The sequence below is a fragment of the Actinomadura sp. 3N407 genome (assembly GCF_052245875.1).
Taxonomy (GTDB): Bacteria; Actinomycetota; Actinomycetes; order Streptosporangiales; family Streptosporangiaceae; genus Spirillospora.
In genome coordinates, this window is record NZ_JBQQBP010000033.1 from 1 (window position 1) to 53258 (window position 53258).

Below are 53258 nucleotides of genomic sequence, written 5' to 3' on the forward strand. Positions count from 1 at the left end.
CAGCCCCGCCCGATACGCCACGCGGGCCGCGGTGATGCTGGCCAGCAGCACCGAACCACCGATCAGCAGCGCCAGGTACAACTGCTGCAGGGTCATCGCCTCATCCCCCCGCCCCCGCAGCGTCCCTTCCCGGCGTCCGCCCACCCGCGGTCAACGGTCATCGGTACCCGGGCCCGGTGCGCCGACGGCGAGGCCGGGACCGTTCTCCGCGGCCCACCGGCGCAGGCTGTGCAGGGGGACCTCGGCCCGGGCGATCTCCAGCACCGACACCGTCAGCCCCCACTCGCCGACGGCGTCACCGACCTTTGCGGCCAGCGCTGCGGCCTCGCCGGGAACCTGCCCGGCCAACTGAATCAGGTACCGCTCGGCGAAGTAGCGGCGCACCTGGCTCTCCACGATGACGCTGATCGCCGCCGCCGGCGGTGGGACCGTCCGCTGGGCGTACCGGGCCGGATCCGACACCGACACCAGCGCGACAGCCCTCAGCCGGAGCACCACCCCGTCCCGGGTGGGCGCCTCCAGCCACACATCCAGCGGATCCCACCGCAACGGGATCCGAACCCACCGGTCGACTCCCGGCACCACCACCACCCGGCCGGGGCCCCGCACCCTCGGAGCACCGCCCAGCCGACAGACCACCAGCCGCTCACCCTCGGGCACCACCCGCAACACCGCGGCGACCAGCAGAGGAGCCAAGACGATGACGGCCACAACGGCCGGCGGCGCCCAGGGCACAAAATCGGGCAGAGGCTCGGCCCCCTGCGCCGGCCCGGTGGCCACCAGGCCGCCCGCCGTGATCCCCCCGACCATGCAGCTCTCCCTTCCCGGCCAGCCACCAAGGCCGGGAGGGACGCCCCTCTCGTCCAGCCTCCTACGGTCGTTCCAGCGTGACCGCCCCACAAACGCGCGCGCCATCAGGCGTGACCACCAGAAAGGTGGAAGCCGATCGTGTAGAACGGTCGCGGCCCGATGGGGTGTGTCGCCCATGGACAGACCCCTGTCGATGCGCCGAAGCTGGTGGAATGGCCTGGCGGAACATCGGCGCAACGCTTCGACGGACGATCCGCCCACCCGGGGGCGCAGACCAGCCCGGGCTCTCGCATTCCCCGACGGCCAGGCTGTTCTGGCGGATCTTCGCCGGCAACGGCGTGATCTTCGCGGTGGGGCTGACCGTGCTGGCGCTGTCTCCGGCGACGGTGTCCTCGCCCGTGCTGCTGGCCGAACTGCCGGTACTCGCCGCCGGCCTGGCCCTGATGCTGGCCATCAACGCCGCCGCGTTGCGCAACACCCTCAGCCCGCTGGACCAGCTCGCCCCCCTCGCCGAACGGGTCAGCGCATTGCGGCTGGGCGAACGGCTCCCCGCCGGCGGCGACGGCGACATCGCCCACCTGGTCGCCACCCTCAACGCCATGCTCGACCGGCTGCAAGCCGACCGCACCAGCGGCGCCGCACTCGCCCTGGCCGCGCAGGAGACCGAACGCCGCCGCATCGCCCAGGAACTGCACGACGAGATCGGCCAGACCCTCACCGTCGCGCTACTGGAGATGAAACGCGCCCTCGACCACGCCCCACACGACCTGCACGAGCCGCTGCACAACGCCCAGGAGACGGTCCGAACCAGCCTCGATGAAGTACGGCAGGTCGCCCGCCGCCTGCGACCAGGCGTCCTGGACGACCTCGGGCTGCTCAGCGCCTTGACCGCACTGGCCAACGACTTCTCCAAAGCCGCGGCAATTCCCGTGCACCGGCGGCTGGACCCCGCCCTGCCGCCCCTGGACGACACCATCGAGCTGGTGATCTACCGCATCGCGCAGGAGGCACTGACCAACATCGCCCGCCACGCCCACGCCGACACCGCCCAGCTGTCCCTCACCCGCCACGCCGACAACCTGGTCCTGGAGATCGGCGACGACGGCAACGGTCCCCCCATCCGGGAAGGGGCCGGCATCCACGGCATGCGCGAACGCGCCGCACTCGTCGGCGGCCGCCTCACCCTGCGCCCCGCCCCCCACAGCGGGCTCCAGGTCGTCCTGACCGTCCCTCTCCCGGCAGAACCGGAGCCCGCACCGTGACCGCTCAGCCCACCCGGATCCTGCTGGCCGACGACCACGCCCTGGTCCGCCGCGGACTGCGCCTGATCCTGGACGCCGAACCCGACCTGACCGTCGTCGCCGAGGCGGGCGACGGCGCCCAAGCCGCCGAACTGGCCGACCACGGAGTCGACCTGGCCATCCTCGACATCGCCATGCCCCGCATGACCGGACTCCAAGCCGCCCGCCACATCACCCGCAACACCCCCGGCGTCCGGGTCCTCATGCTGTCGATGCACGACAACGACCAATACCTGTTCGAAGCCCTCAAAGCCGGAGCCAGCGGCTACGTACTGAAATCACTGGCCGACCAAGACCTCATCCAGGCCATCCGGGCCGCGATGCGCGACGAGCCGTTCCTGTACCCCGGCGCCATCGCCACCCTCATCCAGGACTACCTGCACCGCAACCAGCCCCCACCCGGCCAACCCGACGACCCAGACGGCCAACAGGCCACCCCCAGCCTCCTCACCCCCCGCGAACAACAGATCCTCAAACTCATCGCCGAGGGCGACTCCTCCAAGCAGATCGCCGAAGAACTGTTCATCAGCGTCAAGACCGTCGACCGCCACCGCGCCAACATCCTGGCCAAACTCGGCATGCACGACCGGCTCCAACTCACCCGCTACGCCATCCGCGCCGGACTCATCGAACCCTGACACACCGCCGGCCGGGCCGGTCGGGCTACGGACCCTGGCCGCCAACGGCGCCGGCCACACCGAGCGGCCGCAGCCCTTGGGCAGAAGCGCGGTAGGCAGGGGTTCTGGCCGTGCGCCGTGACCGCCCGCTACACCGTGTGCTCGCCCACGCCAGAGTTCGACCACCGGGAGCGAACCCACCTGGACACGCTGACCGGGCTGCATAACCGGTCCGCGACGAGGCTCTGCGACCCCGCCGCAGCGATGTGCCGACCGGTCCGCTCGGTCCACCCTGTCGACCGGGTCGGCAGACAAGAGTTCCTGGTGCTGCTGCCCGACACCGACCTCCGGACGGCTGCCCAGGTGGCCGAGCGGATGCGCGCGGGTGGTCGAGGAGGCCCATCCCGCCGGCCTGCCGGTCACGGCCCCCTTCGAGGTCTGCTCGTCACCAGGCGGCACGCTCGACTCGCGTTTCTCGTCCACAAAGCAAACCACGCCCCGCACGCCGCCAAGTGGCGCGGATGTAACATCGCCAGGTCTACTCCGGGGGGTGTGAACACCCCGGCGGAGCCACGCGATCTGCAGATCTTCGGACGTGCGGGCAGACCGCTCACCGTCGCAGACCAGGCGGCGAGCCCGCGAGGGTAATCGAACCGTGACCGCCTAATCGACAGCACATTCCAAACGCGTCGTCGAGCTATTCCCGTTCCATGACGTACTGATTGTCCGCCGCCGCGGTCCCCGAGGTACGCATGCTCAGGTCTCGGATGCTTGCCACGGCTGCTGCCAGGTCATCCGCACACGCCGTCGTCCCGAAGCCGGAGATATAGGTCAAGGGTGATTGAAAGGCTCGCGCCAGCGCCAGCCGCCCGGAGCCTATGAGCAGGTAGGAGATCGCGATCACGACCAGCACGCCCACCACGACCCAGGCGGCGGTCGTATGGAACAGGCCATGGTAGACCGCCCCCGCCAGGGCGCTGGCCCCCGCGAACCAGAACGTCATGTGCCAGGCGCGGATAACGCCAGGCACTCGAAGCAGCGCCAGCGCGCAGGCAAAGGCGACCAGAGCCAAGATCAGGTTGGTGATCGCCTCCATAGCCCCCGTATATCCCGGCTCCCATTGGCGCCCCGGCCTGCTGAGACGCGCTGCCAGGCCCGGCGAGGCAACCTGCCGGCGAGGGCATCGACCCGGTAGGAGCCGGCGCGGGGTGGGCACACGGTGATCACGGGCCACGCCGAGTACGTATCCCACGCCGCGCGCGTGTAGCGCCGTCCGCAACGCGGGGTCTTGCCCGTAGACCTCGTCACCGGCCATCCACGCCGCCGGTGCCCCGGCGTCGAGCGCGTGAGCGATCATTTGCGTGGCGAGCGCCGGTTTCGTCGCCAACTCCCGGTCGGTGGGCACGCCGGCAGCTGCGCACCGAGCAGGATCTTCGGTCCAGGACTGCGGCAGGTACAACTCTCGATCGATCATGGCGTGCCCGCGCTCGGTGGCGGAGACCAGGTGCACCGAGACCTGGGCGTTCTCGATCCGCCCCGCAGTGCCCGTGTACTGATGCTGCACCCCGACCGTGGTGACGCCTTTCTTCAGGTCGCCGGTCTCGTCTCGTCTGCCACCAGCACCGCTCGCGGGTCACCGAGATGCTCGACCACGTATCCGCGCACGTCGTCACGCACCGCGTCGGCGTCCCAGGCCGCCCGACCCAACAGGTGCTGCATCCCGTCCGGTGTGGCCTCACCGGCGTGCTCGGCGACCGTCCAGCAGCTCTTACGGGGCAGGCCGCTGAAGTAGATCAGGTCTGGGCGGAAGGGTGCGTGGCATCGGGCGTTGGGCTCTGTGCCGCCACGGAGCGGAGGAAAGCGGCGGTGAACACTTGGCAGGATTCCTCAACTGTGGGGAGTTGACGCCCTATCGAGGTTTCCAGGACGGGACGCAGCAGCATATGCAGGACCAGCGGGCCGATCATCAGCTGGATGAGCAACGGGAGTGGCAGCTGGCGTAGTCTGCCGGCCTGCATTTCGGCGGCCAGCAGCCTCTCGATGCTGTGCAGCATGCGCGGCGTCGCTTGTTCGAGGACCTGGCGTGCCGGGCCGGTGGGACGGGCGAGTACGTCGGCGAACAGTGCGGGCATGACGCGTGGCTCTTGGCCGAACGCCGTGATCAGTGCCTGATAGATCTCGTGGATAGTGTCCTCGATACGGTCTGGCGGTGTCATCGCCAGCGCCTCGACATCCAGCACTGGGCTGAAGCGGTCGAATACTGCGGCGAGCAGGCCATCGCGACCCTGGAAGATCGAGTGCAGGCTCGGCAACGAGCAGTCGGCAGCCTCGGCCACCGCGTCGAGGGTCACTGCACCGAGCCCGCGTTCGCTGATCAGGTATCCGGCTGCCTCGATGGCTCGTTCCCGGACCGGTGGTCGCCCGCCCGGGTCGATGCCGGCCGCGCGGATCGCCTCGTCGAGTGCCGCACGGGTGCCGTTGAGCCGTCGAAGGAGGGTACTGCGGGATATTCCGGCCGCTTTGGCGATGGCGGTCAGAGGAACGTCGGCGACGGCCTGACCTCGCTGCTGCGCCACTCCGACGGCTGCGGCGACCAGTTGCGCGTCTACTTCCGCTGCCATGAAGGTGGCCGCCCTACGCGTGCATGGCTTCGGCGGGAACCCTGCGCACGGCGTAGTACAAGAGCAGGGCGGCCAGCACGATGCGCAGCAGAATGTTGGCCGCCACCGCGTTGCCGGCCAGGTCCTGAGTGACGGCGTAGAACTGGGCGAGGGCGGACGCCACGTGGAATCCCGCCCCCGCGACGAGGACGAGGCGCAGAGCCTGGGGATCCACAATCCTTCGACCGAAGAAGAACATGATTGTCAGCCCCACCTCCGCTGCAGCCAGCATGTATCCCATCGGGTAGGCGTCTCTGACCCGGGGAAAGCCAACCGTTGTCGGGATAGCTTCCGGCCAGACGGTCAGGAGCACGACCGCGCTGCCGGTGAGTGCAGCGTTGAACAGCATGAGCAGGTTGAAGCCTTTACCGAGGTTCATCGCGTCTTCCAATCTCTGTGCGCGAGCAGGGCGGTGCCCGGCCTTGATGTGCCACGAGCACATGGAACTACACTAAAGGTAGTACATGACTAGATTCCATATCTAGCCTCGATCCATCGCAAGGTGTGGACGCCGAGGTCGACGGGAGGAAGGGCCATGCGGAACACCCACGCCGGCAGCTTGCGCCAGAAGCAACCGCCCGCACCAGGACACACGACCGCCGCGAGGCGCCCGGTCATCCTCTGCCGTTGTCGCCGCCCTGCGGCCGGGCCGACGGAACAGCCGGCCTGCCAGAAGCATCTGGCACCCGGCCGCGCTGGTCAGCCTGGCGACGACGCCACCAACACCGCGCCCGAACGCCAAGCCGCCCGAGCACCTTAAAGATCACGATCGAGGAGGGTCGGGGACTGGCGCGGTTCCGCGATAGCGGCCCGTTTCCAGTCCCCGCCCGTCAAACCGTGCGTGCGGTTCTCCCGCACACGGCTTACCGACGTTCTTCACCGTCGGCGTTCGGCCTTCCCACGCCAGTCCCGGAAGGGTCTGGGCGGGATGACGGTTCCATCGAGGCTGATCAGGCCCATCTGGTTCGGGGACAGCAGCAGTTGTTTGATGCCCCATCCCCAGGCTCGGCGCCGGTTGCCCTTCTTCGACAGCCAGATCGCCAGCCGCATGAACGCGAAGTTCCTGATCTGGCCGAGGACGCGGGCGGAGTTTCCGTAACGGAAGTATCCGGCCCAGCCGCGCAGGAACATGTTCACGTCCCTGACGATGTCCTCGACGCTCATCCAGAGCCATTTACGGCCGGTGAGTTCCCGGATCCGGTCACGGGCTCGTTGGACGGCCTTACGTGCGGGCCAGCGAGCAAGGAAGGTCAGATGCGCCGACTTCGGCGTCCACCCGCGCACCAGCCGATGGTGAAAACCGAGGAAGTCGAAGCCTTCCTCGCCCTCGGCCAGGTGCACGATGCGGGTCTTGGCCGCCTTGGGCTCCAACCCCAGACCGGCCAGCAGCCCGGTCAGCCGCGCGAGCGCGGCCTCGGCCTGCTGCCGGGTCCGGCACATCACCACCGCGTCGTCGGCGAAGCGCACCAGTACGCCGTGCTGTCGGGTCGACCATGCCCGGTCCAGCCGGTGCAGGTAGACGTTGCACAGCAACGGGGAGATCACCCCGCCCTGGGGCGCACCCGTGGCGCTGCGCCGCAGCGACCCGCCGTCCATCACCCCGGCGCGCAGCATGCCGCGCACCAGATTGAGGACGGCGCGGTCGCAGACGCGTTCCTCGATCGCCTGCATCAACCCGGAATGTGGAATCGCCTCGAAACAGTCGGCGATGTCGGTCTCCACCACCCAGCGGCGTCCCTGCCAGGACTCGTCGATGAGCACCTGCAGGGCATCGTGCGGCGACCGCCGGGGCCGGAACCCGAACGAGGAGTCGGCCATGTCGGCCTCGAAGATCGGCTCGAGCACGATCTTCGCCGCCGCCTGCACGATCCGGTCACGAACCGAGGGAATCGACAACGGCCGCTGCTCACCGGTGCCCGGCTTGGGGATGAACACCCGCCGGGCCGGCAACGGCCGATACCGCTTGTCCTTCAACTCCGCGGCCAACTCGTCGATGAGCCGGGCAACACCGTACTCCTCGACCTCCACCAGGGTGACCCGGTCGATGCCAGCGGCGCCGCGATTGCGGCGCACATCCTGCCACGCCCTGTCCAACACGTCTCTGCGGCAGACCTTGTCGAACAACGCATGGAACCGCCGGTTCGGGTCGGCCTTGGCCGCCCGGTAAAGCGCATGCTGCAAAGCACGGACTCTGTCCCCACAGACAGCCGCCAGGGTGGACCTAGCCGATACGGCACTCACCAGTCCTGGTCCTCACATCTCACGCGTGAACGAAGCAGCGGCCCTTCCCTCACCGCAGGTTGTGTTGTCCTGCGGCTCGATCGGTACTACGACCGCCTCCGACTCCCTCCCGGCCGCCGTCCACTTCCCGGCTCCACACCGGTTATAAGACGGCGTCGTCCACGCCTGTCCGCAGCACGCTCCGGCCGGGGAGGGCCTCCCCAGTTCCCGCCGCCACCTTCTGAACGTTCCGCGCCCTCTTACGCCGGAGAGTCCCTCGCGGCTGCCCTCCAGGATCTTCACCGCTTCCATGGCCTTCACCGTGAGTCGCGCGGCTCGGCTCTCTCTCGGTGTCTAACGACGCGGCAGGCTTCGCTTCCGCTACGGACCGCTCAGTTGCTTCCCCCACGGGGCTTTCGACGCTGGGCTTCGACCCGGCCCGTTTCCAGACCGGACCGCCAGCCTGCTACCGGGCTCCCTGGCGATTACCCGGACCGGACTTACACCGGCAGGCGACGACGAGCTTGTGATCAGGTCATGATCGCTGGACAACCACCTCCATGATCTCTGGGCGCACCGGCTGGAGTACTAGTGTTCTGCGCCTGAAATCCGTTGTAGATATCGGGCGCAGAACACTAACCAGGGTTAATTGGTGATGGCGGGTGTGGTGTTGAGGGTGAGGCCGGTGGTGGTCAGGCAGCCGTCGATCACGTCGGGGTGGTGCTGGATCACCTTGAGCCGGTGCTTGATCATGCCGGTGAGGTGGTCCAGGTCGGTGGCCAGGAAGTTGGCCATGGAGCGTTTCAGCAGGGACCACACGCTCTCGGCCGGGTTGAGGTCGGGGGCGTAGGCCGGCAGGTAGAACACTCGCAGCCAGTCGGTGTGGGCGTCGATGAACGCCCGCATCGTCGTGGAGTGGTGGATGTTCAGGTTGTCCCAGACCAGCACGATCTTCCCGCCGGGTAGCTGCTGGTGGGCGGCCTGCAGCAGTGCCTTGTACTCGGGCAGGGTGAAGGCGGCGCGTTCGCCTTTGCGGCGGCGGTAGTGGTGCAGCCGGTAGATCAGCCGGGACCGCTCACCGGGGCGGTAGCAGACCATCCCGGCGACCGAGACCCGCCCACGGTGGTCGCCGCCGTGCACCCTCACCTGGGGCCGGTGCCCCCGCCGGGACCAGGAGCGTCCTTTGGGCGGCCTGAGCCCTTGACCCGCTTCGTCGGCGAAGCAGACCCAGGCGCCCAGGTCGCCCGCGGTGTTTCCACCTGCGGCCACACCTGCCGCTTCCACACCTCGATGGCCTGGTCGTCGCGTTCGATGGCGCGGCGTCCGGGGACCTGCACCGACCAGCCGTTGCGGCGCAGCAGCAGCGACACCCCCGGCAGGGTGTAGTCGATCCCGAACAGGCCCTTGATCAGCGCGGCCACCCGGCCCAGCGTCCACCGCTGGTCATCGGCGTAGCCGTGCGCGGCCGGGCCGCGATTCAGCTCAGCCTCCAACCGCGCGAACGCCGCATCGTCCAGCCGCGCCCGCCGATGCGGCCCCCGCGACCGCAACGTCTCGGCCCCGCCCTGGCGCCAGGCTTGGCGCCACTTCTCCACCTGCCGCAGCCCCACCCGCAACTCAGCGGCGATCTGCGCGTTGGGCCGGCCCTCCGCGAACCACTGCGCTGCCTGCATCCGAACCCGTTCTCGACGCTCACGGCCCGCGTCGGTCATCCCACCACCCTGGGGGTATCTGGCCATACCCACCGGCATACGCCCACACCAACGGCCCGTCCACTACCCAAACCGCCATGACCAATTAACCCTGGTTAGCGCTCACCCTGGACACGGGCTACGCGATCGCGGGCGGCGCCGTCCGCCGGTGGCTTGGCCGCCGCTCCGGCTCGGCGCACCGCTCCGGCTACGCAATCGGCGCCATCTACCTCACCCTGGGCCACCTTCACCGTCACCGCCCAACCAGCCGCGCTCGCCAATTCCAGGCCGGTGTCGATGCGCAGTTGGGCGTGCTGGGCCACCCCTGAGCCTTGATCCCAGGTAAAGACCGCCGACCTCACCCTGCCCTACAGCTCCGGACCCGTCGTTGTCCGCTTCCGCCGTCCATGCAGCTCCAGCATCTGGTCCGGGTCGAACTACGGGACGGCACGTCAAAGACCGTCTGGGCACACGTCGGATCGAGATCTCCGAGAGATGGAGTTGCCGTCGGCCCGTCGGGGGGCGGACCCGGGATTCGCGACCTGCCGAGCTTGAGGACCACCACTTCTCACCGACATTTCCCAGCTCAAGATCGCCAGCAGCTGAGCGAACACTGAAGCTGCCCGGGCCGCCCTTGACAGCCGAGAGGACGAGCGGCAGCGCGATCAACAGGAATGGCCGCAGGCCTGGTGGCGGGGACCACAACCGCACCACGATCGAGACACCGATACCGGCCACCGCGAACGGCCCTACCCACGGCGATGGTTGCGGCTCACCGCGCGTATGCCGCCTGTGCGGGCCACGAGCACTCACCGGTGGTGGCGGCGGTATCGCGACGGCATGGAAGTCGCCCTGGCATAGCGGGCGGCGAGTGACAGGACGCTTCAGACAAAGCCGGGGTCCGGGTTGTAGGTGTGAACGGTATCTTCCGGCAGTGGGCGGACGGCGAACCGATCATGCTCGCGGATGCGCGGAAGTCGCCGCCGTTCTGAGCCTGACGCGTCCTGTTTCGACGGCCGTTTCGCGAGCGGCCGTGGGGGCGGGCCGGTGATGGCATGCCGGTCGACCTTCGTGACCTTCCTTATTCGCGTTCGGAGAGATCGGTGCCGACTCGTTCGAGGACGGGTCGCGCGGTGCGGTCGGCGAGCAGCAGTGCGATCGCGCCGAGCGCGAGAAGGCCGGTGAAGACGCCGGCGCTGTAGGGGTTGAGCAGGGCGGTCGAGCCGAGCGTCGAGCCGCTTGCCAGCCCCGCGAGCGCGGCGACACCGCCGAGCAGTGCCGACGGCAGGATCATCTCGCGGCGTTGCGCCGCGAGCAGGACGGTCTGGGGAGTGCCGGCCAGTCTGAGGGCGATGAAGGTGTCCCGCTGATCGAAGATGCGCGCGATCGTGCCGATGATCATCGAGGCGAGCGCGACCAGCGCCGCGGTCGGGAGCACCAGGAAGCCCATGACGACCCCGTCCCGCAGGAGCCACATGTTCGGCAGGTCCTCGGCCAAGGTCATCTCCGGACCCCAGAGGCCGTTCTCGATCATCGCGGTGCGGGCGCGGTCCCGTTCCGTGTCGGGGCCGCGCGTGTCCAGGGAGAGCGTGGCCCACTCGCTCTCCTTGAGCCAGGATGGCGCCGCGGCCGTCTCGACTTCGGCGCGGATGCCGTCGGCGCGTAGCACCGATTCGGCTTTGCGGACGGTGGCGTCCAGGGAGGCGGCGGGTACGACGGCCTCGGGCCGCTCGGTCCGGGAGGCATACGCGCCGACGTTGCCGAGCCCGACCGGGAGGCTGATGGCGACGAACCCGGCGATGAAGCAGGCGAGTGTCAGGCCCCCGACCGTCCGCCAGGCGCTGCGCGGGCTGTCCGACAGGCGCCGTCCGGCGAGGAAGGTCGCCGGACGGCGGGCTCGCCAGGCCAGCAGCCTGCCGAGTCCCGCGACGATCCACGGCCCCGTCGACACCAGTCCCCAGCCCAGGATCACCACGGCGGTGAAGGCGACGCCGACGAAGGGGTTGCTGCTGCGCAGCCAGAACAACGCGACCGCCGCGCCGATGAACACCACCGCCCACAACCGCACGCGCGCCGGGTCGCGGCGAGCGCGGCGGTAGGTGCCCAGCGGGTCGCGCACCGCCACCCGAAGCCCGGTCAGCGCGCCCGAGGTCAGCACGCCCACCACCGCGGCCACGGTGGCGAGGCTGAGCGGTATCCCCGGCCGCACGTCCGCGGGAAACCATTCCCCGCCCTTGATGGGCACCCGGGCGGTCAACGGCACAAGGACTCGATGCAGCACGGCCCCGGACACCGCCCCGGCCCCTGCGAACGTCGCCAGTTCGGCGATGGTCAGCCGGACCACCTGCGAGGTCCGGGCGCCCAGCAGCCGCAGGATGGCCAGCCGCCGCTGCCGGCGTCCCGCCATCAGCCGGGAGGCCAGGCCGCCCAGGCCGGCGAGCGGAAGCGCGGTCAGGACGACGGCGAGCAGCGCGATGTCCCGGTAGGTGGTCTGATAAAGATCCGGGATGGCCGACCATCCGTCGATCCTGGTCGGCGTCACCGACGAGACCTCGTTCCACTGATGAGGCGGCCGCCGGTCGCGCATCGAGGGATCGGCCGGACGCCGGCCGATCACCGCGACGAGTTCGTCGGGATGCTCCAGGGTCTCCCGGGAGAGTTCGGCGGTGACCGGGCCGGGGAACCTGCCGGCGAGCCGGTCGGCCGGCAGGTCCGCCATCAGCTCGGCCAGACTGGGAGAGGCCCACACTTCACCCGGTGCCGGGAACGTGCCCATTCCCGGCAGGGCGGGTGGGTTCTGGCCCAAGGCGGCCAGTTCGACGATCGCGAGCGGACGATCCCCGACATAGTCGGTGAAACCCGCCTGGATCGCCGTGGGCTCGTTCGTCGCCGCCTCGGGGCTCCGCCACGCCGTCCGCTCCGCCCGGTTGTCCAGGCCCTGCTGCAACCCGAGCAACAGCAGCAGGACCAAGGTGATGACGGCGCCCGCCACCAGAGGGAGGCCGACCTCGAGACGAGCTGACCGCCCGCCGCCGCGCAGCAGGCGCAGCCACAATCCACGCATCACTGCACACTCTTCGACTCGGTCAGGGTCCGGCCGTCCACGACCTGAACGATCCGGTCACAGCGCTTGGCCACCCGCTCGTCATGGGTGACCAGCACCAGCGCCGCCCGCCGGTCCCGTACCGTCGACACCAGCAGGGACATGACCTCGTCGCCGGTCCGCGTGTCGAGCGAGCCCGTCGGCTCGTCGGCGAACACGACCGCGGGGCCGAGCACCAGCGCACGGGCGATCCCGACGCGCTGAGCCTCGCCGCCTGACAACTCGCCCGGGCGCCGCCGCTCCAGGCCCTCAAGACCGAGCGCCGGGAACAGCTCCCGCGCCCGGGCGACCGCGTCACGACGGCCGACACCTTCCAGCATCAGCGGCAACGCCGCGTTCTCGGCCGCCGACAGTTCCGGCAGCAGGCCGGGGAACTGGAAGACGAAACCAAAGTCCGACCGCCGCAGACCGGTGCGCCGGGCCTCGGAGAGTTCATCGACCCGGATGCCGTCGAACAACACTTCCCCGCCATCAGGTATCACAACGCCGGAAAGGCAGTAGAGCAGCGTGGACTTGCCCGACCCGCTCGGGCCCATCACGGCGACCGACTCACCCCGGTCGACCGCGAGTGAGGCATGATGCAACGCGGTAGTGCGCCCGTAAACCTTCGCGAGGTCCACCCCGGAGAGCACTGGACGGGCGAGCCTCGCGCCACTGTCAACATCCGTCATGGCGGCGTGATGGGTGAGGACGGGTGCGGTGGTCCAGGCGTGGTGGACCGGGCGGAGCCTGGGTGTGCGTGGTCTGCGATGGCATGCGAACAGCCTCACCGGCCCACGGTGACCGGGGCATCCGCCATTGTCGGTCTGCCGGCTCGTCGGAAAGTCGGAGTTCCTCCCGGTGCCGCGTACAACTTTCTATCGATGCCCTCGGGGGCGCGGCACGGATAGCGTGCGACTCATGAGGCCGCCAAGACCAGCCGACCGGCGCGCCACGGCGGTTCGGGCGACGGTTCGGGCCGCGGTTCGGGAGCGGCGTCATCGGGTGATCGACGTGGTGGTGGCCATCGCCCTCGCCGCGAGCACGCCGTCCGGTGACGGCGGGTCCGGCCGCTCCATGGGTGAAGTCGGGATCACCTACCTCGACTGGCGGCCCGCGCTGTGGATCTCGCTGCCGCTGGGGCTGGCGGTGGGCACCGCCGCCTGGTGGCGCCGGCGCCGACCGATGCTGTTCGTCCTGGCCGCCCTGGCAGGCTGGGTGGTGCTGTCGGCCTACGTCGCCGTCATGGTCGCGCAGTACACCCTGGCGCGGCAGATGGCGTCGCAGCGTACGCGATCTCAGCACGCGGCACGGATCGGCGTGCTGGCGGGAACGGTGCTGGTGGTCGGCATCCCGATCTGGCGGGCGGCCGGCGCCGACGCCGCGACCTCGATCGCCGCCGTGTTCTGCGGGCTCCCCGTCCTTCTCGGGCTCTATGTCGGCGCTCAGAGCGAGCTGATCGCCAGGATGCGCCAACGGGCGGAACGCGCCGAACGCGAGCAGCACCAGCGTGTCCTGCAGGCGCGCAGCGCCGAAAGGGCCCAGATCGCCCGGGACATGCACGACGTGGTCACGCACCGCGTGTCGCTGATGGTGCTGCACGCCACCGCGCTGGAGGTGGCGCGGGACCAGGATGCCACCGCCATCGGCACGCGGATCGGCGTCATCGGACGCGAGACACTGGACGAACTACGCTCACTGGTGGAGGTCCTGCGCTCCGACGGCGACAACACCGCGCCGCTCGCGCCGCAACCCACCCTGGCCGATCTCGACGACCTGGCCGACGCGTCCCGCCGTCTCGGCATGCCGGTCACCCTGGAGTTGGTCGACGACTGCGACACCGCGCTGCCCGCGCTCGTCGAACACGCCGCGTACCGTGTCGTCCAGGAAGCCCTGACCAACGTGCACAAGCATGCCGCCACCGCGCCGACCCACGTCCGCGTCCACCACACCCACGATGCCCTTCACCTGCGCGTGACCAACCGCCGCGCGCCGAACGGCGGCCGCGCCGAACTGCCCGCCGGCGGGCATGGCCTGCTCGGCGTCGCCGAGCGAGTCCGCCTGGTCGGCGGCGAGCTGACCGCACGACCGACGGCCGAGGGCGGATTCGACATCACCGCCGAGGTCCCCCTGACACGACAGCACACCCCATGAGCGAACCGATCCGGGTGCTGATCGCCGACGACGAGTGGATGGTGCGCTCCATGCTGCGCACCATCATGGAGTCGGCCCCGGACATCACCGTGGTCGGCGAGGCCGGCGACGGAGCCGAAGCAGTGACCATGGCCCAGACCCTGCACCCCGACGTCGTGCTCATGGACATCCGGATGCCCCGCGCCGACGGCCTGACGGCCACCGAACAACTCGCGCGATCGCCCCACCCGCCGAGCGTGGTCGTCCTGACCACCTTCAACCTCGACGAATACGTACGAACCGCGCTGGCTCACGGAGCGGTCGGCTTCCTGCTCAAGGACGCAACGGCCGACGACATGATCACCGCAGTCCGCAGCGCGGCACGCGGCGAAGCGATGCTCTCCCCCAAAGTGACCCGGCGCCTGCTCCAACACTTCACCAAGGCGGCATCAGGACGAACCCAGGCCGAACACCGCCTCAAGGTCCTGACCACGAAAGAACGCGAAGTGCTCATCGCGCTGGGCAACGGCCTGTCCAACACCGACATCGCCACCAACTTGCACATGAGCGAGGCGACGGCCAAAACCCACGTCAGCCGGATCCTGACCAAACTGTCCCTCACTAACCGCGTCCAAGCCGCCATCCTCGCTCACCAAGCAGGTCTGCTCGACTGACGGGTCTGACACGAAATAACCTGTTCGCGCTGGTCAGGTGGTGGGGATCGGGTCGAAACGGACAGTGAGGCCGAGACGGTTGGCTTCCTTGATGATCCTGGGTAGGGCTCGGTCGGGGTTTTCGGCGGGTGAAGTAGTCGGCGCCGAGAATTCGGTAAGGCTGCTGGTCGTGCAGGACATGCCAGATCACGATGGTGAGTTTGTGCATGACGGCGACCAGGGCGCGTTTGCCGCCTCTGCGGGCGGCGATGCGGCGGTAGAACGCCGAGAGGTAGGAGTTCTTGTCCCGGACGCCGGCCATGGCGACGGTTCCGAGCAGGCGCTTGAGGTTGCTATTGCCGGGGGGCGCGGCCGGACTTGTTCACTCCGGCCGATTCGTTCTGGCCGGGGCACACTCCGATCCAGGAGGCCAGGTGCTGGGCGGAGGCGAAGCGGCGCATGTCCCCGCCGGTTTCGGCGAGGATGACCTCGGCGGCGAGCCGGCCCACGCCGGAATGGTGTCCAGCAGGTCCAGCTCTTCGCGCGCCAGGGCGTCGGCGATCCGCCGATCGAGGGCGGTGACCGGGGCGTTCAGGTGATCGTTCTGATCGAGGTAGTGCCCGGCCGTGAAGCGTGGTGGGCGGTGAACTCCCCGTCCAGCGCCTGGGTCAGCTCGCCGATCTTGCGGCCTGCCTTGCCGCGGGCCAGGTCGGCCAGGCGGACGGGATCGCGTTCACCCTTGATCAGCGTTTCCAGGATGGCGCGGCCGCTGGTGCCGATGATGTTGCTGAGCACCGACGACAGCTTCATCCCGGTGTCCTCCAGTTCCTTCTCCAGCCGCTGCCGTCGGATTGTCGCCGAACTCATAGAGTTGTGCCACGACAACCAAGCCTGGAGGAACAACAGCCCGCTGGAGCTGCTGCCCCGAGGCCTGTTCCGGTCACTGTGAGGGCACGACTTTCGTCGATACCCCCTGAAACGACGAAGCGCCGTCCCGCACGCGGCGGAACAACGCTGGTAGCCCAAATCGCGGGGCGGAGCCCCCATCGGCGGGAATCAGGGAGAGGCCAGATCCGGGTCGTGGTTCTCTGCCAGGGCTCGGACGGCGGCCTGATTGGTGGGATCGCCGCCGGTCGCCCGCAAGAGCTGCCGCCCGTCCACCTCGTGCCGCTCGACGGTGCTGGCGGGGCGCAGGCGATCGGCAGCCGCGACACCGGCGGCCGCGGACTGGGCCTGGCCATCGCCCGCGAGATCGTCCTCGCGCTCGGCGGCACACTCACCGCCGAGAGCACCCCCGGGACCGGCTCAACATTCACCATCTGGCTACCCGCCGCCGACTGAACTACGGCTCTGCGTGATCAGCCTTGTCTTCAGCACTCTGCTGAGCTGCGGGACGACATGCCATGGACGAGCGACGCACGGGGAGTTATCGTCCCCGTAGTACCCGAAAAAACTTCATGTTTCCTCTCTCCCCCCGGATGGCGACCACCCCGCGTGGCCCACGGCCATGAAACGACCACGGACCCGCGCCGTTACGAGGAGTACACCGTGCCCAGCCCCCGCCGGCTCCGCGCAGCACTGCTGGCCCTCACCGTCCCCGCCGCGCTGACCACAGCCCCCTCCGTGCCCGCCTCGGCCGCCGCGAGCGGCTCCCTCACCGTCATGACCTACAACATCGCCGGCCTGCCCGAGGGCCTGTCCAGCGCCCCTACCCCCCGGAAGCCCGCGACCACCGAGATCGGCCGGAGGCTCGGCCCCTATGACGTCGTCCACGTGCAGGAGGACTTCAACTACCACGCTTACCTGTACGCCACCGACGCCCATCCGTACCGCACGCCGACCAGCGGCGGCGCAGGCATCGGCAGCGGGCTGAACCTGCTGTCGGCCCACCCCACCGCCGATGACGACTTCGAGCGCGTGACCTGGGACGACTGCAATCTCAACAGCGGCGACTGCCTGACCCCCAAGGGGTTCACTTTCATGCGGGTCAGGCTCACCGAAGGCAACACCATCGACTTCTACAACCTGCACGCCGACGCCGGGAGCGACAGCGGGGACGTTTCAGCCCGGGCCGCCAACCTCGACCAGCTCACCGAGCACATCAAGAGCCATTCGGCAGGCAACGCCGTGGTCGTCATGGGCGACACCAACGCCCGCTACACCAGGCCGGGCGACGGCGCGACTCTCCGTTCCTTCGCCGCCCACAACGGGTTGACCGACGCGTGGGTACGCCTGGTCCGCGGTGGCAGCGCCCCGGCCGAGGGCAGCCCGGCCCTGGTGTGCGATGAGTCCGACATCACCGACACCTGCGAAACGGTCGACAAGATCTTCTACCGGAGCAGCAAACTGATCACGCTGACCGCGTCGGACTACACCAACGAGCACGACGGCTTTCTCGACGACTCCGGGCGCATGCTGTCCGACCACGACCCGATCGCCACCCGGTTCGCCTGGACCCAGAACCCCGACTACCGGCTCAGCGACCAGTTCGGCGGCCCGCACGGTGACCACTTCAACGACATCAACGACGTCCCCGCCGCCGCCCGGCCCACCGAGATCTCACTGCGCACCGGCGCACGGGTGGACCGGATCGCCATCACGCCGGCCGAAGGCGCGACGTTCGCCCATGGCGGCACCGGCGGGTCCGCCTCGTCCCTGACGCTGGGCAACGGTGAACACCTCACCTCCGCGTACCTGTGCCGCGGCCGGAAGGACGGCCACACCCGGATCTTCTATGCCAGGCTCACCACCAACCTCGGCAACACCCTGGCCGGCGGCACCACCACCTCCGACTGCACGACGCGGAAGGCGCCACCGGGCTGGCAGATCTCCGGCTTCCACGGTCGCTCCGGGAACGAACTCGACAAGATCGGCTTCATCTACACCCGGCGCTGACCCACGGCGCCCGCCGGCCCCCGAGCATGCGCCCGGGAGAAGCGTCGCGGGGAGCGGAGGCCGCCCAACCCCTTCATCGCATCAGGCCGAGCGGGTCGACGACGCGGGTCGATGGTCCCGATCGACCACTACTCGCCGGTCCCGTCCAGCGGCAGGTCGGGCAGGTCGGCTCGGGAGGCTATCCCGAGCTTGGGGTAGGCCTTGTAGAGGTGGCGGGCGACCGTCCGGGGACTGAGGAACATCTGGACGGCGATCTCGGCGTTCGTCAGACCATCGGCCGCCAGGCGTACGACCTGGAGCTCCTGCGGGGTCAGCCGGACGATGCCGCCCGGCCGACGGGGCGGGCCGGTGACGCCGCAGGCGCAGAGCTCGTTCTCGGCCCGGATGCGCCAGGGGTGGGCGCCGAGCCGGGCGAAGCCCTCCTGTGCGGCGCGGAGCTGGACGGTCGCGCTCGCCCGGCGGCGTCGGCGGCGCAACCATTCGCCGTATAGCAACCGGGTGCGGGCGCACTGGAAAGGCTGGTCGCTCCGGTCGTGCCGGTCGAGAGCCTCCTCGTAGTGCTGCTCGGCCTCGTCATCGGGGTCGATGAGCGCCCGGCAGCGCAGCGCGACCGCGGGGATCCAGGGGCACCGCACCGCCTGCGCCCATTCGGTGAAGTCGGCCAGCGCCCGTTCGGCGAGCTCGGGCCGACCGGCCCGCGCCGCCGCTTCGATGAGGTCGATCGTGCTGTACGCCGCGACAGCCGGGTGGGAGTGCTTGCCGCGCCAGACGTCCCGCAGAAGCTCGAGCGCGGAGTCGAATTGGCCGAGGCCGAGGTCCATCAGGCCCAGGGACCACGTGCTCAGGGCCCGGGCCGTGACCACGCCGTGACGGCCTCCGTAGGCGTTGCCCTCGGCTGCCAGGTCGCGGCAGCGGTCCTGGTCGCCACTGACCGCCGACAGCCAGGCGATCAAGGCACCGAGGTGGGCGGCTCGGTGGGTCTGGCCGATGTCCCGGCCCAGCTGGTAGCCCTCGGTGGCGTTGGCCAGGGCGGACAGGTGCCGGCCGCGCATGAGCTGGGCCTGGGCGCAGATGGCCAGCGCATGGGGAAGCAGTCCGATCATGCCGTTCTCGCGGCCTTGTGCGATGACCGAGGCGGAAAGGTCCTGCGCCACCGCGTCGTCGGCCGCGATGAGGGAGAGCGACGCGGCCAGCAACCGTTCGGCGGGCCGCGCGCGCGGCAGGTTCCACGCCTCGGCGGCGAGATCCTTCAGGGCGGACGTGCTCCCGTCCAGGAGGGCGGCGAAGGCCGACATCGCACGCACCAGTGGTCCGACATCGGCGTCGGGCGGGAGGCGGAGGGTGCGCAGGCGCGCGGCCGCATCGCGGGCGAGGGCGGCGTCGCCGCCGAACGAGGAGTTCCGGACGGCCTCGGTCAACATGAGAGCGGCGATGGCCGGTTCCGTCGCCTCGATCCAGGCGGCTCCCCCCACGAGTATCCGCCCGGCCGCCGCCGGGGAGCCCGTTTCGAACTCCACGGCCGCTCGTACCCGGGCCAGCCCGGCCCGCGCCGACGGGGCGCAGGTGAGGGCCGCGACCTCGTCGGCCAGCGCGTCCGCGTGCCGGATGCGGCCCGCTTCGATCGCCGCCTCGGCGGCCAGGCCGAGACGGCGGGCCCGGGCCTGCCGGGTCTCGCTCAGCCTGGCGGCCCGCGTGTAGGCGGAGACCGCGGCCGCGTATCCGTTCCGTCGCCGCGCGCGGTCCGCCACGCCTTCGAGGGCCTGAGCGATCTTCTCGTCGGTCCGGATGGTCGCGGTGGCGAGATGCCAGGTGCGCCGGTCCGCGTCGTCGGGGCCGTCCAGTGCGTCGGCGAGGGCGCGGTGGGCGTCGAGGCGCCGGCTGTGGGTCGCTCCCTGGTACACGGCTGATCTCATCAGCGGGTGGGCGAACTCCACACCACAGCTCTCGAACCGGATGAGACCGGCGATCTCGGCCGGTTCCAGGTCTCGCTCGGATGCGGTCCGGTCACCGAGCCGTTCCGCGGCGCGGAGCAGCACCTCGAGGTCACCCGTGTCGTCCGCGGCCATCAGGAGCAGAAGGGTTCCCGTCGGCCGGGGAAGCGCGGTCACCTGGGCGTGGAAGGTCTGCTGGAGGCGATCGGTGAGCGGCAGCGTGTCGGGGGCCATGCCGGGCGTGAGCGCGCCGGTGGCCACGGACGCCTTCGCGAGCTCGATGAGGGCGAGCGGGTTCCCGCGCGCGTCGCGCAGGATCGGCTCGCGAAGGTGACGCGGTAGTGCCGGTGCGTGCTCCCCGAGGAGGGCGGCGGCGTCTTCGGGCGCCAGGCCGTCGAGGGCGAGCTCGGGAAGGCCCCTACCGGCGAAGGCTCCGGATGTGCCGCGAGCCGCGATGAGCACCGCCACGGGCTCGGACCGCAACCTGCGGGCCGCGAACTCCAGCACGTCCGCGGAGGACCTGTCCAGCCATTGCGCGTTGTCGACGAGGCACAGCAGGGGCGCCTCCTCCGCGAGCCCGGCGAGCAGGCCCAGAGTGGCCAGACCGATGAGGAAGCGATCACCGCCGGCTGGCGGTGCCAGGCCGAACGCGCCGCGCAGCGCCGAGGCCTGCGGCCCGGGGAGCGTTCCGATGCGGCTCATCGCCGGTCGCAGCAACTGGTGCAGGCCGGCGAACGGCAACTCGACTTCGCTCTCGACTCCGGCCGCGCGCATGACGCGCATCCCGGCGGCGCTGCCGGACTCCCGTGCGTGACGCAGGAGGGCGGTCTTGCCGATCCCGGGCTCGCCGCGCAGGACGGTCACTCGGCTCGTACCGCCGCGCGCGTCCGCGAGCAACCTGTCCGTGATCTGGAGTTCGGTGGCCCTGCCGCGCAGAAGGGGACCGTCCATGAAAGATCATTCTGGATCATGCGCTCCCGCAACGGCCAGCCCTCCCCCGCGCCGGCGCCCCGGCCGACCCATGCGGGGCGGCCGGGGCGTGACGACGATCAGGAGGGCAGCACGCGGGGAAAGATCTTGTCGTCCCACGCGGCGACGGCGTCCCAGACCTCGGTGAAGTACAGGCGGCAGCCGCCGTACCCGCCGAGGTTGCTCCCGCCGGAGATGATCCCCCGGACACCGACTGTGCCGTCGGATTTGAGCCAGTAGACCGGCCCGCCGGAGTCACCGCCGTCGATGCATTTGCCGTCCTTCACCTGCTCGGTCATGTTGCGGACGACGTCGCCGTCGCTGTACTTGACGTTCACTCCGGCGCGGCTGGCGATCCAGCCGCAGTTCTCGCCCGTGGTGCTGCCGCCGGTGCAGATGTCGCCTGCCGCGGCCGCGCCCGCCGCGGCGGAGGCCCACGGCCAGATCTGGCTGATGATCGCGGTGTATCCCCCGGATGCCGAGCCCCTGAAGAGGTAGTAGCCGCTCGTGCCGTAGGGGATCTCGATTAGGGCGAGGTCTCCGTGGTAGGCGCTCTGCCCCGGCAGCCGGACCGAGCCCGTCCCCTTGTTGTAGTTCTCGCGGTCGCCCGAGCCGACCCACCCCATGTAGTTGTTGTCGTTGCCGCTGAAGTAGTAGCCGCCCGTGGGGCTGCAGTGACCAGCGGTGAGCATGCCGGATTTGTCGCCTTCCATCCAGACCGGGATGCCGGTGGTGCACCTGGTCTGCCCTTCGTTCCTGTGCACCTGTGTCGCGCCTCCGCCACCCCAGTTGTCGGGCCCTTCGTCCCAGCGTGAGGCCTTCTCCGCATTGAACCGGGGTGACACCTCCACCGCGATGGCACGGTCGCCATACCGCTCGGAGAGCCCGCGGAGCATGGCGGGCGTCGTACGTGTGGCAGTGATGACCACACGGTTCGTCTCGGCGTCCACCCTGGTCGCGCGAATGGCGGCCGCATCGGGGACGATCGACGGCCGGATCGCCTCATCCTTGATCTTCTCAAGGGAGGCCACGCTCTCGCGCACGGACTTGCGGATGACGGACGCTCCCGCCGCGAGCTTGTTCCGCCGCTGCGCGGCCAGATGCGCTCCCGCGGGGGTCACCGTGGCGATCACCACGGAGCCGGTCGAGGGATCCACCCACGGATGCCCCAGATCCCGAGGGTGCGCCCTGGCCAGTTTCTCGGCCTGGTCGAGCGCCTGGACGGTGGGTCGGGGAACGTCGGGAGAAGGCGCGGGGCGCGCCGAGAAAACATCGATCCGGGACGGGGGCGGCGGGCTCGCCATGACGGGAGAGGCGAGAGCGACGATGGACAGTAGGGCCAGGGGGCCGACGGCAGGCAGCAGCGTCTTGCGCACGGATACTCCGCGGTGCGAGGGGATGGAGGTCAGCGGGATTCCGTCCGTACCGGCACGGAACGCCTCGATGCTAGGTGCGGAAGATCATGCTGGGGTCCGTCATCGCGGCCCATGAGTCGTGCGCGCGATGACCGGCGGATGAGCATCCCGAGAGCGCTGGATGAGCAGGGGGCGCCGGGCCGAGGCACTATCCGGCAAAGGATCCACCCCGATGCCTGGCCGACCACCGGCACCGCAACGCTTGGCCGCCCGGCGCGAGCGCGGCGGTGACGGTCTTCCAGCCGGCGAGCCGCCGACGCTGACACCCGGACCGCCCACCTACCGCAAAGGCGCGCCCTGACCCGGCCGCAAGGGTGCGCGATACCGTCGGAACCGGTCGTCGGGTCACTGGACGGGCTCCGGTCCAGTAGCTCGACGACGTGTAAGTACTGTGACCTGCACGGACGGGCGGACTTCGGCGTATGACACGGCGGTTGACGACAGCCGTCCAGGAGGGCGGCCCCGCTGAGCCCGGCGCCCTCTCAGAAACGCTCTATTGTCAGAAGCCGACCCTTGTCGGCCGCATCCCCAGCTTGGATGCGATGGGCATTCCCGCATGCCTCACCGCGACCCCCAATACGGCCATGGGCCCCAATGGTGCGGCCGGGAGGAGTGCGGCCTCGGCTGCCACCACCAGTGAGAGGAGGGCCAGCCATATCCGGGTGGCGGTGGCGGAAGCTGTTCGGGCCTGGTCGGCGGGGTCGGTTGTGTCCTGTGCGTCGGCAGGGACGATGGCGGAACCGCGTTCGGCCACTTGGTCGGTGGCACCGCAGGCTTGCTCTTGTCCGGCTCGTTAGGCCCACGGGACTTGCTCGGGGACTTTGCGGCGACTGGCGGCTTCGACGACGGCGGCTTCGACGACGGCTGCGGCTTCGGTGCTCGCCCAGATGCCTCGGCCGACGCGGGGGGCGCCTTAGGAACCATGCCGCCCGGCGTCGCCGACGGCGTTTCCGTCGGATACATCCGAAACTGGTGAGCGGCGGACGGCCCCAGAGGCGGCTGGCTGTCCTCCGTGGCCATTGTCGTCGCGATTCCGTGAAGGGCTACGCCGGTTGCGGTGGCGAGCAACGTCATCCCGATCCAGATGCCATGCCGGAAGGGGGGTCGGCGGGGAACGGACTGTCGACGATGGCGCCCTGCACGCAAATCGGACAAATGACCCCTCGGAAGCATTCGACTCCATCCCTTGCGCTACTCCCCGAACGCTGCCTAGGAAACTTAACCACGCTGCCGCCGATCAACGTCAAGAGGAATCGACCTAGGAGGGCGAGGACGCGGTGTCTCGCGCGCACGGCGTACGGGCGCACCTGCGCGCCGACTGGGGGCAGCACCGCCGTACGCAAACGCGCACAGAGGTGTGGACGGTAAGGCAACCTGCGGGGAGACGTTTCATGGCGAGGTTTTGAGACCTGCCCCGTGGGCCCCTTGGTGATTGTTTCGCCTCGGCTTTGTGGAGTCGATTCCGGCTATGCCATGCCTGAATTACGTTGCCGACCGTAACATGGAAGGTCCCGAGGGAAAGGGGGGCCAGATGGCCAAGGCATCCCGGTATCCCCCAGGGGTGCCGTGCTGGCTGGGGTTGTCCAGCCCGGACGTGGAGGCCTCCAAGGCGTTCTACGGCGGGTTGTTCGGCTGGGATTCCTACATCCTCGCCGACGACAAGCTCGGCGACTACGTCGTGTGGACGCTCGGCGGGCCGCAGGGACCCGGGGTGTGTGGCCTGCTGGCGCTCGCCGACGACACCGAGCGGTCGTCGTGGACCTGCCAGTTCTCGGTCACCGACATGGGAGCCGCCATAGCGCGGGTGCAGGCGGCGGGCGGTCTTGCGCTCACGGACGGGGTGGACGTCGGCCATCTGGGCAACTGGGGGCTGGTGGCCGATCCGGAGGGCGCAAGCTTCGCCCTATGGCAGCCGTACGCCAGCCCAGGCGCCGGTGTGGTGGGCGAGCCCGCCACAATGTGCTGGGTCGAGCTGGCCTGCAGGGACATCGACCAGGCCAGGCGCTTCTACGGCCAGGTCTTCGGCTGGACCTTCGCCGGCTGGTCCTGCCACGGCACCGCCTACACCGACGGGAAGGTCGCCGACCGACCCGTGGCGGGCCTGGTGGTGATGGACGAGCGATGGCCGCCCCACTACCCGCCGCACTGGATGCCCTACTTCGCTGTCACCGACTGCGACGCCTCCACCGCCCGGGCCGCCGAACTGGGCGCCAGGATCCGGGTACCGCCGACCGGCGCCCCACCCGGCCGGTTCGCGCTCATGACGGACCCGGCCGGCGCGCGTCTGGCCATCATCACACCGGCCCGCTGACCCGTCCGCGTAACGACCGCGGCAGGACGACGGTGACCACAGCACCGCCCAGCGGCCCGCCGTTGCGGGCCCGAGCGGTATCGCCGTCCGTGTGCCCCCGCTGGGCTCGGAAACCGCACGCATCGACAACGTGCCATCCCTAGGTGGAAGGGCTGGCGCAGGACGACATCGTCCGCTACGCGGGCGATCTCATCCGGTTCGCCGATCGGAGGCGGCAAGGCTCCTGGCTCGCACCGGCGCCGGCGTGCATGCTGCTGGCCGCCGGTTGCTCGGCAGGAAACCGGGCAGGGTTCCGGGCGGGGTGGGCGGTGTGGATGCGACGGCCCAGCTCACTGATCCAGAACTGGCTGGCCGGATTGGCGTAGAAGGCGTGCGGGCGGCGGTGTTCGAGTGCGCGGATGAGCGTGCGGTCGTCTAGGACGAAGTCGAACAGCGCGTCGAGGAAGGCATGCAGGCTCTGCTGGACCGGGCTGCCAGGGCCCAACGGGGTCTTGCCGGAGAGCGCGCCGTCGCATAGCGCGTTGGCGCGGGGCGCGAGGACGGCTTCCACGCCGCCGTGCACGGCAGGCGGCGCGGGTGCTGGCGGTCTGCTTGCCGCAGGCCGGCTTCCGGGACCCGCAACTTCCCCTTCGCTTCCGACGCGACGGTCGAGGAGATCCAGCGCCACGTTCATCGCACCGCCGTACTGCGGCTCGATCCTCTCCGCCCCCGGCTTCAGTAAGCGTTGAACGTCACCGGAGCCGGTCGTCGTGGACACGCTGAGCCAGAGCTCCCCGGCTGACGCGGCTGAGAGGTTGTATAGATGTGGCGACACAACGGGCACAAGCGGGAGGGGCATGTCAGTGCGACGTCCTACGTTGGAGCAGGTCGCCGCCCGGGCGAAGGTGAGCCGCGGCACCGTATCGCGTGTGATCAACGGGTCCGCCAAAGTGAGCCCGCAGACCCGGGAGGCGGTGCTGCAGGCGATCGATGAGCTCGGCTATGTGCCCAACGACGCGGCCCGTAGGCTGGCCGCCGGGCGTGCGGGCGTGGTCGCCCTGGTGCTGTCGGAGGAACGGGGACGGCCGTTCGAGCAGCCGTACTTTGGTGAGATCGTGCGAGGGATCAGCTCGGCGGTCAGTGCGGCCGGGATACAGCTGATGCTGACCTTCACGCACTCGCCCGCGGACCGCGCACGCCTGGCGCATGATCTGCGCACACAGCGCGTGGACGGCGTCATGGTGATCTCGCTGCTCCGGCAGGACCCGCTTCCCGGCCTACTGGCCGACGGCGGCGTACCCACCGTGACCGGGGGCCGTCCATTCGACCTCGCCATGGCGCAAACAGGTTACGTTGACGCCGACAACAAGGGGGGAGCCCGGCGGGCCACCGAATATCTGATCGGCCAGGACCGCAAGCACATCGCCACCATCACTGGCCTACGGGACACCGCGGTGGGCATCGACCGGCTCACCGGATATCGGCAGGCCCTGGCCGGCGGCCCGGAACTGGTGGCCCACGGCGACTTCAGCGAGGCCGGCGGCGCCACCGCCATGCAGGAACTACTCCAACGCGAATCGTTGCTGGACGCGGTGTTCGCCGCGAACGACAACATGGCCGCCGGGGCGCTGCGCGTTCTGGAGCGGCAAGGACGACGCGTTCCCGACGACGTCGCCGTCATCGGTTTCGAGGACTCGGCCATCGCCCGGCACGCGGGGCCGGCGCTCACCACCGTCCACCAGCCCACAGAGCGGATGGGGCAGGAAATGGTCGAGATGCTGCTCACCCGAATCCACGACACATCGGCGACCAACAGACCGGCCATCTGCAACACCAGCCTGGTCATCCGCGCATCAGCCTGATTCGTCACCGTGCCAGGTGAGGGAGTGCCGCTCGCGCTCGGCGGCAGGCGCATTCGTCGCGCCACAGATCCACCTCGCATAGATGGTCGCCGTCGCGGCCAGTTCCTTGCGGCGCTGATGGTGAAGGTCGGCGACCCTTGTCAGCAGTACCGTCCGTTCGGCGACGGTGGTGGACCTGCCCCACGTGGTGGCCTTGTGTGCGGCGGTGAGCGCGGCCTGCACCTCGGCGTCGGTGGCGGTCGGGTACGTGGCCACCACCTCGCCGGTCGCGGGATCGGTGACGGCGTAGGTGATCTGTTCGGGCATGTCAGGCTCCTTCGCCGCGGCCTGCCGCCATGAGCGAGACGAGGTCGTAGGCGACGTGGGAGGCGGCCACGCCGGTCAGTTCGGCGTGGTCGTAGGCCGGGGCGACCTCGACGACGTCGGCGCCGACCACGTCGAGCCCGGCCAGGCCGCGCAGGATCTCCAGCAGTTCACGGCTGGTGAGGCCGCCGGCCTCGGGGGTGCCGGTGCCGGGGGCGTGCGCGGGATCGAGGACGTCGATGTCGATGGACAGGTAGACCGGCCGGTCGCCGACGCGTGTCCTGAGCCTGTCGGCCACTTCGTCGACGCCCTGGCGGAAGACATCGGCGGAGGTGACGATGCCGAAGCCGAAGCGGCGGTCGTCTTGGAGGTCCTTCTTGCCGTAGAGCGGCCCGCGGATGCCGACGTGGCTGAGCGCCTCGGTGTCCAGGACGCCTTCTTCGACGGCCCGGCGGAAGGGGGTTCCGTGGGTGTACTCGGCGCCGAAGTAGGTGTCCCAGGTGTCCAGGTGGGCGTCGAAGTGGACGAGTGCCACGGGGCCGTGCCGGTCGGCGGCCGCGCGCAGCAGCGGCAATGCGATGGTGTGGTCGCCGCCGAGGGTCACCAGCCGGGTACCGCCGGAGGTGAGGTCGAGCGCGGAGCTCTGGATGGTGTCGATCGCCTCACCGATGTGGAACGGGTTGACCGCGATGTCGCCTGCGTCGGTGACCTGGGCGACCTCGAACGGGGAGATGTCGAGGGCGGGATGGTAGGGGCGCAGCAGCCTGGATGCCTCACGCACGTGGGCGGGGCCGAAACGGGCGCCGGGACGGTAGGAGACACCGCTGTCGAAGGGGACGCCGACGACCGCGATATCGGCGCGCTCGACCTGGTCCAGGCGTGGCAGCCGGGCGAAGGTGGCGAAGCCGGCATAGCGGGGGGTGGTGGAGCTGTCGATCGGTCCCAATGGATGCATCGTCGTCTTTCTACGGGAGGCGTTCGGGTCGGCAGATGTTCGGCCGTGTCTGTTTGGGCCGGTGTGGTTCAGCCGCGTGCTGCGTAGCGCCGCAGGACGTTGCGGGTGATCTGTTCGGTGAACTCGTCCTTGAGTCGTAGCCCGTTCACCCATTCCGTCGTCCCGGCGCAGAAGACACCGCCCCTGCCTCGGGTGAAGGCGGCGACCATGCCGGACCCGTAGGCCTCGCCGTCGAAACGGTCGGGCAGGGGGTCGAACAGGAGCCCGAGGATGTCCTGCACTTCGGTGATCGGCGCGCCGAGCGGCACTCGCCCTTGCCACCGGTCCTCTTCACCGAATACGGCCGGGCACATGGCGATGATCTCCAGGTTCTCCGGCGTGCCGTCGGCGCCGGTCGGGAACGGGAGTCCGCGGCGGAAGGTGTAGTCGCAGCCGTCCAGTTCGAAAGCGGCGATGCAGGTGGGTGCGCCGCCGAAGAGGTCCCCGTAGCCGAGGTCGGTGTCGGCGAGGGCCCAGTGACGCGGGCGGTAGACGGTGAAGCCGCCGCTGGCGCGGGAGATCGCCGAACCGTAGCGGCTGTAGACCCCCGCGAGCCCCGTGAGTCCCATTGTCTGTGCTCCGGGGCGCCCGATGGGCGGCCAGTCCCACGCGGTCGTCACCATGGCGGGGTCGTCCTCGTGCAGGGGATCGTCGTGCGGGACCTTGTGGCAGATCTGGACGGTGTCGTCCTCTTCGAGCCGGACCTGCCACAGGAAGTTCCCGCCGAACCGTGCGAGGTGTCCGCCGTCGTCCACGAAGGCGTCCACGGTGTCGCGCATCTCCGCGGTCCAGTATTCGTCGTGCCCGACGAAGATGACGCAGGCGTAGGGCATCAGACTGCCGGGATTCTGGTGGATGTCGTGCTGGGTGAGGATGTCGAGTTCGATGCCTTCTCCCTCGGCCCACAGGGCGAAGGGCCGCTCGTAGGTGGACCAGAAGGCGTCGGCGTGATGACGCGAGTACCCGTGCGCGTGCGCCCACTCGTATGCGGGATGGCGTGGCGGGGCGCCGCGCGGAGGGGTATCGGGGTTGGCGCTGCGCGGGGCGTCGTCGGGCTTGCGGATCATCCCGCGAGCGATCGGGCGCTGGGTGGAGAGCCGGGGGCTGGCGACGTCGATCCATGGGTCATCCCCGAGACCGCGGTAGGAATTGGCGCCGCCCCAGTCGTTGTACGCCGTCATCGTGCTCGTCGTCAGTACGAGCACGTACGGGGTCCGCGCGCCGGGCTCGGGATTCTTGACGACAAGGAAGTGCTCGCGCTCATGGCGCCGTCCGCCGGTTTCGACACCGATGATGAGGATGTAGAAGCCCGGCTTCCACGCCTGGTCGACGGTGAATGTGTGTGCGACCGGCCAGCCGCAGCCGACGGCATAGGCGTCGTCCGGGGTCGGGTGGGCCTGTCCGGGCAGGCCGGTTGCGGACCAGACCACCTCGGGGCGGAGCCCATCGCGAATCAGCGTGAGCGTGTACCGGTCGGTGTTGGCGTGGGTGTGGACGCGGACTTCCTCTCCCGGGGAGTAGGTCCACTTGTCGGTGTAGCACCATGCCTCGGGCCCGCCCATCCCGGGCCGTTCCACCACGAAGCCGGGAATGGACCAGGCGTACCGCGGGGCCGGTGCCGCGCCGCCGTCATCGGCGGCCGTCTGCACGGCGGTCGGCAGCTGATCACTCATTGTTCTTCCGATCTGTTTCAGGACGCTTCGGTCGCCGTGGACGGCTCGGCGTCTTCTTCGGCTTCCCGCGCGAGGTCCTTCGTCATGCGGCCGCGGACCGCTCCAAAGACGAACGCGATCAGCAGCGGGGAGATGATGAGCGCGTTGCCGGTGCCGCCGAGCATGGTGAGCAGGCTCATGTTGTCCACGGCCAGGAAGAGGACCGTAGTCAAAATGATCAGGGCTAGGGCGGGCGCGATGAGCCTGGACCAGACGCTCTCTTCCGCGGGCCGCGAGGCGAACCACCTGATCACCGCGATGCTGGTCCCTATCTGCAGCGCCAGGACGGCGAACAGGGTCGGGGAGTTGGTCCAGATGACGACCTGCGTGTAGGGGTCCAGCGAAGAGGAGCCGAAAACGATCAGCGCGGCCGTCACCAGGCCGCCCTGGAAGAGGACCGCGGCGCGCGGGGCACCGGCCCGGTTGGTGCCGGACAGAGCCGCGGGCAGCAGGCCACGGCGTGACATGGAGAACAGGTACCGCGACCCGGTGTTCTGAAGCGCGATCACCCCGGCGACGAAGCTGGTGATGACCAGCAGCTGCATGACATCGGTCATGGTCGAGGAGACGAAGGAGGTGTTGAGGTCGAACACGACCCGCGATGGGTCCCCGCTCAGCACGTCCATCAGCCGGGTGGGCCCGATCGCCATGAGGATGGTGAACGCGGCCGCGACATAGACGACCGTCAGGACGGCCACGGCCCAGAAGGTGGCCCTGCGCACCGCACGGCCGGCGTCCTTGACCTCCTCGCTGTAGACCGCGGTCTGCTCAAAGCCGATGAACACCAGGAAGGTGACGAGGAAGGTACCGCCGAGGACCGGTGCCTGCCAGCTGTCCGGGTTGAACGCCGACCAGGGTGCGCCTTCAGGGCCGCCCTGGACCCAGACTGCGACCGCGAAAACGGCGAGGATGCCGATCTCCAGGATCAGCAGGACCGCGGCGACACGGGCACCAAGGTCGACCTTGGCATAGGAGATCGCGGTGACGATGATCGCCATGACGGTGGCACACAGACCCCAGGGCACGCTCACCGACAGGTACGTCTCCAGGAACGTCGAGGCGAAGAAGCCCGCCGCGGCCGCAAAGCCGATCTGCCCGAGCGTATAGCCCGTCCAAGCGAGCATCGCGGCTCCCGCGCCCGCCGTCCGCCCGAGACCCTTGTCGATATAGGCGGCGAAAGCGCCCGCGTCGGTGACATGGCGGCTCATTGCGGTGAACCCGACCGAGAAGAGCGCATAGGAGACGCCGGCGATCAGGAAGGCGACCGGGAGCATGGTTCCGCCGGCCAGGAATCCCAGCGGCAGGAACCCCGCCGAGACGGTCAGCGGCGCCGCGGCGGCGACGACGAAGAAGACGAGATGGCGAGCGCTGACCGCGTTGCGGCGCAACTCATGCTCGGGAGGATGTCCGACGTCCAAGGTAGGGGCCTTTCCTTGTGAGCCGCGCTCGGCGGCTCCGGGGCTGAAGCTGAGGAAGCGGTCTTCACCAGGCCGATGGCCTGCCCCCGAAGACCGCAGGGTCACCGAGGCGAGATGCCGACGAAGATCTTGCGTGTGGGTTCGAGCGTGCGCCACCAGCCGTCGAACCCGGCCGGGACCACAAACGCCTCACCCGGACCGAACTCGCGGCGGCCGCCGCCCGGGTCCTCGATCGCGACTCGGCCGGTCTGGATGACGCAGACCTCGTCATACGGCCATGTCGTGATCCGGACGGCTCCGGGTTCCCCCTCCCATGCGCCGGCCACCGAGACCTGATCCGAGAGCTGCGCTCGATGCTCGACCTCCTTCCATCCCCCGATCACCTCGACGTAGTCGCTCGCGGCGGGAACCACCGGGGTTCCCGATCCCGGTGCGAGCACCTGGATCTCTTCGATGGCCATGGTCGTTCTCCTCGCAGCCTGAAGGCAGTGGCGTAAAGCTATAGATCGATAGCTTACGTTGGCAAGAGTTCGTCCCAGATTTGACGGACGCGCTACCTCCGCCGGCCCGATACGGTGGCTCAGCAGCGAAAGGACGATCCATGGCAGTGCGCGGACCCGGCGGGGTCACCCGTCACCGGGCCCTCATTGAGGCCTCACGGCTCTTCGCCGCGCGCGGCTACCACGGGACCTCCACCCGGGACATCGCCGACGCGGTCGGAGTACGGCAACCCACCATCTACCGTCACTTCGCCAGCAAATCCGAGATCCTCGCCGAACTGCTCGACGCAGACCTGCTCCCCGCCCTGGAACGCATCCGAACAGCACTCGCGGCGGACGCATCCCCCGCAGCGCGCCTGCACGCCTACCTACTCGCCGACGTCACGGCCATCCTCCAACTGCCCTACGACGTCCGCGGCCTGTACAACGACGCCGTCCTCGAACTCCCCGAACTGACGACCCAAGCAACGCGGCGAGCCGAGATGCACCAGCTCACCGCCACACTGGTCGAACAGGGAATCGCACGCCGAGAACTCCACCCCATCGACCCGAGCTTCGCCCACCACGCCATCACCGGCCTCCTGCTCGAGGTAGTGCGGGAACGCGGCGCATCACCCTCGCCTGCCCCGGAGGTACGCGCCCTCGAAGTCGCGGACTTCGTCCTTCGCGCCACCCTCGCCGACCCCACCCGGCTCCCCGACATTCAACAGGCCAGCGCAAACCTGATCAGCCAGTGGAGCACTCGAACAGCGTGAAAACCCGCGGGGGGTATCTCTCCAAGCGTGGAAATGATCTTGGTGGGGGGTCCCGCCGGTCGCCGGTCGCCAGGTCGTACCGCCAGTCGTGCGGCAGGTAGCGCCGGGGGTGCCGGTGCGGTCGATGTAGAGGACCGCGTCAGACGCCGTCGGCGGCGCGGTCCGGGGGTACGCGGGCCGCGACGCCCTGGCGGCCGCGGCACGCGCCTTCCGCGCCTTCGTCCTGGAGCACCCCGGCCGGTACGCCGCGACGATCGGCGCGCGACGTCCTCGTCGCCCCGAGGACGTCGCGCCGTGTCGCTGTCAGATGCGCTCGCCGGGGCGCGAGGGCACCAGCATGATGGCGACCGCTCCGAGGAGGGCGCAGGCCGCGAAGAGGTAGAAGTTCCACTGGTAGGGCTTGCCGCTGCCGATGAGCACGCCGATGGCCAGCGGCCCGGCGATGGCGCCCGTGCGGCCGACTCCCAGCGACCAGCCGAGAGCGCTTGCCCGCCGCTGGGGCGGGAAGTAGACGGAGACCAAGCTGTTGATGAGGACCTGGGTGGAGACGGCGGCCGAGCCGGCGAGCCCCAGCAGCAGGTACAGCACCGGGGTGCTCGCCGGGATGCTGAGCAGGAGGAGGGCGCTTCCGGCGGTGAGGAAGGACCCGATGGCGACCCTGCGGTACCCCAGCCGGTCGCCCATCATGGCGATCGCCCACGATCCGACCGTGCCTCCGACGCTGAGGACGAGCAGCGCCCTGATCGCGGAGCCGAGTTCGTAGCCGGCGTCGCGCATGATCCCCGGCAGCCAGGTGCCGAGGCCGTACCAGGTGAGCAGGGCCAGGAACGTGGCGACCCAGAAGCAGAGCGACGCGGCGAGGTTCCGGCCGCGGAAGAGAGAGGTCGCGTTCTCGACCGCCCCTTTCGTCGATGCCGCCGCCGGGACCGGGACGCCGAACCGGGCGGAAAGCGCCGCGGCCTCGGCCGGGCGGCCGCTGTTCACCAGGTAATGCATGGATTCCGGCAGGTAGCGCCAGGCGAGCGGGACGATGAGGACCAGGGGGGCGGCCCCGATCCAGAAGAGAACGCGCCAGCCGGGTTCCGGCAGCAAGGGCAGGGACAGGAGGGCCGCGAGCACGCCTCCCAGCGGGATGCCCGAGATGGCCAGTGCGTAGACCAGCACCCGGTGCCGGGGCGGCGCGTACTCCATCAGCAGGGCGGACGCGGTGGGAAGCAGCCCCCCGAGGCCCAGCCCGGCCAGGAAGCGCGCGGCCCCCAGTTCGACGGGAGAGGTGGCCAGGGCGCATCCGATCATGCAGAGCGAGAACCAGACGAGACAGCCCAGCATCGGTATGCGCCGGCCGATGCGATCGCTCAGCAGGCCGATCGCGATCGCGCCGATCAGCATCCCGAGGAAGGTGAGCGCTCCGATGACGCTCAGGGCCTTGGCCCCGATGTTCCATCCGGGCTCGTCGTCGAGCATGGGCAGCACGCTGCCGTAGACGATGAGGTCGTAGCCGTCGGCGACGACGGCCAGCCAGCAGAGCGCGGTGACGAGAACGGCGGCCTTGCTGCTGTTCTTTCGCAGGTTGTCATCGTCTGGAGCGGAAACGGAGGCACGATGCATGAGGGGCTCCTAGCTCAGCGAACTTTCGAGGTGGGGTCGGGGGTGGGTCACGGATGGGAGCCCGGGCCGATGCCGGCCCGCCGTGATGCCGTGGTGCCGGTGATGCGGCCGTCCCCCTGTCGCCGGGGGACGGCACGGACGCTCAGATGGGGTCGCCGGTGACGCGGACGGGGAGCTTCATCTCGCCCAGCCCGCCGATTTCGACTCGGACGGTGTCCCCGGGGCCGATCGGTCCGACGCCGGGCGGGGCCCCCGTCATGATGACGTCTCCCGGCTCCAAGGTCATGATCGTTGACGCGTACGCGATGATCCGCGCGACCGGAGTGACCATATCGGCGGTGGTCACGCGCTGCCGAACGTCGTCCCCGACCCGCAGCTCGATCTCCAGCCGCTGGGGGTCGGCGACCTCGTCGGCCGTCGTGATCCACGGGCCGAGCGGGGTGAAGGTGTCATGGCTCTTGCGGCGCGAGCGGTCGCCCTGGCCGCGCTCGGTGATGTCCAGGCCGACGAGGTAGCCGAACACGTGCCCGAGCGCGTCCTCCTCGGCGATGTCCCTGCCGCCGCGGCCGATGACGAGGCTCAGCTCGCTCTCGTGGTGGATCTCGCGTCCGGCGTCCAGGGTCGCCCGGGGCAGGAGCACCGTGTCGGCGGGGCCGGCGACAGAGCTCGGCGCCTTCAGGAAGACGTCAAAGTCCAGCAGCCACGCTCCGGTGCCCGATGTTTGCTCCGGCGCCACCGCGTCGCGCATCTCGGCGACGTGCGCGGCGTAGTTGGACGCGCAGGCGATGATCTTTCCGGGGTTGAGCACCGGGGCGCGCAGCTTGACGGCGGTGAGCGGGCGGGGCTCCGCCGCCCGCCCGGCCGCCGACAGCGCCGGCCGCAGCGTGGGGAGGTCCCGGCACAGCCGTACCCACCAGCCCGCCCCGAGCGGATCGGGGTCGCCCGCGCCCGGAACCGCCTCGGTGACGTCCCGGACAGTCGCCGCGGCCGGATCGACCGCGCCGAGACGATGATCGTCGAAAAGTGCCAGTTTCATGGTCGTACCACCTGGTCAGACGGAATAGCGGTCGAGTGCGTCCGGGGCCCAGCGCATGCCGTGCCCGGGACGGCCGGGCGGGGCGACGGCGCCCCCGGACGGGGTGAGGGTCTCCAGCAGCAGGTCGTCGAGCAGGGGGAAGTGCTCGACCCAGGTGGCCGCCCGCGCCGCCGCGGCCAGATGGACGTGCAGTTCCGGCAGGAAGTGCGGGCTGACCGCCGCACCGGACGCCTCGGCGAGGACGGCGATCCGGTTCCATTCGCTGATCCCCCCGGTGAGCGACGCGTCGGGCATGAGGACCGACGCGGCGCCCCGGTCGAGGTACTGCTTGACCGCGAACCGTCCCTGCAGGTGCTCTCCCGCTGCGATCGGCACCGGGCAGCGCGCCGCCAGCAGCGCGTGCGAAGCGACGTCGTGGGACGGCAGCGGCTCCTCCAGCCAGACGACGTCGAGGTCGTTCAGCCGCTGCCCGAGCCGCTGGGCCTGCGCCAGGTCCAGCCGCTCGTTGCAGTCGACCATGATCTGCACGCCGGGCCCCACGGCCTCGCGCACCGCCGCCACCCGGGCCACGTCCCGGGCGACGCCGAGGGCGCCGGCCCGCAGCTTGACCGCGCGGTACCCCTCCTCGACGTAGGACAGCGCCCCGGCGACGAGTTCCTCGTCGCTCATCTGATGGGTGGCGCGGCCGCTGCCGTAGATGGGGACGGACTCCCGCTGGGCGCCGAGGAAGCGGTGGAGGGGGAGCCCGGCGGCGCGGGCGCGCAGGTCCCAGACGGCGATGTCCAGGGCCGACAGCGCCGCCACGGCCACGCCCCCGCCGAGCCGGTGCGTGGCCGCGGACAGCTCGTGCCAGAGGCTGTCCCATTGGAGGGGATCTGTTCCGTTGATGCGCGGACCGAACAGGCCGTCGACGATGGCGTGGGCGCCCTCGATGCCGCCGGTGAGCGCGTAGGTGAACCCGGTGCCCGCCTCCCCGCCGACATCGTGCACGGTGACGTGCAGCACCTGGAGGCTCGTCGCGCCGGAGCCGCCGCGCGCGGCGCCCAGCGGCACCGCGACGTGGCGTGCCGCCACCCTGTCGATCTTCATGATGGCTCCTCCCGGGCGGGCAGCCCCAGGGTCAGCCAGCCGTCCCGCACCCTGACGGGGTACATGCGGGCGGGCTGGCCGGGCCGGTCCCGCCGGTCGCCGGTCGCCAGGTCGTATCGCCAGCCGTGCCAGGGGCACTCCACGGCCCCGTCATGGATCTCGCTTTCGCTCAGCGGCCCTCCCATGTGCGGGCACGCGTCGGCGAGCGCGTGGAAGCCGCGGTCGCCGTGGAAGAGCGCCACCTGCTCGCCGTCGATGTCGACGTTGACGGCGGAGCCTCGGGGCAGCGCGGTCGACGGGGCGAGCCGAACCCAGTCCACGTCGGTCATTCCGGCTCCCGCAGGTAGCGGGAGAGGTACTCCCCGGTGCGCGCCCAGGCGGTCGTGGCGGCCACCGGCCGGTACACCTCCGGCCGGAAGTCCTCGTGGAAGGCGTGCCCGGCCCCCGGATAGGTGTAGATCTCCGCCGGCCTGCCGCGCAGCCGATCGGCGAGCTCGGCGGCGTCGGCGACGGGCACCAGGTGATCGGTTTCGCCGAAGTGCCCGAGCACCGGGCACGCCGCCTTCTCCGCGGCGTCCAGAGGCGAGACCGGCTTGGCGTCGGTCGCCGCCGCGTACCGGAGCATCCCGTAGAACGCGACCGCGCAGCGCAGCCCGGGCACCTGCGAGGCGGCCAGCAGGGAGTACGTGCCGCCGATGCAGAACCCCACGGCGCCGATCCGGTTCGCGCCGGTCTCGTCCTCCAGCCACCGGACGGCGGCCGTCATGTCCTCGATCACCGTGGGGTCCGGCAGTGCCGCGACCGCCGCCATGATCTTCTCCGGGCTGCTCAGATCCGGCGCCCGGCCGCCCTGCCTGGCGTAGTAGTCGAGGACCAGGCAGGTGTGGCCGTCCCCGGCGAGGCGGTCCGCCTGGCGCAGCACGTAGTCGTTGATCCCGGCGATGGCGGTGGTGAGGAGCACCGCCGGCCGCCGCGTGCCCTCAGCGCCGACGAGGACGCCCCCGGCGCCGTCACCGAACCGGATGTCGTGCCGCATGTCCTCAGCCCTTCGCCCGGTCGGCGCCGTCCTTGCGGGTGACGCTCCACGAGGGACTGGTGCCCATGACCATGTGCCGGATGTTCTCCTGGCCGAGCGGCTCCTCCCAGAAGAGGGTCCGGCTCGCCGCCAGCATCGGCATGTCCTGGACGACGTACATCAGGGTGTCCTCGTCGCCCTCCGCGTAATGCGCGTGGTAGGCCCAGGCCGGGCAGGCGAGGGTGTCTCCCTTCTCCCAGTGGTACTTGGCCCAGGTCTGGCCCGTGGACTGGACGGCCGTGTACCCGCTGCCCTCGAGGATGTGGTAGATCGCCACCGAGTTGTGCCGGTGCGGCGGGACCTCCTCGCCCGGGTGGACGAGCTGCCACCCGATGAAGATGAACGGTGACGCGCCGACCAGTTCTCCGGTGTCGGCGTTGACGGTCGTGCAGAACCGCCGCTCGGCCTCGCGCAGCGGCTCCTCGGCGAGCCGGTCGAGGGTCTCCCGCACGTCCTGGAACTTCCAGAAGGCCGGCCGGGTGTCCTGCTTGCGCACGACCTGGAAGTAGTCGTCGGCGGTCAGCACCGAGGCCGCCTCGTTGGTCTCGCGGACCGAGGGCATGGTCGTGAGCAACTCCCGGTACTCCTCGATGCTGGTCGCCTTTCCGGCCGCGCCCACCGTCCCGGCCCCGTTCTCGTCCCGGCCCTGAGTGTCCGTGGTCATGCCTTCCCACCTCCGGATTCGCCTGCATGTCACTCACTCTTTAGGTAAGTGCTTATTGAAGTAGGTCACTTTCGTCTTCGGCTGTCAAGACCCATCTCGCGAACCGGACGCCCGGGAGGGCGGTATGTTGAGGGCGACGCCCGGGAGGGCGGTATGTTGAGGGCACCGTCCATCACGACAGCGAGGGACTTGTGTCACTGCGCTACGCGGCTCTCGCCCTTCTCTCGGCGCAGCCGATGACCGGGTACGAGCTTGTTCGCTACTTCGATGACACCGTCGGGCTCATGTGGGCCGCCTCCGACAGCCAGATCTACCCTGAACTGCGGCGCATGGAGAGGGACGGGCTGGTGCGGGCGAAGACGGTCCCCCGCGGCGAGCGCGCCGCCAAGCGGCAGTACAAGATCACCGCGAAGGGGCGGGAGGCGCTGCGGACATGGGTGAGCACCCCGATCCCCTATCCGCCCCAGCGCGACGTCCACCGGCTGCAGATCACCTACGGGGAACTGGCCGGGTTGTCGGAGGCCCGCGCGTTGCTGACCCAGCATCTGGACCACTACACCCTGCGCCGCCACCAGTGGAGCACGCTGCTCGATACGATCAAGACGGCCCGTTTCCCCCTGCTCAGACGCAGACTCGAAGGCACCCCACCGGAGATGCACAGCCGCATCCTCGCCTTCAAGGAACTGGCCCTGGAAGGTCAGGTGGCCCACGCCGACAACGAGATAGCGTGGGCCCGCCGCGGCCTGAAACTGATCGACGAACTGGAGGCCGCCGAGGCCGAGGAGCCTGACCTCCGGGCGGATCTACGCGAGTGAGTCGACCCGAGGGTTGGATTTCCGCTTGGGATACCGCTCACTCTGAGAGGGCGTTTGATTTGAGCCGATTGTTCTGTATGCCCTAATAGGTGCCTCGCCAGGTGGGCGTGGTTTCGTCGGTTATGCGCTTGGTGAGGTTGTCGATCGCCGCGATGTGAATCACGGCTCCAGAGCTGGCGGGCAAGGTCTCGTAGTCCCGGGTCAGGCGGCGGTGGAGCACGAGCCAGCCCAGGCTTCTTTCGACGACCCAGCGGCGTTTGACGACGTGAAAGCCGCGGGTCTGGGTGTTTCCGTGAACGACTTCGACGTCAATGCCGAGCGTGGCTCCGCGTTCGACGGCTGCGTTTTCGAAGCCGGTATCGACCCAGGTCTTGGTGATGGTGGGTAGGTGTTCTTGGCCTGGCCGAGTAGCTGTATTCCGATGGCGTTGTCCGACTGGCTCGCTGTGGTGACGATCAGTGCGAGGATCAGGCCGAGTGCGTCGATGACGATTCCTCGCTTGCGGCCTACGATCTTCTTGGCGTCGGTTCCTTGGCTGTTCAGGGGCCGTCTACGCCGACTACGCGGCCTGGCGGGACGAGAGGATTTTCGCCCAGCTCGGATATGAGTTGACCGGTCTGGCCCGCGTCAAAGAAGGCCGAGCCGAGCGCCGCAGTGGTCGATACCCAGAGCATGAAGACCTCCACCAACGTGTTGCCGGAGTCGTCCGGGACAATATCCACATCGACAAAGCGTCCGGGGCGAAGGCCTCCCTCCCCCAACTCGACCTCGTTTTGAAACTGCTGCGCGAAGGCGACACCTTCAAGGTGACCCGGCTGGACCGGCTTTCGCGGTCGTGCAGCACCTGATCATCCTCGGCGCGGACCTTCGAGCGCGGATGATCGGCCTGCACGTGATCGAGCAGGGCATCGACACCGCCACCGTCGAGGGCCGCGCTATGTTCGGGATGCTGTCGGTCCTGGCCGAGTTGCAGCGCGAGCTCATCGTCGCCAACACCCTCGACGGGCTCGCCTCCGCGCGGTCCCGCGGACGGGTCGGCGGCCGCCGACCGCGACTGGCGGCCGAGCAGGCCGCGCTGGCGCAAGAGCTGTACGACGCCCGCACCAAGACGGTCCGGCAGATCGCCGACCTGTTCGGTGTCCCCGCTCCACCATCTACGGGCATCTCGACAAAGACACCACCGTGCCGCGACAGCCAGTAAACCCCGATTTACTGCGGACCCGGCCGTCCTCGAGGCGAGGGGCGTGGACCTGTCGAATATCGTAAGGCGCGCAGCGTACGCGGGAACGGCTCCGTCAAGTATGACGAGGTGGTCGACGCAGCTGAGCGGTGTGGCGGGGGCGGAGCGTTCAGCTCACGGGGCTGGTCCTTGGTCGCCTTGGGCGGGGGCGGTCTGGCAGAGGGTTTCGACGAATGCTCGTACTCGCGCGGTGCGGCGGTCGCGGGGCCAGATCAGGCCGTACTCAAGGGGTGGCGCGTCGCGGAGCGGTACGAAGGCGATGCCGGGACGGGCGTGGTACCGGGCGGCGCGCAGTGCGGCGGGTGACACGCCCCGGCCGGAGGCGACCAGTGCCAGCACTTCCATCCAGTAGGCGGCGACGGCGCCATGGGTGATCGGCCGGCCCTGCGGCGTCTGACGAGGGTAGATGCTCTCGTGCCAGTACCGCGGGCTGGTGCCCGACATGACGATCATCGGGGCCCCGGCCAGGTCCTCCATGCAAACCGAGCCGGACCGAGCGAACGGATGTCCCTCGGGCACCAGAAGGGCGCGCGGCTCGGAGAAGATCACCGGCCCGGCGATCAGGTCCGGTTCGTCAACGGGGAACTCGGTGAGCTGGAGGTCCAGCGTGCCCGCGCGTAGCGGGCCGAAGGTGTCGGTGAGCTGCACCTCTTGGACCTCGACCGTGCAGCCGGGGTATGAGCGGCGGAACACCTCGGCGGTCTTGAGCACCATGTCGCTGGCCCACTGCGAGGAGAAGCCGACGCGCAACGTTCCGGTGACGCCCTTACCGACGGCGACGGCCTGCGCCACCGTCTCCTGGATCTGCCGGTAGGCCGGGGCCAGGCCTTCCTGGAGCCGCTGCCCGGCGGGCGTCAGAGCGACCCGGCGGCTGCTGCGATCGAACAGCGTCACGCCCAAGCGGCGTTCAAGCGCCTTGATGATCTGGCTGACTCTGCCCTGGCTCAGCTCCAAACGCTCGGTTGCGCGCCGGAAGTGCAGCTCCTCGGCCACGGCAAGGAACGCCTCGATCTCGTGCCGCTCCATCGCCGTCCCGACCCGGCCCCCCGCTCGCCTTCGCCCGATTGGTGAGTCTAGCGCACCAATCGTAGAACATTTCGCTCTCGTTCCGGCCCGTCCGTTTGGTCAACATGGGGGCTATGCCATCGGTCAACGAACTCTTCAACTACGTGCCGATCATCGAACGCCCCCAGGTCAGCTGGCCTGCCGGCGCGGAGGTCGCCGTCTATGTCGGGCTGAACATCGAGCACTTCCTGATCGACCGCCCGTCCACCAGCATCTGGCCCGGCACCGCGGACCTGGTGCCGGATCCGCTCAACTACGGCTGGCGCGACTACGGACCGCGCGTGGGTATCTGGCGCGTCATCGAGATTCTCGACCGGCGCGGAGTACGGGCGAGCGCACTGCTGAACTCCGACGCCGTCCATCACTATCCGCAGATCATCAAGGCCGGTCTGGAGCGGAACTGGGCCTGGCTCGCGCACGGGCGCACCAACTCGGCCCTCCACACCGGCATGACCCCCGAGGAGGAGCGCGCCGTCCTGACCGGCGTCGTCGACACCATCGCGGGGGCCACCGGCCGCCGGCCACGCGGCTGGCTGGGGCCGGGGCTGACCGAGACGTTCAATACCCCGGCGCTGCTGTCCGAGCTCGGCCTGGGCTACGTGCTGGACTGGACCAACGACGATCAGCCCTACCACCTGAAAGTGCCAGGGATGCTCAGCGTCCCGTACACCGTCGAGCTCAACGACCTCGGCCTGTTCGGCAAAGGCGTCACCGGGCCGGAGTTCGTGCAGATCGTCAAGGACCAGTACGAACAGCTGCTTGCCGACTCCGCCCACAGCGGACGGGTGATGGCCCTGGCCCTGCACCCGTTCGTGATCGGCCAGCCGTTCCGCGCCAAGTACCTGGACCAGGCGCTGGCCTACCTCGCCGCACAACCCGACGCCTGGCTGACCACCAGCGACGACATCGCCGACCACTACGCCCATGCCCACCCGCGATGTCAGGTGAACCCTGCTCCGGAGCGATGACATGACGCGCCGACCGCGATGCGGAACGAAACCGGCTGGTCCAGGGTTTCCGCCCTGATCGGCCACGGGCGAACTGGAACAGGGGAGCTGGATGAAAGCCCTCGTGCCGGCCATGACCAATCAACCGATCTCGGTGTTGGCTGCGACAGGTTCCACCGACCACAGGGTGACCGATCTGTCGCGGACCGCCGGGCATCAGGCTCGGGCGGCGTCCCGGCAGACCGACGTGCAGTGTCATGCCGCGCCTGGTGACGCGTTGAGCCCTCACGGGCTACCTGCCCGGGCACCGACGGTCGCGGGCATGGATCGCCGCAGTGCTTCAAGGGCCGCTCCACGCCAGGGCGTCGACCTGGTCATCCCGCTGTCGCCGCCGATGCTGACGGCCGATGGCGGCGGGGCGCCGCCGCCTCCGTCAGCGGCTCCTCAGCCGTTCCGAAGCAGCCAAGCTTTCAGCCATGCGAACGACCGATCTAGGAGCTCTGCCATCTCATGACCGCTACCGACATCCGGCACCGCGCCGGGCTCAAGGAGTGGATCGGCCTGGCGGTTCTGGCCCTTCCCACTCTGCTGCTGTCCCTGGACATCACCGTGCTGCACCTGGCCGTGCCTGAGCTGAGCGCCGACCTACGGCCCAGCAGCACCCAAACGCTGTGGATCATCGACATCTACGGCTTCATGATCGCCGGATTCCTGGTGACGATGGGAACCCTGGGCGACCGGATCGGCCGCCGCCGGCTGCTGCTGGGCGGCGCCGCCGCCTTCGGCACCGCGTCGGCGGTCGCCGCCTACGCCTCCTCTCCCGAAGCGCTGATCGCGGCGCGGACGCTGCTGGGGATCGCGGGCGCGACGCTGATGCCCTCCACGCTGTCGCTCATCAGCACCATGTTCCGCGACGCACGGCAGCGCGGGCTGGCCATCGGGATATGGGCGACGATGTTCTCGGCGGGCATCGCCATCGGTCCGGTGGCCGGCGGCGCCCTCCTCGACCACTTTTGGTGGGGTTCGGTGTTCCTGCTGGGCGTCCCGGTCATGGCCCTGCTGCTGGCGGCCGGACCGTTCCTGCTGCCGGAGTTCCGCGACACCAAGGCCGGACGGCCCGACCTGGCCAGCGTGGCACTGTCGCTGGCGACGATGCTCGCCATCACCTACGGCATCAAAGAACTGCCCAAGCACGGCCCCGGCCTGCTGCCCATGCTCACGATCGGCATCGGAATCGTGGCCGGCGTGGTGTTCGTCCAGCGGCAGCGACGGCTGGCCGACCCGTTGCTGGACGTGAGCCTGTTCACCGACCGCGCCTTCTCCGGGGCACTGGTGAGCCTACTCGTCAGCACCGGAATGGTCGGAGGCGTCTACCTGTTCATCACCCAGTACCTGCAGCTAGTGCAGGGCCTGTCCCCGCTGCAGGCGGGACTGTGGCTGCTGCCCGCCGCAGCCGCGTTGATCATCTCGTCCCTGGTGGCCCCGATCATCGCCCGCCGCGTCCGCCCGGCCCACGTCATCGGCGCCGCCCTGGCGATCTCCACGCTCGGCTACGTGCTGCTGACCCAGGTGGAGACCGAGGCCGGACTGCCGCTGCTGGTCGCCGGATTCATCCTGGTGTACACCGGTACCGGCCCCACCACCGCCCTGGGCACCGACCTCGTCGTGGGCTCCGCACCGCCCGAGAAGGCAGGCGCCGCCTCGGCGCTGGGCGAGACCAGCACCGAACTGGGCGTGGCGCTGGGCGTGGCGGGACTCGGCAGCCTCGGCACCGCCGCCTACCGCGACCAGATCCCCGCCGACGCACCCGCCGCCGTCCGCGACACCCTCGCCGGAGCCGCCGCCGCGGGCACCGACGGCGCACTGCTGACCACCGCGCAGGAGGCGTTCACCACCGGACTCGCCACCGCCGCCACCGCCGGCGCCGCCCTCACCGCCGCCGTCACCATCCTCGCCATGCTCACCCTGCGCCGGGTTCGCCCCACCGGCGACCTGGCCACCCAGGCGGCGGAGCCGCCCCCACGCCCCGAAGGCGCGCTCACCTTGAGTGACGGGGAACACCTCACCGAGACCGCGTGACCCAGCCAACGGGTGGCGATGACCAGCCGGACCGGTCATCGCCACCCGCTCGACCACAGACACCGAACGAGACCCTCAGGAACCAGGCGGGCCCGGAGCGATCTGCAGGAGACCACACGAGACGCTGCAGGAGACCGCCGGCTGGCCGCACAAGCCGCCGAAACTCAATGCGACTGTCCACATGCCCCGTATCGGCTGCGGCCTGGCCGGCGGACGATGGGAACGCATCGAACCCCTCATCATCAGCCAACTCACCGAACCCGGCATCCCCCGTCACCATCTACGACAGGCCATAGCCCCAGCACTTGGCGAATGCCACAGGGACACCCCCGGCCTCACCCTCCTGGGGAGGGCGGCGCACGTCGTTCACACCGCCGCACCCGAGCTTCGCGCGGCAGAGCGCTCCGTCCCGGCGAACCAGGATGAGGTGTATGAGCGGAGTCCGCGAGCGTTGCACCTCGGCCCCTGGCACCTCATGCAAGCTTCTCCGCGGTGAACCGCCGGTGGACCAGGTCCGGCGGCTGCGGCGCCGTCTCGTCGGGGGTGGTGTTGCGCTGCCGGTCCCGGCGGTGAAGGCCCTGCAGACCATGGGCACGCATCAGCCGTTCCACCGTGCACCGGGCGACCTGCACCCCTTGGCGGCGCAGCTGCTTGTGCACGCGGTAGGTGCCGTAACTGGCCTGATGGACGTCCTTGATCTACTCGATCAGCACCGCATCGCGTTGAGCGCGGGCTGACGGTGGTCGGCGTTTGCGGCCGTAGTAGGTGCCCGGGCACAGGTCCAGGACCCGGCACACCGGCTCGACCCCGAAGTGGTCACGCAGGTGATCGACCACCACGACTACTTCGTCCGGCGCCGGCCGAGCTCGGCGGCGAAAAGCGCACTGGCGACCTTCAATATCTCGTTGGCGCGCTTGGGTTCGTCGTTCTCCTTGCGCAGCCGCTTGAGCTCCTCGCCGCTCGGCACTGGTGGGCTGCTCGGCGCCGGCCCGCGTCGGCTTGCGCCTGCCGCACCCAGGTGCGCAGGGATTCGCGGTGGATGCCCAGATCGGCCGCGACCTGGGCGAGGGACGGTCGGACTCCAGCGCCAGCCGGACAGCCCGGTCCCGAGGCTCCTGGGGGCACTTGCGTTGTGCTGCCATCGCGGTGATTCTCCTCCCTGCCAGCCAAGGTCATGACTGGCTTGAAGGACTTCACCGAACCCGGTGGACTCCAGGGTGGAACCCTTCGGCTTTGCACACCTCATCGAACGCGGCGGTGAAACCGGATCACGGTCGTGGATCAAAACCGCAGCGCGCCGATCCGATCCCCCAAACTCCATGGCCAGGTTGCGGGCCTGCTGCACCGCCCACGCCCCGGTCAGCTGCGCGGTCACCCCGGGCAGATGTACTCTGCGGTGCCGTGCTCGATGAACACCAGCATATACAGCCGCCTGAGCAGGACCGTCTCCACCAGGAAGTCGCACGCGATAATCGCATGCGCTTGAGCGGCCAGGAGCTGCCGCCACGTCGGCCCGGCCCGGCGAGGCGCGGGATCGACACCGGCCGCGTGCAGCATTTTCCCACACCGTCGACGCGGCGATCGTGTACCCGAGCCGGGCCAACTCGCCTGGATCCGCCGGTGCCCCTACGTCGGGTTCTCCCGCGCCATCTGCAGGATCAGCGTTCTGACCGCCGCACCTGCCGAAGGGCGACCTGGACGCCGCCGGTCGGTGAAGGTCCACTTACGGGCGACGAGGTCACGGTGCCAGCGCAGGATCGTCGCCGGAACAAGTGGGAAGAGTTCGGCCCACCGCCGGCGCGGGACCAGCCGGGACAACGCCGCAAACCAGAGCCGGTCGCCATGACCCCTGCGCGGCCGACCTGCGACCTGACGGCGCAGCGCCTGGTTCTCGTGACGGAGCACCAGCAACTCGACGTCCTTGAACAGATCAGACCGGACCAGCATCACCAGCAGTCCGACCAAGCCCCGGACCACCCGGTACAGCACCGACAACAACACCTCGAGATGGTCACACTGATTGCCATGGTGCCGCAGCAGAATCCCAGCTCAGAGCGCGAAACCGAGTATCCGAACGGTACAGCCACGAGCAGCAGCCGGACGAACAACGGAACCGTCCCAGACACTCACCTCCGCCGAGAGACCGGTAGCGCGCCGGTTCCCGCTGGCACTGCCAAACGGGAAGCAGTGCCTCGCGGACCACGATGGACTCCGAACATCGTGGGGGTGTTTCCTCAGCAGTTACAAGCTCCACACGACCCAATACTCGAGCGCCACACGGTGCCGGTGTTCTAAGCACTGCCGGAGTTCGGTCGCTCACCAATGTGCTGGTGTGCAACGCCGCGCATGTCAAGCGTGAGTTCACGCATGCTCTGCTGTCAGTTGCGTCCTGCCGGGGCCAGTTACCAGCGGGTTTGTCAGCCAGTTCTCATAGACTCGCCTCGAAATTTCGAACTCCGGAACGATGTCGAACTCGGGCGGCATCTCGCTGACCAGGTAACGAAGCTGTTCAGCCCTAGCGTAAAGTTGGACCATGCGCACAAAATTGTGTCGGTGGAGGGGAAGGAGATTGGCGTAGGTTTGGTCCAGAATTAATGGATGGGCGAAGGCAATGTGGTCGGCGTTGCTTTCTCTGCATGGGTCACCATCAACACGGCTGAGCGGGAATCGCCGGTTGTCGGGATGGGTCCTCACTGCGGTGAACACGACATGTGGGTCGTCCGGACCCTTTAATTCGTCCATGGCATGGTAGTGCTCCGGCCGGGTAATATTGTGCCCACATTCGAAAATGAACCGGTCCCCCAGATGTTCGCGCACGTAGAAAGGGAGGCCATGGACACCCAGCCCGTCGTCGCTGAAGATCTCGATGTGGTCGAAGCTAAATGGAAGATCTTTGATCAGGATGGCGGCTTCGCACTGCTGTGCAGCATCGTCGGCACAGAGGATGACATTCCGAACACCGGCCGTGTGAAGCGATTCAAGACACCAGTAGAGCAGGTACTTGTCTGCAATCTGCAGAAATGACTTAGAAACCCTGACATTAACTCCACCGGCGCGCAGCCGACCTGCCTTGCCGCCGATCGCCACGACTGCTTGCGTAGTCCTCATGCCATCTTAGTCTACAGGGGAAGTGGCATCAGAAAAGCCGCCCCTGTAGCCTGTCTGTTTCAATCATGTTAACCATCCCAAACCTGCTCTGCGAAATATCGGCGAGTTTATCCCGTTTGTCGGTGTCTGCGATGCCGTTGGCGAAGGTCCAGAACTCCCAGAGGCCCAGATGCCGACGCGCCACCTCGTCACTGAAAGCTTTACCTTGCTGTGAGGGCGCGGTGTTCTGCGACCTTGTCACCCAATGCTCCACCTGTTGGTATCCTGGCGCTTTGGGTGGGCAGTACACGATCACTTGTTTTGGGTGTACGCCGATCGCACGAGCCATCTCCGCCTCCACTTCAAGTCGTTCCAACGGTCTGCCGAGCCCCTGATCAGACAGCCACGACCGCCGATTGCTGTAGTGGTCAGTGTTTCGTTCCGTGCTGGACAGCATCTCGCCACGGTAGACAGCGCGGGGGAGTTGGCGTGCGCCGAGGCGGTCAGCTAGTTCGCTGACCTCAGGTGTGGTGGTGTACTGCTGGAGGCGATCGATAAGCGCGTCATCGCGCAGCAACTCGATAACCTCTTCCCGGAATGGACGACGACGGGACTTGTTGGCTAGGGTGAAAGAAAGGGCCTTGCCGAGTAATGCCGAAGCGGCGGCCTTGGTTCCGTGAGTGTAGACTTTAAGGAACATCGCGTATCGTTCTTTGAGAACCGTTTCGACTGCAAATTCCCGATCGACTCGGAGGCCGTACTTCCCGCCGATGAGTGAGACGAGACGACGGTCGCTGGGCTCGTTGAGTGAATAGAGCCGGAATTGCCGGAAAATCGCGCTGTCGATGCGGTTGTCGAGGCCGCAGTGATGGGCATCCCGGTCAATGTAGTCCAAAACATCGGCACCGAACGCCCCGGAGACCAGGTCCGCGAACACGATGCGGTCGGCGGTCGTCTCGTTCCCGGCGAGGTAGGGGATCAGTGCCCGCCCGACGTCACTATCACGCAGTGCGTTTCCCATCTCGGAGTTGGGATTGTCGATCAGGCGTTCCCGCCGGTCCGGGTTCTTGTCATGGCGGATGAAGAACTGGAGTTCATCTTCGAGGGTATGCCCGAATGGGATGTGTAGCACATCGTGAGTGAGCGCATAGAGCCGCGCCGCCATTCGCAAATCCTGGTCGACGCGCACTCCGCTGCGGTCCTCAAGAGTTCGCAGCATTTGCTCCACGCGTGCGACGCATCCGATCGAATGACTGAGCCTGGAATGCGTCGCACCCGGGTATACCAGGTCGGTGAGACCGAGCTGCTTGATGTGCTGCAGGCGCTGCATCTGCGGTGTGGCGAGGATGCGGTACTCGTAGTCGGTGAGCCATACATCCCCGTGCACGGCGTCGCGGATGACGTTGGGATACCGAGTCCGCTTCACAAACCGTGCGGCTTCGGCACTGGGGCCGGCGTTCCGCAGTATCTCCTGCGCGTTCTCGAGAGCAGTCTGCGCGTTCGGGCGCTTGGCATCGTCCTGCACGAGCAGGCCGCTCACCCACATAGACACCGCGGGCAAAACATAGGAATTGATCTCGTCGACCGGGACCAGCGGTTCGGTCAGTTGTTCTTTGCGTAGTTCATGCGCCGCGTCGTCCTTGTTCACAAACCACGGATAACGCCCGGTGAGCATTCGGTATGAGAGCACCCCGACTGCGAAGACGTCATGAGAGGCGAGTGCCCTTGCCGGGTTCCGCAGCTTTTCTGGGGGACTGAACCTTGCGGAACCAGCGCGCCAGAACGAATCATCCGAACGAATTTTCGACATTCCAGATTCCTTGCAGAATCCGAAATCTATGAGCCTGAGAGAGGATGGATCCGGGGCGTGTAATACGTTAGCGTCCTTGAGGTCCCGGTGCACTAAGCCCTTAGAATGAACATGCTGCAATGCTTGGAGAAGGTGCTCCATTAGGCGAAGTGTTTCGAGGTCTCCATAGAGCCTGCCAGCCTTCTGATTGTCTCCAATGTGATTTTTTATGGAAGCGCCCTGAGCCAATCTCATTAGCAAATATGGTCGCCCCTCAAACATGCCGTTCCCAATGTATTGGGGAATATTCGGATGGTCGAGCGACCGCAGTACCCTGGCTTCTATTTCCAATCTTTCCGCCGCTGCTTGGTGGGCGGCAGTGCACAGCTTGAGCGCGGCTGTCTGATCGCCGGAACGCGCCTGGTAAATGGTGGCGAAATCGCCGCGGCCAAGCTCTCTGGCTAGTTGCCAGCCGTCGATGATCGAAGACAAGTCCATGTGCTCTCCGCCCAGCATGCGGGAATCAGATCACCCTACAACATCAAGAATCCCACCGGTCACCCCACGTGGAAGAGATGCCGCAACCGGCCATCCCGACTGTGGGAGGCCAGTTCAAAGCGGGTGTGGTGATCGTTATGCCCGCGCAGCTGACTGCTGTCGCGTTCTGGATCTTGAGATGATCGCCAGGCTTCGCCCCCATGTGCTGTGGGATACCAACGATCATGCGTGGAAGATTGAAGGCAACTCCGTGGTCGCGGTAGTATATTTCGACCGATTGGGCTGCTGGGGGTAGCGTTGAGGGCTTCTCTGGGTGCTTTTCTTCATGTTACAAGTTACGATCCAGATGATTGGCAGAAACAGATCGATGCGTTGCGTGGTCTGGAGCGGCTCACTCATCTGGAGGTCTGGCTGGAGTGGTGCCCCGGTGCCGAATCAGCGGTCGATGACCTGTGCGCCCTGATAGGTCGGAAGCGCATCATCGTGCACGCGCCGTTCCTACACCTGTCGATCTCCAGTGGATGGTCCGAGTTGACCACCATCAGCGTCGATCGGATTGTCGAGGTCTGCGATGTTGCCCGCCGCCTCGGGGCCGACGTGGTCACCGTTCATTCGGGGCAGGTCAAGGTCTTCGACGAGCGGGAGCTGGTGCTCGACCGGACCGCCCAGGCGTACTCGGCGATCCGAAGCCAGGTTGGTACGGACGTGAGCGTCGCCCTAGAGAACATGTTTAACAGGCGGGGCAGCCTGATGGTCAACGGCGTAGCTTCCCTTGATGAGATGGCCCGGATGGTGGACCGGGTGCCGGACATTCGGTTTACACTCGACGTCGGGCACGCCATCCAGAGCGGTGAGCGGTTCGCCGTGTTCCTGAGCGACCACGCGGATGCCATCCTCGACATCCACCTTCACGACGCCGTCGAGGGCGGCCCGGCGCACCTCAGGCTCGGTGCTGGGCAACTCGAACTGAAGTCGTTCATCGGCACCTGTGAGGGCGTTGGTTACGACCGCTTTCTCAGTCTGGAGACGATTGGCATCCAAGACACCGTGGATTCGTGGGACGTCCTCATCAAGGCTGTGGGCGAGTCGCTCGATTAGGCGTCATCAGGAGTCGAACAGGTGTTGTTCGCGGCTGAGTGAGCGTCGAGTCGATCTCAAATTGAGAGTTCGGCGTTCAGAAGTTCCCGGAACCTCCATTGCTCCTGCAATGCAAGAGGGGCGCTGGACGACCATCGCCGGCTCGATTGGTCTCCCGTCCGCCAACCGGCCATAATGTCTTCGATGTAGCGCCGGGTGAAGGGGAGCCAAGCCGCGTTCTGTATTTCGTACAGACTGTGCGCGGAGGTCAACCGTTCGGTAAATTCCGGGTACGAGAGCCGCGTCGTCACGTGCGAGAACACCTTGGTCGAGAGCGTCGTGGCCTCGTATCCGATCCAGGAGATGTGCACCTTGCCATAGTCAGGCCGTTCCAGACCGAGTTCCTCTCGAAGGCACCGTTCGGCGAGCCCGAATAGGTCCTCAGGCCTGCTCCCGGGAGTCCAGTTGTCCTCGTAATGCATGGTCTCGTTCGGGCCGGTCGTCCAGAGGCCCTTCTTCGTATGCACCGCACCCGATCGCTGCAACGCAAGAAAGTTGTTCTGCGCGTTCAGCACGGTTACGTTGATTTTGATGAGCCCGGGCGGAGAGGCGGTGGTCACGGTGGAGACTTCTCCGTCGGCGAGTCGGTTTCGTATCAGGGTCTGCGTTTCGGGGTGGCGCTTGAGATACTCCACTGTTGCAAGATGCTCGTGATAACCACAGGGGAACACGGTGTAGCCGAACTGCTCACCAGCAGCGCTCTCCCTGTGGTCGATGTCGAACGCGACAAGGTAGGCGCACGATCCGCTATGCTCAGTGAGACCTTCCGCGAGTTGCTCCCAAATGCGCTGGTCAAAGAACTCTTGCGTTGGGCGACCGTCAGCTATTTTCATTTTTAGACGGTGTGGTGAGAGTTGACGGCTGACCGACCAGGTGTTGATTGGGTAGAGGTCTACCGAGCTAGGATCGAAGCCTAACGGCCAGATGTTAAGCCGCCTTCGGCCAACCATGCGGTTGCGTAGCGGTCGTCGCTGATCCCATAGGACGTTGGTGAGCAGTCCTGCCAGGATTCCAGTTCCGAAGCTGATGAAATCGGAAACCATCGGCATGGATGCCCCCAGCAAGAGGTTGTAGGTCGGCTTCTCTGGTCCGGTTACCAATTCCCCGGCAGACGCCCCCGTACACCTCCGGCCTACGTCGATCACGACGGTCTCGCGCACACTCCGATTGCCAACACGAGGGCATCATGGTCGTGTGCAGATCTGCGGATGCCGAAGACCCTATACGTGCAGGTCACGCGGCATGCCGATCCTCGTCGGGGGATTCCGCTGAGGTGCTGATGTCTTCGTATGTTCAGACACCTGATCGGATCGAGCCCATTGAGCCCTCTTCATCTACTAGCGGTGGCTGGCGGCTGGTTGCAGCGTGATCGCGATGGTGGTTGGGGCCGTGACGCAGAGAGGCCCCCTGGTAGACGGGTTGATCACCACATCACGTCGCCTGAACCGGAGGCCTCTGCGTGCTGTTCTACCGTGCCGTCCTTAATCTGTCGCGTTCAACGCCGAACTACGTCGCCGGGCTGGTCCGCCGACGACGCAAGGCGATCGGGCCGAGGTGGCGGCTACTCAGCCCCGGTCAGCAGGCGCTCATCGTCCTGCCGTATCTCCGCAAGGATGAGACGTTCACCGAGACGAGCGTGGGGTGACAGCAGCCATGGAAAGCGGTTCCGATCCACTTGTTGTGAATCGATCACACAGCGTCGCTCCTGCGGAAGATCTTGGTGCGTGTGACTGTGAGGCGTTCTCTCCCCTCTCCGACCACCTTGCTTGGCCTGTGGTCGTCTCCGTCCTTGTTTACCCAGCAGCGGACCGGCCTGGCGGAGCGATGCATACCGAAGAAGAACTGCTGGCCTCGCAGCTCATACAGGACGGCTCCATGTCCGGCCGTCGGTTTGACTTGCAGGGCGGCTTGCAGCCAGCACAGCCAGCAGTACCCCTGCTTCGTCGCCGCGGGATGATGGCGGGCTGTGGCTGTTCCGACTTGCCTACTTGACCGTGAGCCTGCTTGCTGCGTTCAGGTTCTCAGGCACGACCCCGCCGTCACCTCTGCTGGGCCAAAAATTTTCAGGTAGGGCCGATGTTGGCCACCACGCTGTAGGACGCCGGCACTGCTTCAGCACCTCAGGTTGAGGAAGATCGGGGCAGGCCGGGAGAGACCACACTGGAACCCTCCATCCCACAGGGCGGGTCACGGCCGCGCTTGTTCGCTCGTTGTTTGCTCGTATGTCGCGAAATCGGGCTTCTAATCCGATGGTCGTAAATCCGAGCAGCCCGACACCCAAGCCGACGGTCGGGCGCCCGTCACCCGCTTCGGCCGGCAAGGTCGGGCACACTGCGCTTGCCGAGAAATGATCCCTCCAGGTGAGAGTTGTGCGACAAATAGCCAAACACAAGCATTGCTCTGGTCGTCTTCAATGCGATCGATCGGCGCCTCTGCCGATCGATCGCTCGTGGTCTGCACACGTGAGCGCCAGGAGGAAACACAGGCGGCTGTCAAATATCGGGAACGAGGCCCTTCAGCAACGCCGTACTCGGCACATTGGCGGTACTGGCAACACTCGAGTTTGCTCCAGTAGCGGTGCCACTCTCCGATCCAGAACCCGCCCCGCCCGGAGCGGGGAGCGGCGGGAGCACGCGGGGTTCCTGAACCGTCCTGAACGGGCGTCGAACGGCGTCAACGACCGCCCCGACTGCGACATCTCGACAATGTGCAGGTTGACGGGTGATCGGGACGACCTTGACACGGTAGAGGCCACTGGTTCAATCCCAGTATCGCCCACCACACATAAGCGCAGGTCATCCCTGAAGGAGTGGGGCCGGTCAAGTGGTGGCCTGGGTGGTTGTTGTTGTGTTGAGTCCGTTTTCCTGTCGGTCCCGGGCGGGTTTGCGGGCGTGCCGGGGTGGCGTCCGGGGTCAAGA

Annotated in this window: 48 protein-coding genes and 5 pseudogenes; 17 read left to right on the forward strand and 36 right to left on the reverse strand. The window is 68.3% G+C overall.

The annotated features are described in order from the left end of the window. Positions 1 to 150: 150 nt before the first annotated feature. Positions 151 to 810 carry an SPFH domain-containing protein gene (locus ACTWPP_RS42235; RefSeq protein ID WP_443110104.1) on the reverse strand — a complete coding sequence of 220 codons (660 nt, stop codon included), beginning with the start codon at positions 808 to 810 and terminating at the stop codon, positions 151 to 153. Positions 811 to 1022: 212 nt separating this feature from the next. On the opposite strand from ACTWPP_RS42235, the gene ACTWPP_RS42240 reads away from it, so the two are divergent. Then, entirely contained in the window at positions 1023 to 2072 is a 1050-nt protein-coding gene (locus tag ACTWPP_RS42240; RefSeq protein ID WP_443110105.1) for a HAMP domain-containing sensor histidine kinase, read from the forward strand. Then, positions 2069 to 2749, forward strand: a complete 681-nt coding sequence (locus ACTWPP_RS42245; protein ID WP_443110106.1) for a response regulator — start codon at positions 2069 to 2071, stop codon at positions 2747 to 2749. The genes ACTWPP_RS42240 and ACTWPP_RS42245 overlap by 4 nt, the downstream gene beginning before the upstream one ends. A gap of 676 nt (positions 2750 to 3425) precedes the next feature. Here the strand turns inward: ACTWPP_RS42245 and ACTWPP_RS42250 are convergent. From ACTWPP_RS42250 to ACTWPP_RS42290, 9 genes and pseudogenes are all read right to left on the reverse strand, one after another. Next, a complete protein-coding gene (locus tag ACTWPP_RS42250; RefSeq protein WP_443110107.1) occupies positions 3426 to 3824 on the reverse strand; it encodes a DUF6962 family protein in 399 nt (132 codons plus the stop codon). A 14-nt stretch (positions 3825 to 3838) separates the two neighbouring features. Further along, a pseudogene (locus ACTWPP_RS42255) lies at positions 3839 to 4609 on the reverse strand (IS701 family transposase); the annotation flags it as partial. Beyond that, positions 4522 to 5349, reverse strand: a complete 828-nt coding sequence (locus ACTWPP_RS42260; RefSeq protein ID WP_443110108.1) for a TetR/AcrR family transcriptional regulator — start codon at positions 5347 to 5349, stop codon at positions 4522 to 4524. The pseudogene ACTWPP_RS42255 and the gene ACTWPP_RS42260, both read right to left, overlap by 88 nt. A gap of 13 nt (positions 5350 to 5362) precedes the next feature. After that, positions 5363 to 5767, reverse strand: a complete 405-nt coding sequence (locus ACTWPP_RS42265) for a hypothetical protein (RefSeq protein ID WP_443110109.1) — start codon at positions 5765 to 5767, stop codon at positions 5363 to 5365. A gap of 497 nt (positions 5768 to 6264) precedes the next feature. Then, positions 6265 to 7569, reverse strand: a complete 1305-nt coding sequence (gene ltrA, locus ACTWPP_RS42270) for a group II intron reverse transcriptase/maturase (protein WP_443110110.1) — start codon at positions 7567 to 7569, stop codon at positions 6265 to 6267. Between the two features lie 684 nt (positions 7570 to 8253). Beyond that, on the reverse strand, positions 8254 to 8847 hold the full coding sequence (locus ACTWPP_RS42275) for an IS630 family transposase (RefSeq protein ID WP_443110149.1): 594 nt from the start codon (positions 8845 to 8847) through the stop codon (positions 8254 to 8256). Continuing rightward, complete coding sequence (locus ACTWPP_RS42280) at positions 8751 to 9320, reverse strand: winged helix-turn-helix domain-containing protein (RefSeq protein ID WP_443110111.1); 570 nt, start codon at positions 9318 to 9320, stop codon at positions 8751 to 8753. The genes ACTWPP_RS42275 and ACTWPP_RS42280 overlap by 97 nt, the downstream gene beginning before the upstream one ends. A gap of 1060 nt (positions 9321 to 10380) precedes the next feature. After that, entirely contained in the window at positions 10381 to 12363 is a 1983-nt protein-coding gene (locus ACTWPP_RS42285; RefSeq protein WP_443110112.1) for a hypothetical protein, read from the reverse strand. Then, a complete protein-coding gene (locus tag ACTWPP_RS42290) occupies positions 12363 to 13022 on the reverse strand; it encodes an ABC transporter ATP-binding protein (protein ID WP_443110113.1) in 660 nt (219 codons plus the stop codon). Before ACTWPP_RS42290 ends, ACTWPP_RS42285 begins: the two co-directional genes overlap by 1 nt. Positions 13023 to 13386: 364 nt before the next feature. On the opposite strand from ACTWPP_RS42290, the gene ACTWPP_RS42295 reads away from it, so the two are divergent. Both ACTWPP_RS42295 and ACTWPP_RS42300 read left to right on the forward strand, forming a co-directional pair. Beyond that, positions 13387 to 14535, forward strand: coding sequence for a histidine kinase (locus ACTWPP_RS42295; protein ID WP_443110114.1), 1149 nt, complete (start codon positions 13387 to 13389; stop codon positions 14533 to 14535). After that, complete coding sequence (locus tag ACTWPP_RS42300; protein ID WP_443110115.1) at positions 14532 to 15188, forward strand: response regulator; 657 nt, start codon at positions 14532 to 14534, stop codon at positions 15186 to 15188. Before ACTWPP_RS42295 ends, ACTWPP_RS42300 begins: the two co-directional genes overlap by 4 nt. Positions 15189 to 15520: 332 nt before the next feature. Here the strand turns inward: ACTWPP_RS42300 and ACTWPP_RS42305 are convergent, their stop codons facing one another. Together ACTWPP_RS42305 and ACTWPP_RS42310 are read right to left on the reverse strand one after the other, a co-directional pair. Then, positions 15521 to 15676: a transposase gene (locus ACTWPP_RS42305; RefSeq protein WP_443110116.1), complete on the reverse strand. Its 156-nt coding sequence runs from the start codon at positions 15674 to 15676 to the stop codon at positions 15521 to 15523. Positions 15677 to 15758: 82 nt separating this feature from the next. Then, on the reverse strand, positions 15759 to 16034 hold the full coding sequence (locus tag ACTWPP_RS42310; RefSeq protein ID WP_443110117.1) for a hypothetical protein: 276 nt from the start codon (positions 16032 to 16034) through the stop codon (positions 15759 to 15761). Positions 16035 to 16370: 336 nt separating this feature from the next. Between ACTWPP_RS42310 and ACTWPP_RS42315 the strand changes: the two are divergent. Beyond that, positions 16371 to 16508 (forward strand): annotated as a pseudogene (locus tag ACTWPP_RS42315) (ATP-binding protein); the annotation flags it as partial. A gap of 207 nt (positions 16509 to 16715) precedes the next feature. Further along, positions 16716 to 18062: a jacalin-like lectin gene (locus tag ACTWPP_RS42320; RefSeq protein WP_443110118.1), complete on the forward strand. Its 1347-nt coding sequence runs from the start codon at positions 16716 to 16718 to the stop codon at positions 18060 to 18062. Between the two features lie 128 nt (positions 18063 to 18190). Here the strand turns inward: ACTWPP_RS42320 and ACTWPP_RS42325 are convergent, their stop codons facing one another. Together ACTWPP_RS42325 and ACTWPP_RS42330 are read right to left on the reverse strand one after the other, a co-directional pair. Next, positions 18191 to 20944 carry a helix-turn-helix transcriptional regulator gene (locus ACTWPP_RS42325; RefSeq protein ID WP_443110119.1) on the reverse strand — a complete coding sequence of 918 codons (2754 nt, stop codon included), beginning with the start codon at positions 20942 to 20944 and terminating at the stop codon, positions 18191 to 18193. A gap of 98 nt (positions 20945 to 21042) precedes the next feature. Then, positions 21043 to 22338 (reverse strand): trypsin-like serine protease, encoded by a 1296-nt coding sequence (locus tag ACTWPP_RS42330; protein ID WP_443110120.1) that lies wholly within the window; start codon positions 22336 to 22338, stop codon positions 21043 to 21045. 1570 nt (positions 22339 to 23908) lie between these two features. Between ACTWPP_RS42330 and ACTWPP_RS42335 the strand changes: the two genes are divergently transcribed. Then, the gene (locus ACTWPP_RS42335; protein ID WP_443110121.1) at positions 23909 to 24688 is read left to right on the forward strand and encodes a VOC family protein; all 780 of its coding nucleotides are present in this window, start codon (positions 23909 to 23911) and stop codon (positions 24686 to 24688) included. 175 nt (positions 24689 to 24863) lie between these two features. Here the strand turns inward: ACTWPP_RS42335 and ACTWPP_RS42340 are convergent, their stop codons facing one another. Next, positions 24864 to 25445 (reverse strand): hypothetical protein, encoded by a 582-nt coding sequence (locus tag ACTWPP_RS42340; protein ID WP_443110122.1) that lies wholly within the window; start codon positions 25443 to 25445, stop codon positions 24864 to 24866. Between ACTWPP_RS42340 and ACTWPP_RS42345 the strand changes: the two genes are divergently transcribed. Continuing rightward, a complete protein-coding gene (locus ACTWPP_RS42345; RefSeq protein ID WP_443110123.1) occupies positions 25438 to 26529 on the forward strand; it encodes a LacI family DNA-binding transcriptional regulator in 1092 nt (363 codons plus the stop codon). The genes ACTWPP_RS42340 and ACTWPP_RS42345 overlap by 8 nt on opposite strands. On the opposite strand, the gene ACTWPP_RS42350 is transcribed toward ACTWPP_RS42345, so the two are convergent. From ACTWPP_RS42350 to ACTWPP_RS42370, 5 genes are all read right to left on the reverse strand, one after another. Continuing rightward, the gene (locus tag ACTWPP_RS42350) at positions 26521 to 26835 is read right to left on the reverse strand and encodes an aldehyde dehydrogenase family protein (protein ID WP_443110124.1); all 315 of its coding nucleotides are present in this window, start codon (positions 26833 to 26835) and stop codon (positions 26521 to 26523) included. The genes ACTWPP_RS42345 and ACTWPP_RS42350 overlap by 9 nt on opposite strands. Before the next feature lies 1 nt (position 26836). Next, positions 26837 to 27787, reverse strand: a complete 951-nt coding sequence (gene speB / locus ACTWPP_RS42355; protein WP_443110125.1) for an agmatinase — start codon at positions 27785 to 27787, stop codon at positions 26837 to 26839. Positions 27788 to 27855: 68 nt separating this feature from the next. Continuing rightward, the gene (locus ACTWPP_RS42360; RefSeq protein ID WP_443110126.1) at positions 27856 to 29499 is read right to left on the reverse strand and encodes a N,N-dimethylformamidase beta subunit family domain-containing protein; all 1644 of its coding nucleotides are present in this window, start codon (positions 29497 to 29499) and stop codon (positions 27856 to 27858) included. A 17-nt stretch (positions 29500 to 29516) separates the two neighbouring features. Further along, entirely contained in the window at positions 29517 to 30956 is a 1440-nt protein-coding gene (locus tag ACTWPP_RS42365) for an APC family permease (RefSeq protein ID WP_443110127.1), read from the reverse strand. Between the two features lie 101 nt (positions 30957 to 31057). Next, positions 31058 to 31417: a cupin domain-containing protein gene (locus tag ACTWPP_RS42370; RefSeq protein WP_443110128.1), complete on the reverse strand. Its 360-nt coding sequence runs from the start codon at positions 31415 to 31417 to the stop codon at positions 31058 to 31060. 140 nt (positions 31418 to 31557) lie between these two features. Between ACTWPP_RS42370 and ACTWPP_RS42375 the strand changes: the two genes are divergently transcribed. Together ACTWPP_RS42375 and ACTWPP_RS42380 are read left to right on the forward strand one after the other, a co-directional pair. After that, a complete protein-coding gene (locus ACTWPP_RS42375; RefSeq protein WP_443110129.1) occupies positions 31558 to 32211 on the forward strand; it encodes a TetR/AcrR family transcriptional regulator in 654 nt (217 codons plus the stop codon). 187 nt (positions 32212 to 32398) lie between these two features. After that, on the forward strand, positions 32399 to 32593 hold the full coding sequence (locus tag ACTWPP_RS42380; RefSeq protein ID WP_443110150.1) for a WHG domain-containing protein: 195 nt from the start codon (positions 32399 to 32401) through the stop codon (positions 32591 to 32593). Here ACTWPP_RS42380 and ACTWPP_RS42385 read toward each other — a convergent pair. The 6 genes from ACTWPP_RS42385 to ACTWPP_RS42410 all read right to left on the reverse strand — a co-directional run bounded on the left by ACTWPP_RS42385 (position 32515) and on the right by ACTWPP_RS42410 (position 37683). Continuing rightward, the gene (locus tag ACTWPP_RS42385) at positions 32515 to 33819 is read right to left on the reverse strand and encodes an MFS transporter (protein WP_443110130.1); all 1305 of its coding nucleotides are present in this window, start codon (positions 33817 to 33819) and stop codon (positions 32515 to 32517) included. The two genes, ACTWPP_RS42380 and ACTWPP_RS42385, sit on opposite strands and share 79 nt — an antisense overlap. A 142-nt stretch (positions 33820 to 33961) precedes the next feature. Then, positions 33962 to 34855, reverse strand: coding sequence for a fumarylacetoacetate hydrolase family protein (locus ACTWPP_RS42390; protein WP_443110131.1), 894 nt, complete (start codon positions 34853 to 34855; stop codon positions 33962 to 33964). A gap of 15 nt (positions 34856 to 34870) precedes the next feature. Continuing rightward, positions 34871 to 35944, reverse strand: a complete 1074-nt coding sequence (locus ACTWPP_RS42395) for a mandelate racemase/muconate lactonizing enzyme family protein (protein WP_443110132.1) — start codon at positions 35942 to 35944, stop codon at positions 34871 to 34873. Further along, positions 35941 to 36273: a Rieske (2Fe-2S) protein gene (locus tag ACTWPP_RS42400; RefSeq protein WP_443110133.1), complete on the reverse strand. Its 333-nt coding sequence runs from the start codon at positions 36271 to 36273 to the stop codon at positions 35941 to 35943. Before ACTWPP_RS42400 ends, ACTWPP_RS42395 begins: the two co-directional genes overlap by 4 nt. After that, positions 36270 to 36980, reverse strand: coding sequence for a dienelactone hydrolase family protein (locus ACTWPP_RS42405; RefSeq protein ID WP_443110134.1), 711 nt, complete (start codon positions 36978 to 36980; stop codon positions 36270 to 36272). Before ACTWPP_RS42405 ends, ACTWPP_RS42400 begins: the two co-directional genes overlap by 4 nt. A 4-nt stretch (positions 36981 to 36984) precedes the next feature. After that, entirely contained in the window at positions 36985 to 37683 is a 699-nt protein-coding gene (locus ACTWPP_RS42410) for a cupin domain-containing protein (RefSeq protein WP_443110135.1), read from the reverse strand. A 191-nt stretch (positions 37684 to 37874) separates the two neighbouring features. Here ACTWPP_RS42410 and ACTWPP_RS42415 point away from each other — a divergent pair, with 191 nt between their 5' ends. Then, positions 37875 to 38498: a PadR family transcriptional regulator gene (locus ACTWPP_RS42415; RefSeq protein ID WP_443110136.1), complete on the forward strand. Its 624-nt coding sequence runs from the start codon at positions 37875 to 37877 to the stop codon at positions 38496 to 38498. Positions 38499 to 38580: 82 nt separating this feature from the next. Here the strand turns inward: ACTWPP_RS42415 and ACTWPP_RS42420 are convergent. Then, a pseudogene (locus ACTWPP_RS42420) lies at positions 38581 to 39044 on the reverse strand (transposase); the annotation flags it as partial. Here ACTWPP_RS42420 and ACTWPP_RS42425 point away from each other — a divergent pair. Next, positions 39041 to 39212, forward strand: a pseudogene (locus tag ACTWPP_RS42425) (IS5/IS1182 family transposase); the annotation flags it as partial. The pseudogenes ACTWPP_RS42420 and ACTWPP_RS42425 overlap by 4 nt on opposite strands. A gap of 59 nt (positions 39213 to 39271) precedes the next feature. After that, positions 39272 to 39699: pseudogene (locus ACTWPP_RS42430) on the forward strand (recombinase family protein). Between the two features lie 153 nt (positions 39700 to 39852). Here the strand turns inward: ACTWPP_RS42430 and ACTWPP_RS42435 are convergent. Further along, positions 39853 to 40764, reverse strand: coding sequence for a LysR family transcriptional regulator (locus tag ACTWPP_RS42435; RefSeq protein WP_443110137.1), 912 nt, complete (start codon positions 40762 to 40764; stop codon positions 39853 to 39855). 113 nt (positions 40765 to 40877) lie between these two features. On the opposite strand from ACTWPP_RS42435, the gene ACTWPP_RS42440 reads away from it, so the two are divergent. Together ACTWPP_RS42440 and ACTWPP_RS42445 are read left to right on the forward strand one after the other, a co-directional pair. Then, complete coding sequence (locus ACTWPP_RS42440; RefSeq protein WP_443110138.1) at positions 40878 to 41771, forward strand: polysaccharide deacetylase family protein; 894 nt, start codon at positions 40878 to 40880, stop codon at positions 41769 to 41771. Positions 41772 to 42260: 489 nt separating this feature from the next. Further along, positions 42261 to 43829, forward strand: a complete 1569-nt coding sequence (locus ACTWPP_RS42445) for an MFS transporter (protein WP_443110139.1) — start codon at positions 42261 to 42263, stop codon at positions 43827 to 43829. 473 nt (positions 43830 to 44302) lie between these two features. On the opposite strand, the gene ACTWPP_RS42450 is transcribed toward ACTWPP_RS42445, so the two are convergent. The 7 genes from ACTWPP_RS42450 to ACTWPP_RS42480 form a co-directional block, all read right to left on the reverse strand. Beyond that, a complete protein-coding gene (locus ACTWPP_RS42450; protein ID WP_443110151.1) occupies positions 44303 to 44527 on the reverse strand; it encodes an IS3 family transposase in 225 nt (74 codons plus the stop codon). Next, the gene (locus ACTWPP_RS42455) at positions 44528 to 44668 is read right to left on the reverse strand and encodes a hypothetical protein (RefSeq protein WP_443110140.1); all 141 of its coding nucleotides are present in this window, start codon (positions 44666 to 44668) and stop codon (positions 44528 to 44530) included. It lies immediately after the preceding gene. Positions 44669 to 44670: 2 nt separating this feature from the next. Next, the gene (locus ACTWPP_RS42460; RefSeq protein WP_443110141.1) at positions 44671 to 44796 is read right to left on the reverse strand and encodes a hypothetical protein; all 126 of its coding nucleotides are present in this window, start codon (positions 44794 to 44796) and stop codon (positions 44671 to 44673) included. Positions 44797 to 45200: 404 nt separating this feature from the next. After that, positions 45201 to 45386 (reverse strand): hypothetical protein, encoded by a 186-nt coding sequence (locus tag ACTWPP_RS42465; protein WP_443110142.1) that lies wholly within the window; start codon positions 45384 to 45386, stop codon positions 45201 to 45203. 69 nt (positions 45387 to 45455) lie between these two features. Beyond that, positions 45456 to 45830 carry a hypothetical protein gene (locus ACTWPP_RS42470; protein ID WP_443110143.1) on the reverse strand — a complete coding sequence of 125 codons (375 nt, stop codon included), beginning with the start codon at positions 45828 to 45830 and terminating at the stop codon, positions 45456 to 45458. 360 nt (positions 45831 to 46190) lie between these two features. Continuing rightward, a complete protein-coding gene (locus tag ACTWPP_RS42475) occupies positions 46191 to 46916 on the reverse strand; it encodes a hypothetical protein (protein WP_443110144.1) in 726 nt (241 codons plus the stop codon). Between the two features lie 49 nt (positions 46917 to 46965). Then, entirely contained in the window at positions 46966 to 49221 is a 2256-nt protein-coding gene (locus tag ACTWPP_RS42480; RefSeq protein WP_443110145.1) for a protein kinase domain-containing protein, read from the reverse strand. 279 nt (positions 49222 to 49500) lie between these two features. Between ACTWPP_RS42480 and ACTWPP_RS42485 the strand changes: the two genes are divergently transcribed. Continuing rightward, on the forward strand, positions 49501 to 50301 hold the full coding sequence (locus ACTWPP_RS42485; RefSeq protein WP_443110146.1) for a sugar phosphate isomerase/epimerase family protein: 801 nt from the start codon (positions 49501 to 49503) through the stop codon (positions 50299 to 50301). Between the two features lie 56 nt (positions 50302 to 50357). Here the strand turns inward: ACTWPP_RS42485 and ACTWPP_RS42490 are convergent, their stop codons facing one another. Further along, positions 50358 to 51500 carry a hypothetical protein gene (locus tag ACTWPP_RS42490; protein ID WP_443110147.1) on the reverse strand — a complete coding sequence of 381 codons (1143 nt, stop codon included), beginning with the start codon at positions 51498 to 51500 and terminating at the stop codon, positions 50358 to 50360. Between the two features lie 299 nt (positions 51501 to 51799). Here ACTWPP_RS42490 and ACTWPP_RS42495 point away from each other — a divergent pair, with 299 nt between their 5' ends. After that, positions 51800 to 51985, forward strand: coding sequence for a hypothetical protein (locus tag ACTWPP_RS42495; RefSeq protein ID WP_443110148.1), 186 nt, complete (start codon positions 51800 to 51802; stop codon positions 51983 to 51985). Positions 51986 to 53258: the final 1273 nt, after the last annotated feature.

Coding starts and splice junctions, on each gene's coding strand:
- ACTWPP_RS42250 (WP_443110107.1), bottom strand. CDS start 3,824: ATGGAGGCGATCACCAACCTGATCTTGGCTCTGGTCGCCTTTGCCTGC.
- ACTWPP_RS42260 (WP_443110108.1), bottom strand. CDS start 5,349: ATGGCAGCGGAAGTAGACGCGCAACTGGTCGCCGCAGCCGTCGGAGTG.
- ACTWPP_RS42325 (WP_443110119.1), bottom strand. CDS start 20,944: ATGGACGGTCCCCTTCTGCGCGGCAGGGCCACCGAACTCCAGATCACG.
- ACTWPP_RS42370 (WP_443110128.1), bottom strand. CDS start 31,417: ATGGCCATCGAAGAGATCCAGGTGCTCGCACCGGGATCGGGAACCCCG.
- ACTWPP_RS42265 (WP_443110109.1), bottom strand. CDS start 5,767: ATGAACCTCGGTAAAGGCTTCAACCTGCTCATGCTGTTCAACGCTGCA.
- ACTWPP_RS42405 (WP_443110134.1), bottom strand. CDS start 36,980: ATGCGGCACGACATCCGGTTCGGTGACGGCGCCGGGGGCGTCCTCGTC.
- ACTWPP_RS42445 (WP_443110139.1), top strand. CDS start 42,261: ATGACCGCTACCGACATCCGGCACCGCGCCGGGCTCAAGGAGTGGATC.
- ACTWPP_RS42360 (WP_443110126.1), bottom strand. CDS start 29,499: ATGAGTGATCAGCTGCCGACCGCCGTGCAGACGGCCGCCGATGACGGC.
- ACTWPP_RS42285 (WP_443110112.1), bottom strand. CDS start 12,363: ATGCGTGGATTGTGGCTGCGCCTGCTGCGCGGCGGCGGGCGGTCAGCT.
- speB (WP_443110125.1), bottom strand. CDS start 27,787: ATGCATCCATTGGGACCGATCGACAGCTCCACCACCCCCCGCTATGCC.
- ACTWPP_RS42350 (WP_443110124.1), bottom strand. CDS start 26,835: ATGCCCGAACAGATCACCTACGCCGTCACCGATCCCGCGACCGGCGAG.
- ACTWPP_RS42240 (WP_443110105.1), top strand. CDS start 1,023: ATGGCCTGGCGGAACATCGGCGCAACGCTTCGACGGACGATCCGCCCA.
- ACTWPP_RS42310 (WP_443110117.1), bottom strand. CDS start 16,034: ATGAGTTCGGCGACAATCCGACGGCAGCGGCTGGAGAAGGAACTGGAG.
- ACTWPP_RS42235 (WP_443110104.1), bottom strand. CDS start 810: ATGGTCGGGGGGATCACGGCGGGCGGCCTGGTGGCCACCGGGCCGGCG.
- ACTWPP_RS42385 (WP_443110130.1), bottom strand. CDS start 33,819: ATGCATCGTGCCTCCGTTTCCGCTCCAGACGATGACAACCTGCGAAAG.
- ACTWPP_RS42395 (WP_443110132.1), bottom strand. CDS start 35,944: ATGAAGATCGACAGGGTGGCGGCACGCCACGTCGCGGTGCCGCTGGGC.
- ACTWPP_RS42300 (WP_443110115.1), top strand. CDS start 14,532: ATGAGCGAACCGATCCGGGTGCTGATCGCCGACGACGAGTGGATGGTG.
- ACTWPP_RS42335 (WP_443110121.1), top strand. CDS start 23,909: ATGGCCAAGGCATCCCGGTATCCCCCAGGGGTGCCGTGCTGGCTGGGG.
- ACTWPP_RS42440 (WP_443110138.1), top strand. CDS start 40,878: ATGCCATCGGTCAACGAACTCTTCAACTACGTGCCGATCATCGAACGC.
- ACTWPP_RS42280 (WP_443110111.1), bottom strand. CDS start 9,320: ATGACCGACGCGGGCCGTGAGCGTCGAGAACGGGTTCGGATGCAGGCA.
- ACTWPP_RS42390 (WP_443110131.1), bottom strand. CDS start 34,855: ATGAAACTGGCACTTTTCGACGATCATCGTCTCGGCGCGGTCGATCCG.
- ACTWPP_RS42465 (WP_443110142.1), bottom strand. CDS start 45,386: ATGCTGCACGCGGCCGGTGTCGATCCCGCGCCTCGCCGGGCCGGGCCG.
- ACTWPP_RS42375 (WP_443110129.1), top strand. CDS start 31,558: ATGGCAGTGCGCGGACCCGGCGGGGTCACCCGTCACCGGGCCCTCATT.
- ACTWPP_RS42480 (WP_443110145.1), bottom strand. CDS start 49,221: ATGCTGGGCGGAGAGCACATGGACTTGTCTTCGATCATCGACGGCTGG.
- ACTWPP_RS42410 (WP_443110135.1), bottom strand. CDS start 37,683: ATGACCACGGACACTCAGGGCCGGGACGAGAACGGGGCCGGGACGGTG.
- ACTWPP_RS42400 (WP_443110133.1), bottom strand. CDS start 36,273: ATGACCGACGTGGACTGGGTTCGGCTCGCCCCGTCGACCGCGCTGCCC.
- ACTWPP_RS42435 (WP_443110137.1), bottom strand. CDS start 40,764: ATGGAGCGGCACGAGATCGAGGCGTTCCTTGCCGTGGCCGAGGAGCTG.